49 protein-coding genes, 1 rRNA gene and 1 pseudogene (2 of these 51 only partly in view) are annotated in these 57,671 nt (G+C 35.2%); 30 read left to right on the top strand and 21 right to left on the bottom strand.

What is annotated here, in order from left to right; translation table 11 throughout:
- Positions 1-813 carry the 5' portion of a 4Fe-4S binding protein gene (locus P164_RS11415; RefSeq protein WP_028376509.1) on the bottom strand. Its footprint begins 777 nt before the window's first position, so the window shows 813 of its 1,590 coding nt (coding positions 1-813); the start codon lies at positions 811-813; its stop codon lies beyond the left edge, outside the window.
- 38 nt (positions 814-851) lie between these two features.
- Entirely contained in the window at positions 852-2,156 is a 1,305-nt protein-coding gene (locus P164_RS11410) for an NAD(P)/FAD-dependent oxidoreductase (protein ID WP_028376508.1), read from the bottom strand.
- Between the two features lie 171 nt (positions 2,157-2,327).
- Between P164_RS11410 and P164_RS11405 the strand changes: the two genes are divergently transcribed.
- The 3 genes from P164_RS11405 to P164_RS11395 all read left to right on the top strand — a co-directional run bounded on the left by P164_RS11405 (position 2,328) and on the right by P164_RS11395 (position 4,130).
- Positions 2,328-3,308, top strand: coding sequence for a glycoside hydrolase family 113 (locus P164_RS11405; RefSeq protein ID WP_234405857.1), 981 nt, complete (start codon positions 2,328-2,330; stop codon positions 3,306-3,308).
- Between the two features lie 84 nt (positions 3,309-3,392).
- Positions 3,393-3,551, top strand: coding sequence for a YqaE/Pmp3 family membrane protein (locus tag P164_RS11400; protein ID WP_081817369.1), 159 nt, complete (start codon positions 3,393-3,395; stop codon positions 3,549-3,551).
- Between the two features lie 57 nt (positions 3,552-3,608).
- A complete protein-coding gene (locus P164_RS11395; protein ID WP_081817368.1) occupies positions 3,609-4,130 on the top strand; it encodes a VOC family protein in 522 nt (173 codons plus the stop codon).
- Between the two features lie 73 nt (positions 4,131-4,203).
- On the opposite strand, the gene P164_RS11390 is transcribed toward P164_RS11395, so the two are convergent.
- Together P164_RS11390 and P164_RS11385 are read right to left on the bottom strand one after the other, a co-directional pair.
- The gene (locus P164_RS11390; protein ID WP_028376505.1) at positions 4,204-4,908 is read right to left on the bottom strand and encodes a TIGR04283 family arsenosugar biosynthesis glycosyltransferase; all 705 of its coding nucleotides are present in this window, start codon (positions 4,906-4,908) and stop codon (positions 4,204-4,206) included.
- A 125-nt stretch (positions 4,909-5,033) separates the two neighbouring features.
- On the bottom strand, positions 5,034-5,837 hold the full coding sequence (locus P164_RS11385) for a DUF547 domain-containing protein (RefSeq protein WP_117434333.1): 804 nt from the start codon (positions 5,835-5,837) through the stop codon (positions 5,034-5,036).
- Between the two features lie 219 nt (positions 5,838-6,056).
- Between P164_RS11385 and der the strand changes: the two genes are divergently transcribed.
- The 4 genes and pseudogenes from der to P164_RS11370 all read left to right on the top strand — a co-directional run bounded on the left by der (position 6,057) and on the right by P164_RS11370 (position 13,137).
- A complete protein-coding gene (der, locus tag P164_RS11380; RefSeq protein WP_028376503.1) occupies positions 6,057-7,361 on the top strand; it encodes a ribosome biogenesis GTPase Der in 1,305 nt (434 codons plus the stop codon).
- Between the two features lie 119 nt (positions 7,362-7,480).
- A pseudogene (locus P164_RS19190) lies at positions 7,481-7,810 on the top strand (carboxypeptidase-like regulatory domain-containing protein); the annotation flags it as partial.
- A 933-nt stretch (positions 7,811-8,743) separates the two neighbouring features.
- On the top strand, positions 8,744-10,216 hold the full coding sequence (locus P164_RS19185; protein WP_410503392.1) for an outer membrane beta-barrel protein: 1,473 nt from the start codon (positions 8,744-8,746) through the stop codon (positions 10,214-10,216).
- 119 nt (positions 10,217-10,335) lie between these two features.
- Positions 10,336-13,137, top strand: a complete 2,802-nt coding sequence (locus tag P164_RS11370; RefSeq protein WP_028376501.1) for an outer membrane beta-barrel protein — start codon at positions 10,336-10,338, stop codon at positions 13,135-13,137.
- Positions 13,138-13,263: 126 nt separating this feature from the next.
- Here P164_RS11370 and P164_RS11365 read toward each other — a convergent pair whose 3' ends face one another.
- Complete coding sequence (locus tag P164_RS11365) at positions 13,264-13,632, bottom strand: hypothetical protein (protein WP_234405856.1); 369 nt, start codon at positions 13,630-13,632, stop codon at positions 13,264-13,266.
- A gap of 4 nt (positions 13,633-13,636) precedes the next feature.
- A complete protein-coding gene (locus tag P164_RS11360) occupies positions 13,637-15,106 on the bottom strand; it encodes a tetratricopeptide repeat protein (protein ID WP_028376499.1) in 1,470 nt (489 codons plus the stop codon).
- 151 nt (positions 15,107-15,257) lie between these two features.
- On the opposite strand from P164_RS11360, the gene yiaA reads away from it, so the two are divergent.
- Positions 15,258-15,722 (top strand): inner membrane protein YiaA, encoded by a 465-nt coding sequence (gene yiaA, locus P164_RS11355; RefSeq protein WP_028376498.1) that lies wholly within the window; start codon positions 15,258-15,260, stop codon positions 15,720-15,722.
- A 103-nt stretch (positions 15,723-15,825) separates the two neighbouring features.
- Here yiaA and P164_RS11350 read toward each other — a convergent pair whose 3' ends face one another.
- From P164_RS11350 to P164_RS11325, 6 genes are read right to left on the bottom strand one after another with little or no spacing between them, the layout of a single operon-like run.
- Entirely contained in the window at positions 15,826-16,278 is a 453-nt protein-coding gene (locus P164_RS11350; RefSeq protein ID WP_028376497.1) for a hypothetical protein, read from the bottom strand.
- A 45-nt stretch (positions 16,279-16,323) separates the two neighbouring features.
- Entirely contained in the window at positions 16,324-17,145 is an 822-nt protein-coding gene (locus tag P164_RS11345) for a TPM domain-containing protein (protein ID WP_410503391.1), read from the bottom strand.
- Entirely contained in the window at positions 17,133-17,573 is a 441-nt protein-coding gene (locus P164_RS11340; protein ID WP_028376495.1) for a TPM domain-containing protein, read from the bottom strand. The genes P164_RS11345 and P164_RS11340 overlap by 13 nt, the downstream gene beginning before the upstream one ends.
- Positions 17,573-18,190, bottom strand: coding sequence for a LemA family protein (locus P164_RS11335; protein WP_028376494.1), 618 nt, complete (start codon positions 18,188-18,190; stop codon positions 17,573-17,575). The genes P164_RS11340 and P164_RS11335 overlap by 1 nt, the downstream gene beginning before the upstream one ends.
- A gap of 10 nt (positions 18,191-18,200) precedes the next feature.
- Complete coding sequence (locus tag P164_RS11330; protein WP_028376493.1) at positions 18,201-18,530, bottom strand: MerR family transcriptional regulator; 330 nt, start codon at positions 18,528-18,530, stop codon at positions 18,201-18,203.
- The gene (locus P164_RS11325; protein ID WP_028376492.1) at positions 18,530-19,507 is read right to left on the bottom strand and encodes a M23 family metallopeptidase; all 978 of its coding nucleotides are present in this window, start codon (positions 19,505-19,507) and stop codon (positions 18,530-18,532) included. The genes P164_RS11330 and P164_RS11325 overlap by 1 nt, the downstream gene beginning before the upstream one ends.
- A 131-nt stretch (positions 19,508-19,638) precedes the next feature.
- Here P164_RS11325 and alaS point away from each other — a divergent pair, with 131 nt between their 5' ends.
- The 11 genes from alaS (at position 19,639) to P164_RS11270 (ending at position 31,917) form a co-directional block, all read left to right on the top strand.
- A complete protein-coding gene (gene alaS, locus P164_RS11320) occupies positions 19,639-22,251 on the top strand; it encodes an alanine--tRNA ligase (RefSeq protein ID WP_028376491.1) in 2,613 nt (870 codons plus the stop codon).
- A 9-nt stretch (positions 22,252-22,260) separates the two neighbouring features.
- A complete protein-coding gene (locus tag P164_RS11315) occupies positions 22,261-23,208 on the top strand; it encodes a GSCFA domain-containing protein (RefSeq protein WP_028376490.1) in 948 nt (315 codons plus the stop codon).
- A 70-nt stretch (positions 23,209-23,278) separates the two neighbouring features.
- Positions 23,279-23,788 carry a DUF6252 family protein gene (locus tag P164_RS11310; RefSeq protein ID WP_028376489.1) on the top strand — a complete coding sequence of 170 codons (510 nt, stop codon included), beginning with the start codon at positions 23,279-23,281 and terminating at the stop codon, positions 23,786-23,788.
- A gap of 205 nt (positions 23,789-23,993) precedes the next feature.
- Entirely contained in the window at positions 23,994-25,061 is a 1,068-nt protein-coding gene (locus P164_RS11305; protein ID WP_028376488.1) for a hypothetical protein, read from the top strand.
- Between the two features lie 208 nt (positions 25,062-25,269).
- Positions 25,270-25,506: a hypothetical protein gene (locus P164_RS11300; RefSeq protein WP_028376487.1), complete on the top strand. Its 237-nt coding sequence runs from the start codon at positions 25,270-25,272 to the stop codon at positions 25,504-25,506.
- 81 nt (positions 25,507-25,587) lie between these two features.
- Positions 25,588-27,369, top strand: coding sequence for a sensor histidine kinase (locus tag P164_RS11295; protein ID WP_028376486.1), 1,782 nt, complete (start codon positions 25,588-25,590; stop codon positions 27,367-27,369).
- Positions 27,370-27,481: 112 nt separating this feature from the next.
- Positions 27,482-28,207, top strand: a complete 726-nt coding sequence (locus P164_RS11290; RefSeq protein WP_081817367.1) for an NUDIX hydrolase — start codon at positions 27,482-27,484, stop codon at positions 28,205-28,207.
- Between the two features lie 152 nt (positions 28,208-28,359).
- On the top strand, positions 28,360-29,010 hold the full coding sequence (locus tag P164_RS11285) for a response regulator (protein WP_028376484.1): 651 nt from the start codon (positions 28,360-28,362) through the stop codon (positions 29,008-29,010).
- A gap of 97 nt (positions 29,011-29,107) precedes the next feature.
- Entirely contained in the window at positions 29,108-29,722 is a 615-nt protein-coding gene (locus P164_RS11280; RefSeq protein ID WP_028376483.1) for a DUF4230 domain-containing protein, read from the top strand.
- A gap of 22 nt (positions 29,723-29,744) precedes the next feature.
- A complete protein-coding gene (locus P164_RS11275) occupies positions 29,745-31,535 on the top strand; it encodes a sensor histidine kinase (protein WP_028376482.1) in 1,791 nt (596 codons plus the stop codon).
- Positions 31,522-31,917 (top strand): response regulator, encoded by a 396-nt coding sequence (locus tag P164_RS11270; protein ID WP_028376481.1) that lies wholly within the window; start codon positions 31,522-31,524, stop codon positions 31,915-31,917. The genes P164_RS11275 and P164_RS11270 overlap by 14 nt, the downstream gene beginning before the upstream one ends.
- Before the next feature lie 2 nt (positions 31,918-31,919).
- Here the strand turns inward: P164_RS11270 and P164_RS11265 are convergent, their stop codons facing one another.
- A complete protein-coding gene (locus P164_RS11265; protein WP_028376480.1) occupies positions 31,920-33,692 on the bottom strand; it encodes an aromatic amino acid hydroxylase in 1,773 nt (590 codons plus the stop codon).
- A 117-nt stretch (positions 33,693-33,809) separates the two neighbouring features.
- On the opposite strand from P164_RS11265, the gene P164_RS11260 reads away from it, so the two are divergent.
- On the top strand, positions 33,810-34,562 hold the full coding sequence (locus P164_RS11260; RefSeq protein ID WP_028376479.1) for an enoyl-CoA hydratase/isomerase family protein: 753 nt from the start codon (positions 33,810-33,812) through the stop codon (positions 34,560-34,562).
- A 39-nt stretch (positions 34,563-34,601) separates the two neighbouring features.
- On the opposite strand, the gene P164_RS11255 is transcribed toward P164_RS11260, so the two are convergent.
- A complete protein-coding gene (locus P164_RS11255; protein ID WP_028376478.1) occupies positions 34,602-35,144 on the bottom strand; it encodes a DUF4136 domain-containing protein in 543 nt (180 codons plus the stop codon).
- A gap of 77 nt (positions 35,145-35,221) precedes the next feature.
- The gene (locus P164_RS18715; protein WP_159106028.1) at positions 35,222-35,383 is read right to left on the bottom strand and encodes a DUF5522 domain-containing protein; all 162 of its coding nucleotides are present in this window, start codon (positions 35,381-35,383) and stop codon (positions 35,222-35,224) included.
- An 88-nt stretch (positions 35,384-35,471) separates the two neighbouring features.
- Between P164_RS18715 and P164_RS11250 the strand changes: the two genes are divergently transcribed.
- The gene (locus P164_RS11250) at positions 35,472-35,801 is read left to right on the top strand and encodes a hypothetical protein (protein ID WP_028376477.1); all 330 of its coding nucleotides are present in this window, start codon (positions 35,472-35,474) and stop codon (positions 35,799-35,801) included.
- Here P164_RS11250 and P164_RS11245 read toward each other — a convergent pair.
- Positions 35,798-37,573 (bottom strand): hypothetical protein, encoded by a 1,776-nt coding sequence (locus P164_RS11245; RefSeq protein ID WP_028376476.1) that lies wholly within the window; start codon positions 37,571-37,573, stop codon positions 35,798-35,800. The genes P164_RS11250 and P164_RS11245 overlap by 4 nt on opposite strands.
- Before the next feature lie 240 nt (positions 37,574-37,813).
- Here P164_RS11245 and P164_RS11240 point away from each other — a divergent pair, with 240 nt between their 5' ends.
- Genes P164_RS11240 through hemL form a run of 3 tightly spaced genes read left to right on the top strand, consistent with a single transcriptional unit; the run spans position 37,814 to position 40,909 of the window.
- Positions 37,814-38,779, top strand: a complete 966-nt coding sequence (locus P164_RS11240) for a 1-aminocyclopropane-1-carboxylate deaminase/D-cysteine desulfhydrase (RefSeq protein ID WP_234405854.1) — start codon at positions 37,814-37,816, stop codon at positions 38,777-38,779.
- Between the two features lies 1 nt (position 38,780).
- Positions 38,781-39,617, top strand: coding sequence for a glucosaminidase domain-containing protein (locus P164_RS11235; protein ID WP_028376474.1), 837 nt, complete (start codon positions 38,781-38,783; stop codon positions 39,615-39,617).
- Between the two features lie 2 nt (positions 39,618-39,619).
- Positions 39,620-40,909 carry a glutamate-1-semialdehyde 2,1-aminomutase gene (gene hemL, locus P164_RS11230; RefSeq protein ID WP_028376473.1) on the top strand — a complete coding sequence of 430 codons (1,290 nt, stop codon included), beginning with the start codon at positions 39,620-39,622 and terminating at the stop codon, positions 40,907-40,909.
- A 73-nt stretch (positions 40,910-40,982) separates the two neighbouring features.
- On the opposite strand, the gene P164_RS11225 is transcribed toward hemL, so the two are convergent.
- Positions 40,983-41,474, bottom strand: a complete 492-nt coding sequence (locus P164_RS11225) for a hypothetical protein (protein WP_051621339.1) — start codon at positions 41,472-41,474, stop codon at positions 40,983-40,985.
- Between the two features lie 157 nt (positions 41,475-41,631).
- Positions 41,632-43,323: a lysine--tRNA ligase gene (gene lysS / locus P164_RS11220; RefSeq protein WP_028376472.1), complete on the bottom strand. Its 1,692-nt coding sequence runs from the start codon at positions 43,321-43,323 to the stop codon at positions 41,632-41,634.
- 230 nt (positions 43,324-43,553) lie between these two features.
- Here lysS and P164_RS11215 point away from each other — a divergent pair, with 230 nt between their 5' ends.
- Together P164_RS11215 and lipB are read left to right on the top strand one after the other, a co-directional pair.
- Complete coding sequence (locus tag P164_RS11215) at positions 43,554-43,709, top strand: YqaE/Pmp3 family membrane protein (RefSeq protein WP_081817366.1); 156 nt, start codon at positions 43,554-43,556, stop codon at positions 43,707-43,709.
- A gap of 31 nt (positions 43,710-43,740) precedes the next feature.
- Positions 43,741-44,442: a lipoyl(octanoyl) transferase LipB gene (gene lipB / locus P164_RS11210; RefSeq protein ID WP_028376471.1), complete on the top strand. Its 702-nt coding sequence runs from the start codon at positions 43,741-43,743 to the stop codon at positions 44,440-44,442.
- Positions 44,443-44,449: 7 nt separating this feature from the next.
- Here lipB and P164_RS11205 read toward each other — a convergent pair whose 3' ends face one another.
- From P164_RS11205 to P164_RS11195, 3 genes are all read right to left on the bottom strand, one after another.
- Entirely contained in the window at positions 44,450-45,145 is a 696-nt protein-coding gene (locus tag P164_RS11205; protein WP_028376470.1) for a hypothetical protein, read from the bottom strand.
- 256 nt (positions 45,146-45,401) lie between these two features.
- Entirely contained in the window at positions 45,402-47,882 is a 2,481-nt protein-coding gene (locus P164_RS11200) for a hypothetical protein (protein WP_028376469.1), read from the bottom strand.
- 89 nt (positions 47,883-47,971) lie between these two features.
- A complete protein-coding gene (locus P164_RS11195; RefSeq protein ID WP_035899775.1) occupies positions 47,972-48,565 on the bottom strand; it encodes a ribonuclease HII in 594 nt (197 codons plus the stop codon).
- Positions 48,566-48,824: 259 nt separating this feature from the next.
- Between P164_RS11195 and P164_RS11190 the strand changes: the two genes are divergently transcribed.
- From P164_RS11190 to P164_RS11175, 4 genes are all read left to right on the top strand, one after another.
- A complete protein-coding gene (locus P164_RS11190; RefSeq protein ID WP_028376467.1) occupies positions 48,825-52,079 on the top strand; it encodes a SusC/RagA family TonB-linked outer membrane protein in 3,255 nt (1,084 codons plus the stop codon).
- Between the two features lie 9 nt (positions 52,080-52,088).
- Positions 52,089-53,600, top strand: coding sequence for a RagB/SusD family nutrient uptake outer membrane protein (locus P164_RS11185; protein ID WP_028376466.1), 1,512 nt, complete (start codon positions 52,089-52,091; stop codon positions 53,598-53,600).
- Positions 53,601-53,717: 117 nt separating this feature from the next.
- Positions 53,718-55,682, top strand: coding sequence for a putative porin (locus P164_RS11180; protein ID WP_234405853.1), 1,965 nt, complete (start codon positions 53,718-53,720; stop codon positions 55,680-55,682).
- Positions 55,683-56,529: 847 nt separating this feature from the next.
- Positions 56,530-57,671, top strand: a 16S ribosomal RNA gene (locus tag P164_RS11175); it runs 378 nt beyond the window's last position.

Genomic DNA, 57,671 nt, shown 5'->3' with positions numbered 1-57,671 from the left:
ACAACCACATACCCACGAGCAGTACCAGCGTTTCCCATATTTATAGGTTAGAATAGGGGTGATGATAAAAATTGAAGCGATACCAAATATTAATAAAGCCAGGCCTATATCACCTGCAGAGATAAAATCATCTATTCGGTATTGTTCAAAATTGTAATAGTTAAGTGGCCATATATTTTTTAAATCGTAGTAAGGCAGGCTAAATTCTTCAGAGTTTAAACGTGCCATAAACTCCGGAATTAAAAATGCAAATGCCGTTTGAAAAAACATTACGCTAAGTGTGCGCAAACGTTCATATTTATTGTGGCGGTATTTCCAGATAAATTTTATACCAAAAGCCAGTATTGCGATAGTATATAAAGTGCCATAAACAAACCATTGGCTCGCAGGGCCGCCATTCAGTAAATTGCTTAAAGGGTCAAAAAGGGCTATTAAACCCGTATTTGCACCGTCGGCACTAAGGCCTAACAAATCTGCTTTAAAATATAAGATAATATAAAAACCGGTAAGAGCGAGGCCGGCAATCCAGGCCAGAAGACCGCGACTGGATATAGATTTAAACCAAACCGCATCATTTTTTATGCCTTCCTGTTTGTCTGCATATGCACCGTAAGCGAAAAGAACTATACCTATAAAAAGCCCTCCTAAAGAAAGGCTAAGCCAAAGAGCTTTATTAGGAAGATTTACATTAAATAAAGCCAGAAGTAAAATTAAAAGTCCGGCTACTCCTAGTGCAGTCCCTAACTTTTGAATGGTATTTATAGAAACCGGGGGTTGCCCGGTAAGTGACATGTCGCGTTGTACGGTACTCATATTTTATAGGTATTGGTAGGGTAGTTTTTAATGATAAGCTACACTTCAGCTTTAGAGCTCAAAGTATAGGTTTCTTTAATTGTCTTCTCGTGTTTTTTGTAAAACTCAGGATCAAAGTTTGCTAACTGCAGGTTTTCAATTACATAATCTATACTGCGTTGTTCATTCAACCAGCGGTCAAAAACCTCGTGTTTCATTCGAATTCCAAAGGAGTTAATACCTAAGAATTCTTTGTTTTCTTTATGGTATGCTATAGTAATGCATATTTTGTCATTGTCGTGTTTCCAATGAAAATGCTTCTCGTATTCTTTTTTATTTTTAGTACTAAAAACCCAACCATAGGTCTGGTATTCAATATCAAAAAATTTGGCGCTGTTAAACCAGTTTCCGGGTTTGTATTCAAAGGGTGTTCCGCAGATAGTTTGAGCAACAGTCTCACCCATCATTCTGCCGGTATACCATACCGCCTCAATAGGTTTGCGTAAGCCTATGGCTTCCCGTTGCTGGGCGCAATCACCTATGGCATATACATTTTTAATATTTGTTTCTAAGAAACGGTTTACCAGAATACCTTTGTCTGTTTCTATACCAGATTCGCTAAGAAAATCGATTTTAGGTTTAACTCCGGTAGTTATACCTACCAGATTGCACGGTAGTTCTTCGCCCTTTTTTGTTAGTATGGCACGTACATTCCCCTTGCCATCATCAAGTATTTTATCGAGTTCTTCTTCGTGTCTTAGGTTTATTCCGTGAGAGATTATGTGTCTTGAAATCATATTAGCTTCCCCATCTGGTAAAACTCCAGACCAGAATGCGTGTTCGCGAACTAAGATCGTAACATCAATTTTGCGAGTATGTAGCATTTCTGCCATTTCTACTCCTATAAGACCACCACCTACAATTACGGCTTTAGGACAAATTTGATTATTTGGGGCTGTTTTTTCGAGCTGCTCGAGATCCTGCTTTGAAACAAGCCCTTGCACACCGTTAAGATCCTGACCTTCCCAGCCATATTTAGCAGGGATAGAACCTGTGGCTAAAATGAGTTTGTCGTAGGTTAATTTTTCGCCACCGGCTAAAATTAAGGTTTGATTAGTGTCATCAACTTTTTCAACATAGGCGTTTTTCAAATGGATACGATTTTTAACCCAAAATTTATCTTCATAGGGTTTTAAATCTTTAAAGCGCATATGCCCCATATAGACATACATAAGAGCAGTACGTGAAAAAAAATGATCACTTTCTGCAGAGATAATTGTTATTTTTTTATCAGAATTTTTTCGCAGATGTCTGGCAGCTGTAACCCCGGCAATGCCATTACCTACAATAACTATATCCTCCATAAACAGCGGTATATCGAATGTGGTTGTATTTAAAGATAAGACATTGCTCGCTTTAAACAGCGGGCAATACAGCTATTTTAAAGATGCATTTTAAAATAGAACTTGTCTAAATTTCAAGTATTTTTGATATCTATGAAAAAGTCGTTTTCCTTAATTATAACTAACATTATTTTGTTTGTATTAATAGGTTGTTCTGCTACGCCGGTTATTCAGGATAAGATTAATGGAGTAAGTTTTGTGTCGTCTAGAGATACTTTAGTTCAATCTCATATTGAACCCGTCTTAAAGATTAAAGCAAGTCATGCGGCTATCATGCCATTTGCTTTTGTAAGAGATCAAAACAATCCCGAACTTATATTTAATACTGAAAGGCAATGGTATGGTGAGCGTTATCAGGGAGCCAGACAATATATAGAAGCACTTCATGCTAATAAAATTAAGGTCATGCTTAAGCCGCATATCTGGATTTGGAAAGGTGTTTTTACGGGCGATATGCAAATGAATGCTGAGGAAGAATGGGGTATTTTTGAGCAGAGTTATGAAACCTATATTTTATTATATGCGGCACTTGCCGAAGAGACAAATGTTGAGATTTTTTGTATAGGTACAGAGTTGTATAATTTTACAAATGCGCGTAAAGCGTTTTGGGAACAGCTCATTAAAAAAGTACGCGGAGTTTATACCGGTAAAATTACCTATGCCGAAAATTGGGATAAGGTTGATAAAGTTACATTCTGGAGTCAACTCGATTATATAGGGGCAGATGCTTATTTTCCGGTTTCAGAGTTAGAAACACCGGCAATTAGTGACGCTAAAGTAGGTTGGAAGAATCATAAGCAATTACTTCTAACGCTTTCTAAAAAGCATAATAAACCCATTTTGTTTACAGAATTTGGTTACCGAAGTGCAGATTATGCGGGAAAAGAGCCGTGGGCGAGTGATCGCCACGAAGGAAAAATGAATGCCGAAGCACAATCAAATCTATACGAAGCTGTATTTGAAGAATTTTGGGATGAACCCTGGTTTGCCGGTGGCTTTGTCTGGAAATGGTTTCACAATCACGAGCGGGCTGTACTCGAAGAAAATAACCGATTTACACCTCAGGGAAAACCAGCAGCAGAAGTGCTTAAAAAATGGTACTCTAGAATGTAAAACTCTTGCCAATTAAGATTTGTTTAAGTGGGTTAAAAATGTATTCTTAATACCTTGTTTGCCTAATCAATAAAACAAACCACAATGTCAATACTTACTATTTTAATTACCATTATACTTCCACCACTGGCTGTAGCTATGAATAAGGGTATAGGAAAAGATTTTATCATTAATGTCATCCTAACTTTATTAGGCTGGTTGCCTGGTGTCATTCACGCATTTTACGTGAACAGCAGAGGATAATTGTTGATATAATTTAATTGAAGGTTTTTATAAGTACATTTATAAAAACCTTTTTTTATGAAATATAAGTTCTATTTAATATCCATACTTTTTTTATTAAATCATATGAGTTACGCACAAGAATCAAATTTTAAAGCAAATGCGCTAACAGCTGCAGTAATATCTAGCAACAGTGAGAAATCACTTCATTTTTATAAAGATATTTTAGGTTTACAAGATGCCGGAGTGATTGAAATTGACAGTGCGTTTGCAAAACGATTAGGTCTTTCAGATAACATTCCTTTTCACGTAGATGTTCTAAAATTTTCTGATTCTCCTGAATCGCCAAATTTGAAAATCGTGTCTTTTAATACAGAAAGTAAAGCAGAACCTGTAAATACCTTTATTGAAAAGCAATTGGGACTTCAGTATTTAACCTTGAATGTACATTCCTTAAATGCTATAATGGAAGCTATAAACAATGAAGGGATTAAAACTGAAGGGGAAACACCGATTAAATTAGCAGAAGACCGATATCTATTATTAGTAAAAGATCCTGACGGTGTTTTTATAGAATTGATAGGAGACTACGAGGAGTAAACTAAAAAATTAAAGAATCAAAAAACCCCGTAAATTTTATTTATAGGGTTTTTTATGTTTAAATAAGTCAGGTTTATTTCTTTAATTTCTTGCGATAGTATGCGTGAAGTTCTTCAGCATTAGCGCCCAACCATTTTTTTATATAAATGATTAGAAAGTGGTATTGAACAAACCATACGCCGTATTTTTCATAAAGACGCGCAGATGAAACCAGCGGTTCTTGAATAACTACAAATTTATCTCGGGCGTATAACTCGTTTATTAAAATATTGTCTTCATAAATAATGTAGCTTTCATCAAAACCTCCTATTTCTTGAAAAAGACGACGCGTAATAAACTGACTTTGATCGCCGCCTCTACATGCGCGCCATCTAAATTTTGTAAAATAACTTGCCAGTTTTAACCACCAGTGATTGCTGTTAAATTCCATTTTAAAACAGCCGGCAGGGTTTCCTTTAGCTACTTCTTCTAAAATATAGTGGTCATAATTTTTAGGCGGAAAAGAATCTGCATGTAAGAAGTATAAAATATTACCGGTCGCTTGTTGTGCACCCGCATTCATTTGCTTAGCACGCCCGCGACTAGAATTTATTATTTTAGTTTTTACATCCCCAGCATTTTTAAATTCCTCAGCCACCTTAAGTGTATCATCACAGCTTCCTCCATCTACAATTAAAACCTCTAAATTTTGAGGTTTAGCAGCGTAAACCACCAGGTGATTTAATACTATAGGTAAATTATGAGATTCATTAAGAACCGGAATAACTATGCTTAACATAAAAATTTAGTCTGTAGAAAATTAGGAGAAGTAGTTAGTCTCAAAGCTACTATAAATGTGTACTTATATGAAATGAAAAATCCTACAATTTGCAGGATTTTTCGTTGCAGGGCATCATAAGCTTTTTACTGCTTGTTCAAATTCCAGTTATAATCTTTATACGTTACAGTCGTACCTGCATTGATTTTAGTGTTACTGTATTGATTTATATAATCAATAACTGTAGGAGTTTTTGAGGTGATAAAATCTTTCTTATACCAGTTAAATAAAGAAGAAACTTTTGCAGTTTTAGCAGAAATTTCATTCTTATCAGAATTAATAAATTCTTTAGTAACTTTATCTAATTGTTCATTAATTTTTCCGGCAGTATAAGCTTCATCTAAAAGTTTAGGGCAAGAAATAGAAGCGCAATTAATTGCAAAATGAATACGAGGGTCGTTCATTTTTCTAAGGATACCATTTTCAATTCCACCTAATGAAAGTTTGCGATCACCCACAGGTACAATTGCTTTTGTCCAGGCGCCATCAATATCTTTAATACTTTTAGTAGGGTAATTTTCAACGATAAGACTTACTGTATTGGCGTTGTATAAGTTTATATAATACGCTAACAATTCTTGTACAGACCAGTCATTTCCTGGATTGTAACCCGCTAATTTTTGAATATATGCGTCAAGTTTAGTTTTGTCTTTTTTAAATCCTTCATAGTTTACAAGACCGGCGGCGTTTACGTGTTTTTTAAGTAATGCATTCCAATCACTATGATCTACATTAACAGCAGAATTTGCTGTTGTTGAAGTCAAATCTGCAGGCACTTCTTTTGTAGGTTGGCCGGCGCTGCTTAGCCCGGCTGCAGAAAGTAAATTGCAGCTTTGTAAGCTAAAAGCTACTATAAGGCATATTATTAATCGTTTCATAAGTAAATACATATCTGTGTTATTTGGTAATACATACGCAAGGTAACAGCATGTAGATTTTAGAAGTTGCATATTAACATCATTATTAACACTATTTAGGTCAACTTTAATTGTAAACGCGCTTGTTCTTAGGTATTTCATTGATTTAATGATTTTTACGTAATATTCTTTGCAGTATTACAGATGTATTTAATTGTCGTAATTTTGCAGCGCTAAAAGCACTAAGACAGCATTATGAGTATTGTAGCTATTGTAGGGAGACCTAATGTGGGGAAGTCCACTTTTTTTAATCGATTAATTCAACGTCGTGAGGCAATTGTTGACGCCGTAAGCGGTGTAACCCGAGATCGCCACTATGGTAAGACAGATTGGAACGGACGTGAGTTTTCTGTAATTGATACCGGGGGTTATGTAAAAGGGAGTGATGATGTATTTGAGGCAGAGATAGACAAGCAGGTAGAACTTGCAATTGATGAGGCAGATGCTATACTTTTTATTGTTGACGTTGAGGCAGGTGTTACCGGGATGGATGAAGACGTTGCAACGCTTTTAAGACGGGTGAATAAACCAGTGTTTCTTGTAGTGAATAAGGTAGATAATGCAATGCGTGAAGAAAACGCAGTAGAATTTTACAGTCTGGGTCTAGGCAATTATTTTACCATCGCCAGTATAAGTGGTAGTGGTACAGGAGATTTATTAGATGCTCTTGTAGAAGCGTTACCAGAAGAAGAGCCTGTTGAAGAAACAATTTTACCTCGATTTGCAGTTGTAGGAAGACCTAATGCAGGAAAATCTTCTTTTATTAATGCACTTATAGGAGAGAACAGATATATTGTTACAGATATTGCGGGTACAACTCGTGATTCTATAGATACGCGTTATAACCGTTTTGGGTTTGAATTTAATCTTGTAGATACAGCGGGAATACGTCGTAAGGCTAAAGTAAAAGAAGATCTTGAGTTTTACTCGGTGATGCGTTCTGTACGTGCCATAGAACATTGTGATGTATGTCTGGTTGTTTTAGATGCAACAAGAGGATTTGACGGGCAGGTTCAAAATATATTTTGGCTTGCAGAGCGCAATAGAAAAGGTATTGTGATTCTTGTTAACAAATGGGATTTAGTTGAAAAAGATCATAAATCTACCCGTGAGTTTGAGAAAGCTATTATGGAGCAAATGGAACCTTTTACCGATGTGCCTATTGTATTTATTTCTGCACTTACAAAACAACGTGTTTATAAAGCGATCGAGACGGCTGTACAGGTTTATGAGAACCGAAGCAAACGTATTAAAACCAGTGAGCTTAACGATACGATGCTCCCCTTAATTGAAGCATACCCTCCACCGGCTAATAAGGGTAAATACATCAAGATTAAATATTGTATGCAGTTGCCTACACCGCATCCGCAGTTTGCATTCTTTTGTAACTTACCTCAATATGTAAAAGAACCCTATAAACGATTTATAGAAAATAAGCTGCGTGAGCACTTCGATTTTAAAGGTGTTCCTATAGCGGTATATTTTCGTAAAAAATAAAATTACAGATTAGTAATATAGATTTAGAAGCCACTTTTTAATAAAAGTGGCTTTTTGTTTTAAACCTTCTCGCATTATATAAGTCCAACGATAAATGTAAATAGTACATATATTGACTTATGAAGCAAATACTACTTCTCACTTTCTGTTTTTTAACATTAACACTTCCTGCTCAAGATTTTTTAATAGATGGGAAAACAGTAGATGCTCAGGGTATTGCATTAGAATCTGCTACGGTATATCTAGAGAAAGTAAGTGATAGTAGTTTAGTTACCTATGCGATAACAGATAAAGATGGAGTCTTTAAACTGGAAGGGACTACAAAAGAAAAGCAGGTTAACCTTTTTATTTCTTACGCCGGCTTTAAACCGTACCGCAAGAAATTAACCATACAGCCTACTTTAAGTCTTGAGGTTTTAAAATTAGAAGTTCAGGATAACTTACTTGATGAGGTTCTCGTGGTTGCTAATCGTGCTCCTGTAACTATAAAAAAAGACACGCTAGAATTTAATGCAGCCTCTTTTGAGACCAGACCAGATGCTAATCTTGAAGAATTACTCAAAAAACTTCCGGGCGCCGAAGTAGATTCTGACGGAGCCATTACGATAAATGGAAAGCCGGTTTCGCGTATTCTCGTAAACGGAAAAGAATTTTTTGGAGATGATCCTAAAATTGCAACTAAAAACCTTCCGAAGGAAATCATTGAAAAATTACAGGTAGTAGATACAAAAACGAAGTCTGAAGAGTTTACCGGTAAGGCGGGTGATCCTGATAATAAGACTATTAATATAACCATCAAAGAAGATAAGAATAAGGGGTATTTTGCCAGAGCAACTGCGGGAGCAGGCACAAATGATCGCTATGAGATGAGTGGGATAGGTAATATTTTTAAAGATAATGAGCGTGTAACGGTTCTCGCAGGATCAAATAATATAAATAGCTCTGGGTTTGACTTTGATGATGTTTATGGGATGATGGGTCGCAGCGGCGCACGGGCAGTCGAAGCAGGAAATAGAAGCGGAGGTATTACAAAGTCTGAAACTGCAGGGATAAATTACAGTAACGAGTGGTCTGATAAATACGAGTTTAACGGCGATTACTTTTTTGACCGAACAAATACAGATACCCGAAGCCGCAGAGAGCGGGAAAATATATTACCTGATACGACCTATTTCTCAAATTCTGAAAGTAGTAGTAATGCTTTAAATGATAGGCATCGGGCAAATGCACGTGTAGAAGTAGAGTTTGATACGCTAACCAGACTTTCATTCTCACCACGTTTTAATACAAATACCTTAAAATCTATGCGCACATCAAATGCAAACTCACTTGATGGAAACCGCGATTTAGTAAACAACACAGAAACTTCAGACCAGGAAGATGTGTTTAATTTAAGAGTGCGCAACAATCTTGATTTTATAAAACGTTTTGGGAGTAGAGGCGCCTATTTGCGATTAGACCTTTCGCAGGAATATAACAATCAGGAGAATGATAATTTATATTTTTCTGAAAGTAACTTTTTTGGTGCAAATGCCCGTACAGAAACACAAGATCAGTTTATTGCTGAAGATGAAAAAGAATATCAATATGGACTAGGTATTGAGCAACGATTAGTTTTGGCAACAGACTTTTATCTGGATTTGAATTATAATTTATCATCATCATCGTCTACAAACTCGAGATATGTTTTTGAGGCTGATGCTACCGGCGATTATACCGTACGTAATGATACACTTAGTAGTAATTTTGAAGTAAAAACCTATAGAAATACACCCAGTGTAGGACTGAATTACGACCACGAGGGATGGCGCATAAATGCAGATGTAGGTCTCTTAAATACCATTTTAAAAAATGACAACCTGCTTAGTCCTGTAAGTTTTGATAATACCTACAATAATCTGTATATACGTACAGGTATTCGGTATGAATTACAACGTTCTAAAAGCATATATATAGATTACCGCACAAATGCAAATACCCCGTCTATACGAGAATTACAACCGGTTCCAGACCGTACAAACCCATTAAATATTGTAATAGGTAACCCGGCATTGCGACCTGCTTATAGCCACAATATAGGAGGTGGTTTTAGAAGTTTCAATTTTGGTTCTGGTGGAGGAAGCGGAATTTTTAGTTCGTTCTCTCTAGATTTTACTGAAAATCAAGTTGTATCTGTGAGTACTATAGGAGAAGATTTGAGACGTACTACTACCTATGCAAATGTAAACGGAGCGATGTCTGCTTCGGCAAGGGTTTTTTATACTAAAAATACGCGTAAAGAAGCACGTGAATTTAGATATAGATTAAGTCTAACGGGTAATCACGATAAGAACGTAGGTTTTACTAACGGTACGTTATTCAATTCAAAAAGACTGCGTATAAGTCCCGGCATTAGTTTTACGTATGCGATACAGGAGCTTTTTAATATTAATCCTAGCTATAGTTTAACTTATAACGATACAAAATATTCAATAAATGCTAATCGTGATCAAGAGTTCATAAACCATAGAGTAGGATTTGAAGCAACAAGCTTCTGGCCAAAAAATATCATATTTGGTAATGACATCACCTACAACTATAATGGCAATGTTTCTCCGGGTTTTCAGAACTCATCTATATTATGGAATACTAGTCTTGGATATCAATTCTTAGATGAGAAAGCAACAGTAAAGCTTAAAGTATACGACCTTTTAGATCAGGTAGTAGATACACAGAGAATCACAGGAGATGATTATGTGCAGGATACAAACAGTCTAATCTTAACGCAATATGCGATGTTGAGCTTAACTTATAAGCTAAGTAACTTTGGAGGTAAAAGTGGCGGCTCACCCGGTGGGTCCCGTAGAAGAAGATAAAAACTTGGATTAGTTCTAATTAGTAGTCTGATCGAGGTGTTAAAATTATCTTAAATACTATAACTAATCTTATAGTTATAAATTAATTGCTGTAATTCGTACATCAATCAAAATCATTTATGAATAATCGCTATCTACTAAGCTTAGTAATAAGCTTAATCTCCATTTGTACATTTGCTCAAGATTTCAAAATAACCGGAAATCTTAAAGACGGTGAGCAGAAAACCCCTTTAGAAGCGGCAACTGTCGTATTAGAAACTATTAAAGACAGCACAGTTATTACTTATACTATAAGTGATCGCAATGGTGGCTTTGAGCTAAAAGGACGTACACAACTAGAAAAGGCTAATCTCTTTGTAACTTTTGTAGGTTATGAGTCTTATGAACGGGAAATAGACATTTCTAAAAGTAGCAATCTAGATTTAGGAACGGTTTTCTTAGATTTTCAGGTAGAATCTTTAGGAGATGTTATTGTTAAGTCGAGAACTCCACCTGTGATTATTAAGAAAGATACGTTAGAATTTAATGCAGCCTCCTTTAAGACTAAACCAGATGCTACGCTTGAAGATTTATTAAAAGAATTACCGGGAGCAGAAGTTGATGAAAGCGGGCAAATACGTATAAATGGGAAGCCTGTAAATCAAATTTTAGTAAATGGAAAGCCATTTTTTGGCGACGATCCTACCATAGCAACACGTAACCTTACTAAAGAAATTATTAATAAAATACAGGTTGTAGATACAAAAACTGAGTCTGAAGAATTTGCTGGAGAAGAGGGAGATGCAGACAATAAAACGATAAATATCACAATAGACGAAGATAAAAACAAGGGAATTTTTGGGCGAGTTGCGGCAGGTGCGGGTACAGATGACCGTTTTGAATATGCCGGTCTTGTTAATTATTTTGACAATGACTTACGCGTAAGCGTTCTGGGAGGAGGAAACAATATTAATTCCCCCGGATTTAGTTTTGGAGAAATTGAGAAAATGTTTGGCGGGGCTAACTATATTGCTTTTAACGACAATGGGTCATTTAATATTAATGGCCGAAGCTTTGGAGGAGGTCAGGGAGTGACTAATTCTCGTACAGCGGGAGCAAATCTCGCTAATGACTTTGGAGAAAAGATAGAAACCTCTGCAGATTACTTCTATTCGGCAGCAGATAGCTTTGAAGAAACAAACCGCTCACGCGAAAATATTCTACCTCAGAATCGTTTTTTTTCAGAGTCTTTTTCTTCTTCAAATACCAGCACAGACAATCATAGCGCAAATATGCGTTTTCAGGCTAAAATAGATTCTACGCTTATGATTGAGATCTTACCAAAATTGAGATATGTTGAAGGAAGAAATAACAACTTTGGGAGATCATCTACTAGAAATGCAGATGGTGAGCAGGTAAATGTTAGTGAATACAACAACCGTGGTGTTAGAACCAATCGCGAATTTGAAACACGATTAACCACAACTAAAAAATATGGTAATGGAGGTGGTTTTATTAGAGCCAATGCAAATGTGAGTAGTAATGATAATGAGCGGGATGATTTTTTAAATTCCCAAACAGATGTCTTTGGCAATGACCCGCAAGAAATAGATCGAAATCAATTTACAGACGGAAACGATCTGGTTAAAAAATTTAATTCAAGTGTATCGTGGCGCTTACCTATTATCGCTAAAAAGCTTTTTGTAGAGACTAAATACGAGTATAATGCAGAACGCAGAACAAATACGCAGCTCGTTTATGGTTTTGACGCAACAGACCAATTGTATAACGAAATCATATTACCTCAAAGTACCGATTTTAAAAGTGAAAATACCTATCAACGACCAGAGCTAGGATTTAATTATAATGGAGAGAAATTAAATGCAGGTTTAAGTGCAGGTTATGTTATGCGGAAGCTTACCGGTGAAGATCGTCTTACAGATGAGAATGGTGACCGGGTGCGGGATATTGATTTTGAGAATGATTTTGATGCGGTTGAGGCAAATGCGAACTTTAGATACAGGTTTAATAAAAAAATGAGTTTATGGACGAGTTATCGTCTTAATAACGATGCTCCAGACGTGCGACAATTGTCGCCATATGTAGATGTTTCAGATCCATTGAATACAATACAGGGTAATCCTAACCTTGATCCCACAAACAGGCATTCATTTAACTTAGGCTTAAATAACTATGATTGGGCTTCGCGAACCGGTTACTATAGTTATTTTAGTGTAAATGTCACTAATAATCAAGTTGTTAATCAAACGCAGGTAGATGACAATTTTGTAAGAAATACCACCTTTACAAATGTAGATGGTACCTATAATGCATACGCGAGTTTAAGCTATAATAAAGATTTTAAGTTAGATAGTTTACGCACACTTAAAGTAGAATTAAGCACCTACGGAAATTTAAATAGGTTTGTAAATTTCTTTAATGCAGATCAATATGCGAGTTTGACTAAGAGTTATACACCAGCTTTAGGACTTCGGTTTACGTGGAAAGATCTCTTTGAGATTCGACCGGAGTACAGAGTTAGTTTTACTGAAACTTCGTTTAATAGAGATTTCTTCGAAGGCCGAAATTTTACTCAGCATAACATGCGCATACGTACCACTACCTATTTTCCAAAGTGGCTCACCTGGGAAAATGACATCAGATATGTTTATAACCCTAATGTAGGTGCAGATTTTCAGCGAGACGCTATTTTTTGGAATACTTCTCTTGCATATTCTTTTATGAAAGATAAATCGTTAATTACCTTTAAAGTATATGACCTGCTTGACCAAAATACAAACTCGCGTCGTAATGCTACAGAGTCGTATGTAGAAGATGTACAAAGCACCGTTTTACAGCAGTATTTTATGTTGAGTTATAGCTATAAGTTTAATACACTGGGTAAGAAAGGTGAGGTAAGAGAGAATAATTGGTTTGATTAACGACTAATCTAAGATCTTCAAACAGTTCATTTATAAGGTTTTTAATAGAAATATAAGACTTAAAAACGTCTTCAGATTTAATAATTAAGCTTAATAATAAGTAGTAATTTAGGCAATAAATCAAATCTATTTTTGATGAAATAATAGCGGTTTTCTGATGTGAGTAGCGAAGATAGTTGCTACAAGAATTAGGATTACAGTTTCAGCAGGTTTTCCTTTATAAACATGTATTGAAACAATAAAGGTCATATACAAAACCAGCATTGCTGTTCCAATCAGTATTGTTTTTTTATATAAGAAAAGAACTGTTCCTGCTAAAATAAAAATACCTGCTGTAATCATTATAGCACTACTTTCTATTATTTTTCCGGTTTGGCTGTGATTAATTAGTTTGTCTAAAGCATTCGGTATATAAAATAATGTCAATACCAGCGAAGGAAACCCTATCAATATCCTATTTAGGATTTTTTCTACGTCTACTTTTTGTTGAGTCATAATTTTATCGTTGTGTGATTAGTTTTGAATGTTTGCCAACGAGTTCTAGAGTAACCTCGTAAAGATTGCGCTTGTACATTTTAGATTTCAGCCAGGCATAAAAGCTCATGGCAAATAGATCTTCACGGTCATTACCTACCCATTTAAAAGACCCTTCAACCTGTTCTAAAAAAGATACTGTTGTTACAATCTGCGGATTATCATAGTACATACCTGCAAGTTTAATAAAGTGTATCGCTCGTTCTTCTCCTAAAGCAAGGAGTTTGCTAAAGAATCGTTTATGTAAAGATTTTTGTTTCTGTAGTACAAGATCAAGTTTATCTAACTCAATTAATAAAAGCAGCGCAATGATTTCTTTCTTAACAACCCAAAGAAGGCCCAGCTGTTTCTCATAAAACTGATCACTATGATTCAGCTTTTTATAAGTTGTATAAGCGTCTTTAAACCTATTTTGATGAAAATAAAGTGTCATTAAAAGCAATTGCTCTCTGGGAGACTTATCTTTTACGTTTTCACAAAGTAAAATAGCCTGATTATAATGTCCCAGATAGTTTAATGCGAGCGATTTAAGCACCAGAGCCGAAATGTAAAATTGATTGCGATACTTATCTATAAGTTGTGTATTTAACTCCTCAAGATAAGCAATTGATTTCTTGAATTTTTTATTTCTAAATGCATTTGAAGCCATTAGATATAAAATCTGCAAATGATAATAGCTGTGTTTTTCTGAAGTGTTTTTTTGTTTTATAAACATAAAAGCCTCTTCCATTAATGGGGCTATATGGTAATAATCGCTCTCTAATTCTGCCGTGTCACTCAATAAATCCATAAACTGAAACAAAGATTTATAGGTGAATTCCTCATTAGGCACAATGTCAAAGCGCTTAAAGGTATCTTCTAAAATGTTTAATGCGTTTGGTGTAGTGTTTTGCAATTGGTTTTTTAATGATGCATAGGCTTGTTGTAATTTAAAAGCAGAATTAAGATGTTCTAAATTTTTACTGCTTTTAACTAAAACATCTTCAAAATTAATATGCTCAATTAGATGTACATATTGCAGCTGCGTATCATAAATCTCATGTAATGCGGTATATAATTCATAATGAACGGCAAGTGCTTCTGCTTTGCAAATGGTTTTCCAGCCTAGTTTATTAAGCTTTTGTTCAAAGAGAATTCTACTTGCTAAAATGAGTTTTAATGTCAACATCTCTTCGCCAGATTCTTCAGAAAAACTTTTAGAAGCTATAAAATCTAGAAGGCTATCGAGTAAGCGTTTATTTAATGCGTGGTATGCATTACGGTTGGGTTTTTTATAGAGTGACTCGTGAAGATTTAGAGTTTCACCTTTACAGACTTTTTTAAACAGTTCAATGTTTTTTGTGTCGCCTCGCCTGTTTTTATTTTTCAAAAACTGTATAACCTGATGTTGCTCTTCAGCAGTAAAGGTATTTATTAATTGAAATAGAGCAGACATTTAATCGTAAGTTATTGATAAGATTAACCCAATAAATATAAGGATTAAATATAGATTGATATGAATTAAATAGTAAGTATTTAAAAAAAATGAAGTTTCAATTTGTCTTTTGTCATGGCATCTTTGTTATCTAATTATCAAAACAACTAGTATGGAAACTACATTTGAAAACGAGAAAAACACGTTGAATTCTGAAAGTAATAAGCAGCACAGCGTATTAAACAGTAAACCTACATCTGCATTTGTATCTGCTGCCTGGTCAGCTCTGTTTATTGGTATGACTGCGTTCTGCATCGGTTTATGGAACGCCTCTATGTTACTCAACGAGAAAGGGTACTATTTTACGATTTTACTATTTGGGTTATTCTCGGTAATATCTGTACAGAAGAGTGTGCGGGACAGACAGGAGGGAATAGAAGTGACGGATATTTATTACAGTATAAGCTGGTTTACGACAATTGCTTCAATCTTATTATTAATAGTAGGGCTGTGGAATGCAGATCTTACGCTTAGTGAAAAAGGGTTTTATGGTATGGCATTTACCTTAAGTATGTTTGCTGCAGTAACTGTTCAGAAAAATACACGTGATTTAAAACTGTATCAAAAAGTAAAATAGATATAAAAACATACATCAAGACCTGTTTTGTTTACACAACAGGTTTTGATAGTTAGATCAAAACGACTCTATACCTAAGAGTCGTTTTGTATTTAAAATAATTTTAAGCTTCTAAGGCTTTTAAATACTGAAGAAGATTTAATAGATGTTGTTCTGAGTGAACACGCATCAATGTATTAAAATACCAGAGACCGTCATTTAAACTAGTATTCTCTAAACGCCAGGCCACTTCGCTTAAATCTAAGATAAGGTCTGTAAGGTCGTCTAAGGCATCACCTTTTTCGATTTGAAGCTTATTATTATGATCTAATATTCCGTCTAAATTTGAATAGAATCCAAAATCTGGGAAATTCAATTTTACCTGAGCGTACACAATACCATAGTCTAAACGTTTTACATCGTTGTACACCTGTTGATCAAAATTTGATTCAAGATTTATATAAAGCGCATAAACGTCTGCAAGTGCTTTTTTAAGTGTTTTGTGTTTGTTATCTAGGATCACAGTTTTAGTTCCGAACTGTGTGACTTGATGAATAAGGTCTATAAAAGAATTCAAGAAATGCGTTTTTAAATATTGAGTCTTGCGAGTTAGATAAAGTATCTACCAGCCACCAGAAGCGCCACCGCCTCCAAAGCCACCACCACCGAAGCCGCCTCCAAAACCGCCACCGCCACCAAAGCCACCGCCAGATGAACCTCCACCAAAGCCACCGCCACCCAGACCACCACGGCCCATACTGCTAAGTATAATTACATCGAGCAAACTGCCGGCACCACTGCGACTACCACCATTTTTACCACCACCACGTGTACGGCTTAGAATAAAAACAATCACAATAAAAATGATTATTATGGGCAGTAAGCTCACAGGTTTAGAATTATCCTGCTGTCGTGTACCTTCATATTCGCCCTGTAGCATTTGAAAAATAGCATCTGCAGCCTGGTCCAAACCCGCATAAAAATCTCCATTTCTAAACTGCGGAATCATTACCCGGTTTACGACTTGTTCTGCCATTCTATCTGTAATAATAGTTTCTATACCATACCCGGTATTGATGTCTACTTTACGATCTTGAGTAGCTAACGTAATAAGAATACCATTGTCTTTATCTGCCTGACCTATTCCCCATTTTTGACCCCATTTTGCTCCTAGCATACTAATGTCTTCCCCTTTTGTACTAGGTATTACAACGACGACAATTTGTGTTGAGGTGGTGTCGCTATATTTAACAAGCTTATTTTCTAGAGCAGCTTTTTGACCTGCGTTAAGCAGATTTGCATAATCGTAAACACTGGTCTGCTTTGAAGGTTTTTCAGGGATATCATATTGAGCAAAGCCTTTTGCCGAAAGACAAAAAAGCAATGCCAGAATTAATAAATGGCGAATGGTATATAATCGAGGTAAATAAATCAAGAGGTCGATATTTCGTCAGAGAGTTCATTAACGTCATCATCATCCCAGGGGAAGAAATGCGCGAGTTGCTCTCCGGCAGATTCTATGCCTTTTACAAGGCCGGTTTTAAAGTGAGCATTTTTAAATTCAGCTTGCATAAGATCTTTTGTACTTTGCCAAAAATCTGCAGGAACTACTTTGTTGATGCCACGGTCCCCACAAATAGCAAATTTCTTTGCATCTACTGCAACATAAATAAGAACGCCATTTTCGGCTTTAGTATTATCCATCTTTAATTGATGAAAAAGTACCTTAGCTCTATCTAAAGCTTCTTGCTCACAGTCGCGTTCTAAATGAACGCGTATCTCGCCAGAAGTCTTTAGCTCTGCTTGTCGTATCGCTTTAACGATTTCCTGTTCTTCTTCCGCAGTTAAAAATTCTTCTACTAAAGATGCCATTATGCTGCGTCCTTTTTGTCGAAGTCAAAATTTACTTCAGGAGCATTTTGTGCACCTTCATCTGCTTTAAAATAACCCATCTCTTCAAAGTTACCTATGAAGTTATTTATCACATTATTTGGGAATGTTTTAATGTGTTTGTTATATGGAGCAATTGCCTCATTATAACGGTTACGCTCTACATTTATACGATTTTCTGTACGCTCTAGCTCGTTAATAAGTTCTTTAAAGTTCTCATTTGCTTTTAAATCTGGGTAGCGTTCTACCGTAACTAAAAGCCTAGATAATGCTGAGCTAACACCGCTTTGTGCCTGTTGAAATTGTGCCAGTTGCTCTGGAGAAATATTTGTAGGATCTATAGTAACACCTGTAGCTTTTGAGCGTGCCTCGATAACATCGGTTAGGGTTTTTTGCTCAAACTCTGCATAACCTTTTGCTGTGTTCACTATATTAGGAATAAGATCAGATCTACGCTGGTACGAGCTCTCAACGTTACCCCATTGTGCAACGGCATCTTCTTTTAATGTGATTGCGGTATTGTAAAAACCTTTAAAAAATGAGTAAGCAATGATTCCAAGTAGTACAACTACGACAATTGCGATAATTCCTTTTTTCATGTTAGATTGATTAGAGTTGATCTTTTAATTCTTGAAGCTGAGCTTTTATGTTTTCTAGCTTTCTAATAAGATCAAATTTGTTTAATGTTTGTTGTTTATTTTCTTTTAAATGAGTTTTAGCCCCTTCTAAGGTGAAGCCTCGCTCTTTTACCAGGTGATAAATTAGCTCCAGATTTTTTATATCTGTAGGAGTGAATTTACGGTTGCCCTTGGCATTCTTTTTTGGTTTTAAGACATCAAATTCTTTTTCCCAAAAGCGTATAAGTGATGTGTTTACATCAAAGGCATCAGCTACTTCGCCTATGCTGTAATATAGTTTTTCGGGCAGTTGAATATGCATTAATCCAAGGATTGGTTTTCGAGTTGTGCTTTTTGTAAAATTACATCAAACTCTTCTGGCGAAAGGTTTCCGTAGTAAAAATTAATTGGGTTTATACGTTCACCGTCTTTAAAAATCTCATAGTGCACATGAGGTCCCTCAGAACGGCCTGTGCTTCCTACAAAACCTATTAAATCTCCACGTTTAACCTTTTGTCCTGGTTTTACATTGTATTTGTAAAGGTGGGCATATAAACTTTCATAACCATAACCGTGGTTAATACGTATATGATTACCATAACCAGTAGCATTATTATCTGCACGATCTATCACACCATCTCCTGTAGCATAAATAGGCGTACCTCGCGGAGCAGTAAAGTCCATACCCCAATGCATTTTACGTTCTTTAGTAAATGGGTCAGATCGCAAACCGTAACCCGAGGCAATACGTGTTAAATCTTTATTAGCAACCGGTTGTATTGCAGGTATCGCAGCCAGAAGTTTTTCTTTTTCTTCAGCTAAAACAGCAATTTCATCTAGAGATTTGCTTTGTACTACGAGTTGTTTAGTTAAAATATCAAGACGCTTACTGGTCTCTATGATTTTTTTAGAATTGTCATACCCTTCTAAGTCTTTGTATCTGTTTACCCCACCAAAACCGGCTTTACGTTGCTCATCGGGTATAGGGTTTGCCTCAAAATATAGGCGGTAAATATTGTTGTCTCGTTCTTCGATCTCTCCCAAAACGGTTTGAACCTGATCTAATTTTTTATTGAGTACGCCATATTGCATTTTCATATTTTGCAATTCGCGTTGTAATGCTTTTTCGTGGGGTGTTTCTAGATCTGGAATATTGAGGTAAATAAGAAGTAAGATAAAACCGGCTAAGAAAGAAGCGCCAATAGATAGTAGAACATAACCTAGTTTGCGGCCTTTTTTCTTTTCAATCTTTTTGTAAGAAAGGGTATCTCTGTCGTAATAATATTTAACCTTAGACATTAGCTAATTTATTCTATTTTTGCGTTAAAATTTTCGGCTCAAAATCCGCTTTTACCAAGGGGAAAACGAACAAATATAAAAAATAGTTTAGTGTCACTTTTAGTTTAACTAAACGCTATTAAAATCTGCACATGAAATCTCAAGAAATCCGCGATAAATTTCTAGAATTTTTTAAATCCAAAAATCATTCCATTGTAGCCTCTGCGCCAATGGTTATTAAAAATGATCCTACGTTGATGTTTACAAACGCAGGAATGAACCAATTTAAGGAATTTTTTCTTGGTAACAGTATTCCAAAAAATACGCGGGTGACAGATACGCAAAAATGTCTGCGCGTAAGCGGAAAACATAACGACCTAGAAGAGGTAGGTAAGGATACCTATCACCATACGATGTTTGAAATGCTGGGCAACTGGAGTTTTGGAGATTATTTTAAACCCGAAGCTATAAATTGGGCCTGGGAGCTTCTAACTGAAGTTTATAAAATAGATAAAGACAAATTGTATGTTACCATTTTTGAAGGTGACAGCAGTGAAAATCTGGATCGTGACACTGAAGCTTATGATTTGTGGAGTAAACACGTTGCCAAAGACCGTATCCTTAACGGAAACAAAAAGGATAACTTTTGGGAAATGGGCGATCAGGGACCTTGTGGGCCGTGTTCAGAAATTCATGTTGATTTACGTACCGAGGAAGAAAAGGCAAAAGTATCTGGAGCTTCACTGGTAAATGCAGATCACCCACAAGTTGTTGAAGTATGGAATTTAGTTTTTATACAATACAATCGTAAAGCTAACGGAAGTTTAGAAAATCTTCCTGCAAGACATATTGACACCGGGATGGGATTTGAGCGCTTATGTATGGCGTTGCAAGACAAAAAATCAAACTACGATACCGATGTTTTTACACCCTTAATTCGAGAAATCGAAACCATTACCAATTCTAAATATGCAGTTACAGAAGAAACTGATATTGCAATACGAGTAATAGCAGATCACGTAAGAGCGGTGGCTTTTTCTATCGCAGATGGGCAACTGCCAAGTAATACTGGTGCCGGTTATGTAATACGCCGTATACTGCGTCGTGCAATACGTTATGGTTTTACCTTTTTAGATACTAAAGAACCCTTTATTTACAAACTGGTAAATGTTCTTTCTGATGAGATGGGTAAAGCTTTTCCCGAGCTTAAAAAGCAACAGAATTTAATTTACAATGTTATTAAGGAAGAAGAACAAAGTTTCTTACGCACTTTAGATCAGGGTTTAATTTTATTAGATTCGATACTGGCAGAGACTACAGGTAAGGAAGTATCTGGAGCAAAAGCTTTTGAATTATATGATACCTATGGTTTTCCTATAGACTTAACAGCACTTATTTTAAGTGAGAAAGGTTTCAGTCTAGACGAGAAAGGGTTTCAGGCTGAATTGCAAAAACAAAAAGACCGCTCTCGTGCTGCCGGAAAAATTGAAGCTGGCGATTGGACTGTCTTAAGCGATGATGCAGAAGAAGAGTTTGTGGGTTATGACACGCTAAAAACTCCGGTAAAAATTACCCGCTACCGTAAAATAAATACCGCTAAAGAAGGTGATCAATACCAACTTGTTTTTAATCTAACCCCTTTCTATCCTGAAGGTGGTGGGCAAGTAGGTGATAAAGGATATTTAGAAGCTCCTAACGGTGATGTAGTTTATATTACCGATACAAAGAAAGAAAACAACCTCATTATACACATTGCTAAGAACCTTCCTAAAGATCTTGAGAATACCTTTACGGCTGTTGTTGATGAGAAACAGCGCAGCAGATCTGCTGCTAACCATACGGCGACCCATTTATTGCATCAGGCATTGCGATCTATTTTAGGTACTCATGTGGAGCAAAAGGGATCTATGGTACACAGTGGGTATTTGCGTTTTGACTTTTCGCATTTCGCAAAAGTAACTGCAGACGAATTGAAACAGGTAGAGCAATTTGTAAATGCGCGTATTCAAGAACAATTAGCTTTAGAAGAGCAACGCGCAATTCCTTACGATCAGGCAATTGCAGAAGGTGCAATTGCACTTTTTGGTGAGAAATACGGGGATGCTGTACGTGCTATTCGTTTTGGTAAGTCTATGGAGTTGTGCGGAGGAACGCACGTTGCTAACACCGCAGACATCTGGTATTTTAAAGTGAAGTCAGAAGGTGCTGTAGCCTCTGGGATACGCCGTATAGAAGCCATTACCGGTGATGCGGTAATGCAGTATTTTGAAGAGCAAGATGAGCAACTTGAGGCGGTAAGAGATCTGTTAAACAATACTAAAGAACCTGCAAAAGCTATTGAAAGTTTACAGGAGGAAAACAACGAACTTAAAAAACAGCTCGAATCTCTGTTGGCAGAAAAAGCTAAGGGATTAAAAAGCGAGCTTAAAACAGAATTAGAAGCATTAAACGGAATTAATTTTCTGGCACGAGAGGTAGATCTTGACGCAAACGGAATTAAAGACCTTTCATTTCAGTTAGGTGGTGAGGTAGATAATCTCTTTCTCCTGCTAGCTTCTCGACAGGGAGGTAAGGCTTTACTAAGTTGTTATATTGATAAAGAATTAGCTAAAGCAAAAAATTTAAACGCAGGTACTATTGTACGCGAATTAGGTAAGCACATACAAGGAGGTGGCGGCGGCCAGCCATTTTTTGCAACAGCCGGAGGTAAAAATCCCGAAGGTATTGATGCTGCTTTGAGTGCTGTAAAATCATACATCATTTAAAACAACGTATTGAAATTACAAACAACTATACCGCTAAAGCAATCTGATCGTCCTATAGACTATGACTCAGAATTGCTTTTAATAGGGAGTTGTTTTGTTGAGCATATAGGAGCTAAGTTAAGCGACTTTAAATTTAAGTCGCTTACTAACCCCTTTGGTATTTTGTTTCACCCCGAAGCAATCGCACGTCTTTTTGAACGCGCTGTTTCTCAAGAGCAATTTACCGTCTTAGATGTAGAATTAGTAGATACTTATTATGTCTCATTAGATGCACATTCTAATCTAAATGCTTCAACAGATTCTACAGTCGTACTCAATCTAAATACGGCGTTAGAAGACTTTCAGCATAAAATAAAAAAAGCTTCTCACGTAATTATAACTTTAGGAACTGCCTGGGGTTATAGACATATTTCACACAATAAGATTGTGGCAAATTGCCATAAAATCGCCCAAAATAAATTCACAAAAGAGTTAGCTAGCGTTGTCGAGGTTGAGCATGCATTAAACCGTATTGTAAAAGCTGTAGAGGCAATAAACCCACAAGCTTCGGTCATATTTACAATATCGCCTGTACGGCATCTTAAAGATGGTTTTGTAGAAAATCAGCGAAGTAAAGCCCATTTAATCACGGCAGTACATGCTATAATTACTAGTAATAGCAAGGTTCAATATTTTCCATCTTACGAGATAATGATGGACGAATTGCGTGATTACAGATTTTATGATCGTGATTTAATACATCCTAATGAACTCGCTGTAGATTATATCTGGGAGCGCTTTTCTTTTGTATATTTTGCTTCGGAAACACAAAAAATAATGCTTCAGGTTGAAGAAATCCAACGAGGCTTGAGACATCGTCCATTCAATCCTTCTTCAGTACAACATAAGAAATTCCTTAGAAAACTTGACGATAAAATAACTGCTCTTAAAATACAAATACCTCACATTCAGTTTTAAATAGGGCAAATGCCTAATGGTTTTGTGTTTTTGTTTACGAGACATTTGTCTTGTAACTAAAAATCAAATCATGAGATCAACTGCAAAATTCTTTTTAGCTTTTATTTTAGGTCTACTTCTAATTTCGTGTTCTAGCGATGACGATGGTGGTGTTAGCAATGCTGTAGATGGTAAACTCACCGCAACTGTAGCAGGTAAATCATATACCTCATTTCCTGAGGCGACACTTGCAGAAGTTAATACTTCTGCGGGTTTTGAGGTTATTACAATTTCTGGAGGTTCAGTAGATTCTGAAAATATTCAAATAACGATAATAGGTTTTGAAGGTGTGGGCAGTTACAATCTCAATGCGATGAGCTCGGGTACGTATTCTTTTCTTACAAATAAATCAGACTTTAATAGTGTGCAGATTTATTCTACAGCTGGTGGTGTTACAACTAGCGGGGAAATTAAAATTTCAGAATATAAAGAAGGTGAGCGTGTAAAGGGAACCTTCAAGTTTACCGGTTATCTTCTTAGTGATACTTCTAAAAAAGTAGAGTTTAGTGATGGGGAATTCAATATAACTATCAAAAACTAGTAAGTATAAAAAAATCTCGAGTGTTGAGGTTTTTACGCGAAGCCGGAAGTTGAAGAAATTCTTCTTTCGGCTTTATTATTTAGGAATTCTGAAGAAATAACAGTCAATTTTAAACTAGAGGATAAGAAATATAGGGCAAATGCCGTATTGATTACTGCTTGAAAATCAGTCACTTTTGAGGTGTAAAAACTTTAATTTTTTAATTATGAAAACAAATTATTTTTTAGCAGTATTCTGTCTGCTAGTATGTTATAACAGTTTAATTGCCCAACAAGTAAGTGAATTGAATGTAAAACTTGATCATTGGGGACAGAAGCCTAGTGATAAAATGTCTAAAAATGTTTACATATCTGATTTTCAGGTAATGGTAGAAGTCTACCGTGAAGATGTTGATTATAAAAAAGAAAAGGAGTTTAGAGGTATTGGAAGAGGTGAGGCAACTGCACAAGCCGCGTTAGGACTTAAAGGTGTTGATGCTCAATTATTACAGGCTCAGGTTGATAAACTGTACAGCGAATTTGTAGCAGATCTTAAAGCTAAGGGTTACACGTTAATAGATGTGGAAACTGCAGCAAAAACAGATTATTATAAAAATGCCGAGCGTATGCAAGGTCCTAACATTCGAGAAAGTGCCAATCCTGGTTATCTTGAGATTTTACCAAGTGGAGCAAGTTTTATGGTAAGTAAGCGTGAAGCCGAAGGTAAATCGAGTAATAAAGCAGGAATTATGGGTAACTTAAAAATGGTGGGTAAAGCTGTTTCAGGACCTAATCAACTCTCAAAAGATCTTAACGACGCCTTAATAATAGAAGTTAAACTGGCTCTTAATTTTAGTGAAGCCGGTTCTAACTGGTTTAAGAGTTTATCTGGCGCAAATGCACAGGTTAAAACAAATCTTATGCTGGGAACGCATACAGTACAGGCTCCCAAAACAAAAGGACTGCGTATGAAAGGACAGGAAGAAGTGTATACCATACCCAATACTATAGAATTCTACCAGGGGGCAGGATTGAAAAAAATTCAGTCTAAAGGTTATTTAAAGAAACCGGTTTACATTTCAGGAGTTATAGATGATACCAAGTCAAGTGCCTACGATAAGGGTGCTTCGATCACCTATACCAATATTGGAGATTTATTTGTTGTAAAAAACACCTACAGCACCATAAGTACCAATGCTAAATTTGCAGAAACCGATGGCGTTAAATTGGCTGACGGACTTTACAAATCTGCCAGTGCTTTTTTAAATGAGGAGTTGAAAGAATTTTTTGATTAACCATTCTAAATACTTAATTACAATAACTGCCTGATCTAAAGTCGGGCAGTTTTTTTTATTTAGATTAACGAAGAGCTCTCAATGCATTTAAGAAATCCTCAATTTTAAATTTATTTATTTTAGAGTCCTTTAATTTAAAATTCGGGCAATTTAGTGTTTAAGGAGAATACTCATTTTTACAATAACTACCGTAACTAAAAGTGCTTATATGAAAGTGGTTTTTTATATTATTTATGTAATGGCTTTAGCATTAGTGCTGCTGTATTTTCAATTTTCTAAACAAAAAAAAACGGCAGTATACTGCAGTAAAATAAAATTGCTGAATGCAAGACTTGAGCTGAACAAATCACAACGAGAGATTCGAAAAGAGGGGTTAATGAATTACGACTTTCTTCGCTATAATTTAAAAGAATCGCTAATCCTTCAAAACGAAATTTTGCTTTAAAATTTACTTATATTTAATTGTATATCAAGGAATTTACGATTTCTATATATTTAGATTTTAAATCATTTATAATCTGTTTTTATGAAAAAAAAATACCTTCTTGCATTCTGCATTTTCATTCTAACCTTTCGTTTTTCGGCACAAGACATTAAAGTTATTGATTCAATCAATGCCATTCTTGTTCAAAACAGTTCTTTAAAAACCGATTCTTTGCTGGTTATTTTTGAGCAAAATTTAAATGCAGCTCAGAAAATTAATTACAAAAAAGGAATGGGAGAAGCCTATAAAAACATGGCTACCCTATATGGTTATGAATCTAACGGTGCTAAACGTGTCGCTTACAACCTTAAAGCCATTCGTATTTTTGAAGAAAATAATTTTAAACCTCAAGCAGCAAATCTGTATGGAGAGATGGGCTACGGAATGAAGCGTGATGATATGATTAAGGCTCAATACTATATGAATAAGGGCATTAATATGGCCGAAATAGGCAATTATAAAGAGGTTTTAGATCGCACATATAATAATTATGGGGTACTTAAAGAGATGCAAGGTCAGTTAGATAGTGCCCTTTATTTTTATAAAAAAGGATTAGCTATCGTTAAAGAACGTGATTATAAAGAAGGTTTCCCGTATAGTTACAGCAATCTTGCCGGAGTTTATGGGCAACAAGGTAAATACGATTTATCTAGAGAGTATTTTTATAAAGCAATGGCTATACGGGAAGAGATAGGAGATCATAAGGGTATAGCAGAGAATTACACCCAGATAGGTGAGGTTTTTATGGCAGAAAATAAACCACAACAGGCCATACCTTTCTTTAAGCAGTCATTACCAATAGCACGTAAAGAGGACTATAGGTTTTTAATGCAATATACGTACGAGCAACTTTCTAAAGCATTTAAAAACTTAAAGCAAACTGACTCTGCCTTATTTTATTTTGAAAAGTTCTCAGCATTTAAAGACAGTATTAATGGTTTAGAAGCAAGTAAAGAGATAGCAGCACTTGAATTAGAATATGAAACCGAACAGAAAGAAAATCAAATCTTGCAGCAACGTGCCCAACTGGCTGAAAAGGATTTAGAAGTACGTCAAAAAAACAGCTATTTGTACGGGAGTCTGGGCTTAATTTTGATTTTGGGACTTTTAAGTTATTTAATTTATAACCGGCACAAACTTAAAAATAGTCAGCTAAAAAAAGAAAAAGAACTCGAGGTTGCATTAGCTAAAATTGAAACGCAAAATCGTTTAGAAGAACAGCGTTTACGTATTTCCCGGGATTTACACGACAACATAGGATCTCAAATTACATTTATCATTTTAAGTATAGATAATTTGAAGTATGCTTTAAAAAGTAAAGATCAAAAAATAACCGAAAAACTTACACAGATAAGTGAATTTGCTTCAATAACAATCAACGAACTTCGGGATACGATCTGGGCAATGAATAAAGAAACTATTTCATTAGAGGAGCTGCAAATACGTATTGCAAACTTTATAGAACGGGCACTGGCAAGTCGTGATACCATCTTATTTAAATTTGAGAATTCAACAGACTTACCCGGGGATTATAGTTTTACTTCTATAGAAGGCATAAATATTTATCGCATCATTCAGGAGGCTGTAAACAATTCTCTAAAATATGCAGATGCTGCTACCATTAATATTGAAATTGATAAAAACAATAACCACTTAGAAATTAGAATTTATGATGATGGGAGTGGTTTTGATTTAAAAAAATATGAGCCGGGTAATGGGCTTCTTAATATGAAAAAAAGAGCTTTAGATATAGGCGCAGACATAGTTATTACAAGCAAGCTTAATCAGGGTACTTTAATAAGACTTTCAACTAAAATTTACTGAATGGCAGCAGAGTGAGAATTAAATGTCAAACTAAAAGTTAGTTATACTCATTTTATACAAATTAGGTATTTATATAAAAAAAAACGTATTTTAAACACTTAAAATTAAAAATATGACCCCAAGTTCTGCTAGTGACATGCATTTAGGACACAAAGATTTTTATGCTCAAAACGATAAAATTTATGTAGCGACAGATTGCATAATATTTGGCTTTGATGATGGCGATCTTAAATTACTTGTTTTTAAGAGAAGAGTTGAGCCTAACTCGGGTATATGGTCATTGATAGGAAGTTTTGTTAAACTGGGAGAAGATGTAGATGAGGCAGCAAGACGCGTATTAAAAGAGATCACAGGTCTTAATCAGTTATTTTTAGAACAATCTAAAACCTACGGAAAAGCAGATCGTGATCCCGGTTATCGCTGTTTGTCTGTAGCGCATTATGCGCTCATACGCATAGATGATTATGATAAGCAATTAGTAGAAGAGCACGGTGCTTTCTGGTATACATTAAAAGATTTACCGGCTTTAGCTTTAGATCATAATCAAATGGTTGCCGATGCTTTAGATATGTTACGCCGTAAGTCGCGTTATCAGCCTATAGGATTTGAGCTACTTCCTGAAAAATTTACGATTCCGCAGATGCAAAAATTATATGAAGCGATCTATCAACGGGAGCTTGATCCTCGTAATTTTAGAAAAAAAGTATTATCGCTTAAAGTTCTGGTGAAGCTTGACGAAAAAGATAAAACGAGTTCAAAGCGTGGTGCGTATTTATACCGTTTTGATTCAGAAAAATATCAGGAGCTTTTAGAAAGTGGTTATAATTTTGAGATTTAGTGAATGAGGAATAGGGGGAATACCCTATTTTAAAAGATAAATCTTACCATTAAATTTAGGAAGATTTAGCAAGTTAAAGTATGCTTTTAAAAGTGCTAAGACCTGGGGAAGTATTAAGGTTCTTCACCAGTTTTTTTATTTCCCATTAGTTTATGGATGTAAAAATTGCAATCGTTGACGATAAATTTTTTTTAGCAAAAGCAGTTGCTGAAAAATTGTCTTTTTTTAAAGAATTTAAATTAAAATTTATTGCAGAAAATGGGAAAGACCTTCTTAATAATCTGGAAACAAATAATGGCATTCATCTTATTTTGATGGATATTGAGATGCCTATTCTTAATGGTATCGAAGCAACAATCTTAGTAAAACAGAAATACCCTCAAATAAAAATTATTATGCTCACCGTTTTTGATAACGACGAGCATATTTTTAATGCAATTAAAGCTGGTGCAGACGGTTATCTTTTAAAAGAAACCAGTCCCGATAACCTGCATAAGGGTATTCTTGAAACACTTGCGGGTGGTGCAGCAATGAACCCTTCAATTGCGATGCGCACTTTAAAATTACTTCGCAATCCTGAATCTCTTAAAAGTTTTGAAGACAGAGAGGATATCTTGTTGTCAGACCGGGAAATAGAAGTCCTGGAACAACTGAGCAAAGGGTTGAATTATACCGCTATTGCCCAAAATTTATTTTTATCTCCTAGTACTGTTAGAAAGCATATTGAGAATATTTATAAAAAACTTCAGGTGCACAGCAAACTTGAGGCGGTTCAAAAGGCCAAAATTAATAATATCATCTAACAACGTTAATTTTCTTTAAAAACGGTTTCAAGTTTTTTTATCTTTTTTTTTGTGGGTACATTTAAAAAATATATTTATCTCCACTAGCATTGGCTGTATGCGCAGAATACTTATTCTCATTACCATTATTGTTTTAGGGATTTTTACCTATCTCTATTTTAAGGATAAAAGCGATCAACGTGCTGCATTGTCACAAGCCACCGAATTAATTGAGAAGGAAATTAAAAATGTAGGTAAGCTCATAGTTACAGAAGGATCTTTTGCGCAGGTCTTTACATATAAAGATTCAAAAAAAATGTATCTAGATATACTAACCGCTAATAAAAAAGCTTTAGTGGTGGTAAATGCAAAGGTTACTATTGCATATGATTTAAGAGCTTTAGAAACAGATGTTGATATAGCTAATAAAACAATCACGATTACACATATCCCAAAGGCTGAAATTAATATCAATCCTGACATTGAGTATTATGATGTTACACAGGATTACCTCAATCAGTTTGGAGCTTCAGATTACAATACCATTAAAAAACGTGTTATGGTAAGTTTGAAAAAAAAGATTGAAGCCTCAGATTTACGAGAGAATGCAGAAAATCGTCTTATCGCAGAACTTTCTAATATATATGTAGCAGTTAATACTTTAGGTTGGACTTTAAAATATAATAAAACAGAAATTACAAACTCTCAGGAGTTAAAAAATATATTAGATTGATTTGGATAGCAAAAACGATGACATGAAATATAGTTCTTCAACACTAGAAACTATTAGTGTATTGCCGGGTTCGATGGCTGTTTTTGATAAAGCATGTAATGTATTATCATCTTCAGAAGAATGGAAAACTACGGTTAAACCAGAATTAGAAATCGCTTACAACACCCAGCACGAATTTACTTTAAATTTTGAAAATTCAATACAGGAGGCTTTTAGAAAAGGGAATGCTCATTTCATTGTTGATGTACCCGTTAAACAAGTACGTTATAAATATAAATTTAGCAAATTTGAGACTGAAGGTGAAGCTTTAGTCTTAGCGCAACGCATTTTAAGTACTCGACCTAAAGAATACAGAAAGGAAGAGTTATTAAAGCAAACAAACAAGGTTGCTTATATAGGATTTTGGGAACTAAATCTCATAACTAAATCTATATATTGGTCTGAGGTTACCCGTAAGATTCATGAAATACCAGATGACTTCAAACTAGATTTAGACACCGGTATTAATTTTTACAAACAAGGGGAAGATAGGTCACGTCTTACACAAGTAATAAATCGTGCTATTGAATTTGGGGAGTCGTGGGATGAAGATTTTACACTAATAACATATACAGGTAAAGAGGTCTATGTAAATGCTAGAGGCAAGGCAGAATTTGAAGATGAGAAATGCGTACGTCTTTTAGGTACGTTTCAGGATATTACAGATAGGGTTGTAAAAAATGACCAATTACGTATAAGTGAAGAGCAATTTAGACTTGCATTTGAAAATACACCTATTGCCTTTCTTATTATAGATGTAGAAAGTTTTAAAATTTTAGAAGTTAACGAAGCTTGCGAAAAGATTTTTGGGTACAACAAGAATCAATTTTTAAAGAAAAAAATCACAGACTTATATAGGCCAGACGAGTTTCAGAAGAACTACCTTTTAATAAAAAATCTTTTTCATCAAAATTCTCGTAAAATTGAAAATGAACAGAATTTCTTACATAAAAATGGAAATACTATTCTAGCTAAAACCTACTTTTCTCTAAATTATGATTCTAAAGGGAAACCAAATAAAATCATTGCTCAAATACAGGATATCACAGAGCTTAAAAAACAGAATGAAGAAATAAATCGCTTTGTAGAGGTTACTACAAATCAAAATACACGCTTAATAAATTTTGCACATATTGTATCGCATAACCTAAGATCTCATTCTAGTAATATAGGTATGCTTATAGAGTTTCTAAAAAATGAAAAAGATGAAGAAGAGCGTGAGATGCAATTTGAAATGCTTGCTCAGGCTTCTTCTATGTTAACAGAAACCATATCGCACTTAAATGAAGTAGTATCTGTAGACATTAATTATCAGGATAAAGAAGAATTAGATCTATATAAATATATAGAAAATGGAATTCGTTCTGTTAGGGGACTTATGGTAGAAGTTAACTTTCAGATTTTAAATCGTGTTCACGAAGGATTCAAAATATATGCTGTACCGGCATACTTAGAGAGTATTATACTTAATATAATTACAAACTCAATTAAATACAGAGACCCTAAGCGTAAATCCTGGTTACAGATTTCTGCAGAGCGTATTAATGGGTATGTGATTATCACTGCTTCAGATAATGGCCTGGGTATTAATCTAGAACGCTATGGAGATCGAATTTTTGGTCTTTACAAAACTTTTCACGAACATTCTGATGCACGGGGATTAGGTCTTTATATGACTAAATCTCAAGTAGAAGTTATGGGAGGTTCAATAAACGTACAGAGCAAGGTAGGAAAAGGGACAACATTTATAATAAAACTAAATGAAAAAAATTAAACTGGCTTGTATCGTAGATGATGACCCTATTTTTGTTTTTGGGATCAAAAAAATGATGAAGCTTACAGAATTTTGCGAGAACTTTCTTGTCTTTTCTAATGGTCAGGAGGCCTTAGATTCGTTAATCGCAATTATACAAAAAGGCGAAGATGTTCCGCAGTTGATACTTCTTGACCTTAATATGCCGGTGATGGACGGTTGGGAGTTTCTAGAAGAATTTACTAAAGTTAATCCGCCAAAAGAAATTACCATATATATTCTTACATCTTCAATAGATCCCAGAGATTTAAAGCGAGCCAAAAAATTTAATAGCGTGTCTAATTACGTTATCAAGCCTATAACTGTAGAGCAATTAGAAGATATTAAAAGTTCATTGTCTTAGATTTAATTTAAAACCTGCGAGTTATTTACTAAGTCCAGACCGTCTTTGATAAGGTGTTTTAATTTCGGTTTTTGAGATTGTAGTTGGTCTAAATGATTTAGAATTTCTAATTTGAGTTTCTCCATATTATCGGCAACCGCTATCTCATACAATTCTACTGAAAGCAACCAGTCAGTAGGGTGATATTTTATTAAAATATCAAACACAGCTTCCGGTGAAAATTGAGTATCCTTACCTTCTCTGTAATTTCTTACAGCCAGATAAAGACTTTCAAGTTCTTTGCGCTTTTCACTGTGTGTTGGTTTAACCGTGCTGCTGCTAACCTGATGATTAATCAAATTAAATGAATTGAAATCTGCAGGACCAGAAAAAGCAGAAACTATACGTTTTCCTACCCCAAGATGGTAAATACCCCATTCAGGTTTAAATAAAATACGTTTGCCTTGAGAAACGGTACAATCTTTAAAACTTATAAGTATAATTTTTCCTTTTAAGTTACGGGTGCCTGTAATGATTTCGCCACTTACTAATATATCTCCTTCAAACTTTAGATCAATTTTTTCACCTTCAAAAATGTTGTATGCCTGAAGGTCTTTAGGACTCATATCTTCAATTGCCAGATTTATTCCTTCCAGTTTACCTAAAGCGGTACCATAACCCTGAGGATGATTAAGCGTCCCGTGACCTATAAGTTCTTTTTCATGATACGATAGCGCAGTTTCTCCTTCAGTTTGAATATAAGCGACTTTATTTTTATGTGTGATAATATCTCGAAAGACACCAGAAATTTGAAGTCCCGTACTTAGTTCTACAGTTCCTAAATTTTTGCTTTGAATAAGCTTATTTATTCCTTCGGGACCTCCGGTTCTAAGTGCCATAGTATTTGCAAACTCTTCTAAAACTTCACTTAGATATGCAAAATTAGGAGTTACGTAAAGCTGAGGTTGTGGTTTTGTAATGTCAAATTCCTGAAAGGCAGCATCAGGACTATAAGGTATCTTTCTAACGGCATCGGTCATGCACCAGGCGCTTTCGCCTATTGAAGATAAAAGACCGGCCCCATAGATCTTAGGGTTTTCGGGAGTGCCTATTAGACCATATTCAACCGTCCACCAGTGCAAATTGCGTATGAGAGCCATTTCGCTAGGATCACCCATATTATTTTGTAAATGAGCTACTTCTTTTTCAGTTTCTTCGATTTCGCTTTCAGAAGAATCTTCGGCCTCTTTTAAGATTGAAAGTTTTCGTACAGCCTCATAAAGCTGGTAATCTTTAGCTGAAGAAATGGCTTTGCATCCTATTTCTCCAAAACGTCTGAGGTATTCTGCATATTCAGGATTAGCGATAATAGGAGCGTGACCTGCACCCTCGTGTATGATATCTGGCGCTGGGGTATATTCTATATGTTCTAGTTGTCGTATGTCTGAAGCTATAACCAAAACTTTGTATGCCTGAAACTCCATAAACGCTGCGGGAGGTATAAAACCGTCAACAGCAACCGCAGCCCAGCCAATTTCTTTTAAAATGCGATTCATCCCATACATATTGGGAATGTGATCTATAGAAATGCCTGTTTTATTTAATCCATCTACATATGATTTATGAGCTACAGTAGCGAGGTAGTCAAAATTTTTACGCATCACATAACGCCATACCGCTTGATTTATAGGAGTATAAGAATCATAATGCTGTGGCTTTATGAATTGCTTTAAATGAGCGGGAAGTCGCTCTATAAGTGGATTAGTTTCTATATTTTTATCTAATTCTGAATTCATAAATCAAATTTACAAAGATTGTCTTAAGTTGATATAATCAAATTTCAGACATTCTTAATTTAGAAGTTTAAATTTGAGGAATATTTAATTATAATATTCATTTACTAAATAATATTTATGCAAAGTTCTTTTGTAAGCCTTGATATTGAGAATGCCGTAGGCATACTTACCTTTTCTACTCCAGATCACAATGCGTTACCCAGCAGTATTTTATACGAACTCGAAAATAAAATTTTTGAAGCCGGAAAGATGAAACATTTAAAAGTTCTTATTTTAAAAAGTGGTGGCGATCGTACGTTTTGTGCAGGCGCCAGTTTTAAAGAACTTATTGCTATACAAAATCAAGAGGAAGGGAAAACATTTTTTATGGGATTTGCTAGAGTTATATTGGCAATGCGCTCCTGCCCGCTACCTATAATAGCAAGGGTGCAAGGAAAAGCTGTAGGGGGTGGAGTAGGTATCGCGGCGGCAGCAGATTATTGTTTAGCTTCAAAATATGCTTCTATTAAACTTAGCGAATTAACTATAGGGATTGGACCTTTTGTAATAGAACCAGCGGTAACTCGTAAAATTGGTGTGTCTGCAAGTTCGCAGATGACTTTTAAAGCCACAGCATTTTATGACGCATTATGGGCACAAGCTCAGGGTTTATATGCTGAAGTTTATAATTCTGTAGAGGAGCTGGATTTAGCTATAAAAGATTTAGCAAATAATATTGCATCCTACAATCCGGAAGCTACTAAGCAGGCAAAGCGTATTTTTTGGAAGGGTACAGAACACTGGCCAGGTCTTCTTGAAGAACGAGCTTCAATAAGTGGTAATCTAGTTTTATCTGAGTTTACGAAAGAAAAATTAAAATCGTACGCATAAAAAAAGCCCTCATTGAGGGCTTTTTAATAAAAGGATCTCTTAATTAGAAGCCATTTTTTTAGGAGGATATTCCTGCATTATTTCTCCTACAATTTCGTTGATACGTTCTTGTTTTCTTTCAACATCTCTAGCTAAATAACCGGTTCCCTGACCTTGCCATACCAATTCTTTCTTAGTAGCATCAATTAGATCGATATACAATGTGCCTTCGGTAGTTCTTGAAACGGTATTGCCAAAGCCGCCGCCAAAAGGTCCCCAGGGACCCCAGGCTCCCCAGCCCCAACCAAAATTGTTATATACATCAACACGTTGTTGCGCTGTAGTAAAGATGCTTACCAGCATTGCAGGATTGTCAGATTTTACAAAGCCTTTAGCAAGCATATTATCTTCAATTGCACGCAATATTCTTTTCTTGTCAAGATCAGAAATTTCAGCCTTATCTATACCGGGTTTAAAAAAAGCAAAGGTTTTGTATTCATTAAAATTTGCGCTCTGATCATAATCTGATGATACTCGCACAGTGCTACACGCCGAAAGCAGTACTACTACAGCAAGCAGAATAAAGGGTTTTAATTTTTTCATATGAAATATTTTATGGGTTATTGAAAATGAGCAAATTCTATTTTATAAATATCAATAATTATACCAAGATCATATAATTAGCTGCGTGATTTGTCATAATCATAAGGGCAATGTCTGCACCCACTTTTACAACAATATCCTCTCTTTAAGTGATATTGCTCTGTAAAGCATCTATAGCCTTCTGGTGTTAAATAATAATCGCCTTCTTCTAACGGTATTTGTTTTTTAAATTGACTCACAATTAAAGATATAAAAGATCAATAAGACTTGTGTAAATAAAGACTTAAATCTAATTTCGAATTTTATAAGTACAATGATACTCTTTAAATGGCTATTTTAATTCATGCACCTATCTTGTTTAAGAAGTTTATAGGCTGTGCTTTTTGGCCATTTATTTTTGTTAAACGAATAGGTTTAAAAGAAGATGCTGTATTCATTAATCACGAGCGCATACATCTTAGGCAACAAATAGAATTACTAATAATTCCTTTTTACCTTTGGTATTTCACTGAATATTTAATACATCTAATATATTTGAAATCTAGACACGCAGCGTATCAAGCTATAAGTTTTGAAAAAGAAGCATATGCTAAGGAGCGAGATTTTGAATATTTAAAAAACCGAAAATTCTGGGGTTTTTTGAAGTACTTGAATTAACGTTGAACAATTATTTGAAATTGTTCAAAATCAGTTCCTCCAAACCGTACTAAAAAATCAAAATTGCCACCAAACCCGAGACCATAAAGTCTGATTGTATGTGTTCCTGCAGGTAGTTGTACATATGTAGACCCACTTAAATAATAAAATCCGTTTGCATATGTTCCATTCGAATCTGGTCTATTCGCATATGTTCCAGTATCGAATGCGTAGGGCTTTGTGCTATCTCCGTTAACTTCTACCCAACCTCTAAATAATCTTGGTTTACCATCGGTAATCGCGGAGCCATCACTTCTAAATAACTGTGCGCTAAATTGATAATTTATAAATACTAGAGATGCCTGGGTTAATGTAATTGTCGACGTATACAAATTAGTAGAAGCTCCAGCTCCAGAACTAGAACTAACATTCACCCCTGTAGTAAAATTATATTCATTAACAGGCATAAATGTTTGCACTAATGAGGGCTGTAAGACCATTGTACCATTATCATCTACATAAACCGGCATGGGGTCATTTTGTACATTGTTTGTATTGTTAGGACGGTTTAAACCATCAACACGAATAGTAGAATTTGCTCCCCCAATGTGTAGTTTTTCTTTTGGAGCTGTATTACTTATTCCTAAATTGCCGGTAGGAGTTATATTAATATCATCCTGGTTAGCACCTATACCATCATTTTGCACTCCAATTTCTAATAGACTGTTTTCTGTGGTAGAACCGTTACCACTACCATCATCAGAATATTTAATATAACCGTAATCACTCACAGCATTTACAGAACTTTTAAACAAGATTGATGATTGTCCCCCGGCATTACCATGCTCAAGTACAATTGTCCCTGCGTTGCCCGCAAGTGTCGTACCGGTATCTTCATAAACGTGAAGACTACCTTGTGGAGTTGCCGTTTTTATACCAATTCGATTTGTACTACCCTGTATAAAAAGTGTATTTTCATCAGCATCAGTTTCTACTCTAAAGTTTAAGTTTAGGCCTTTTTCATTAAATATGGTCGGTCCATTTGCAGCTATACGATGATTGTATGTGTTATTTTCAAACAGATCTAACACTCCATCATCAGCAGTAGAGTAAAGTGATGCGGTAACATCGTTGAGATTAGCAACATTTTCATATATACTCAAACTCTTACTAAACGAGGTGGTTTGATCATTATTGAATACAGCGGTTAAACCTAAAGTAGTAATATCGGGATTATTTCCTCCAGTTGCCACTGCAAGGCCAGTGTTTGTTCCAGACTCCATATAAACTGAGGCATCATATGAACTTCCTGAATTTCTAAACGCTAATCCTGATGCATTCGCATTTGCAGAGCGTCTGAGTGTAAAAGCATCTTGTGCACCTACAGATGTAAATTCAATTTTCTTATCTTCTTGAGAAACAACTCGATCTTCTGCTAAAGTACCATCTACAGTATAGATATTATCGCCTGTTGCAGCGGGAGTGGTAAGGGCAACCCATTTTGTGCCATCCCAGTAGTAAAAACCTTCAGTTACAGCATTAGCTCCTGTTGTCACTGCTTGATTAAAAACTAATAAGCCTTTAGTAGCAGACGGTGTAATCGTAGTGTTATCTGTTATCCCTGTAAGACTTACTCGCGGAATTAAAAGACCTTTATCTGATGCTTCTATGTCAAGTAGCGATCCATTTGCAGGTGTGGTAGTCCCAATACCTACCTGTGCGTGTGAAACAAATGAAAAGAATAACGCAATACTAAATATGAAAAACTTTAGGGGAAGTAATTTTATTCGCATATAAAATTATTAGGGGCCATTAAATGTTATGTTCATCTTGTGGAGAGTGCAAAAATATGTTTTTTATCGACATATAGTTGCTTTTTACCTGTACTTTAACGATTTAAACATAAATAAAATGAATGTTCTGTGTTGTTTAAGTGAGTTATTTCCGATTAAGTGAGTTTAAATTAAGGTGTTTGTATTTTAAAGCTTTTATGGCATAGTACTTCTTAGGATTAAAAATGTCATTATTTTTGTATGATAAAACCTATTATGGCAAATCCTGAGTTGCTCTTTTCTTCAGAAAAACAAGTGCCTATACAAAATATAGATGATCACGTATTTAGGTCTAATAATGTTTTCGTTTCTATTTTGCGAGAAGACCTCCTGCATAAAGAAGTTTCAGGAAATAAATTTAGAAAGCTTAAATACAATTTAATTGAAGCTCAAGAGCAACGGAAAGACACGCTCTTAACCTACGGGGGAGCCTTTTCAAATCATATTGCGGCGACTGCTAAGGCCGGTCAAATTTGTGGTTTTAATACTATGGGTATAATTCGTGGAGAAGAGCTAGGTATTGATTTAAATAAAACCCTTCAGCAGAATGCAACTTTAAAGTTTGCCCACGAGTGTGGGATGAAGTTCTATTTTATAACCCGAGCTGAGTACCGAGAGAAGGACACGGCATCTTTTCGCGAAAGCCTAAAACAGAAATTTGGAGATTTTTATGAGATCCACGAAGGTGGAACAAATCATCTGGCTGTAAAGGGTTGTTCAGAGATTTTGAATGAAAACACTGCAGAATACGATTACATCATGTGCCCTGTAGGAACAGGCGGAACGATTGCAGGTTTAATAGAAGGCAGTCTATCACATCAAAAAGTAATAGGATTTCCTGCACTTAAAGGAGATTTTTTAAATTCAGAAATTGAAAAACTTACGTCTAAGAAAAACTGGGATTTAAATAATAACTATCATTTTGAAGGTTATGGAAAGGTAAATTCAGAGCTTATAGCTTTCATTAATTCGTTTAAAAATACGCACAACATTCAATTAGAACCCATTTATACAGGAAAAATGATGTATGGTTTGACAGATCTTATTTCAAATGCATTTTTCTCTGAAAATACCCGTATTTTAGCGGTTCATACAGGAGGTTTACAAGGAATTTCCGGTATTAATTATCGACTTAAAAAATCTGGAAAATCAACCATTAAAGTTTAATATGATAAGAAAAATTACAGTTGTTTTGATTTTGAGCCTTTTGCTCGTGGGATGCGGTGGTAGTAAACGGGCGGCTAAGAAAAAACTGTCTGTTAGACCTTCAAGATCGTATGAGAACCCAAAAGCAAAACCGGTTGATAATACTCCCGGAGAAACATCTAGAGAAACTAAACAAGCATATGAATATGCCTCTTTTGCCAGTGTTGAAGATTATATAAATCATTTTGCACCTATTGCAAAAGAAGAAATGCGTTTATATAAAATACCTGCAAGTATTACTATAGCACAAGCTGTTCTAGAATCTGGAGCCGGAAATGGTAATCTTACTAAAAAAGCAAATAATCACTTTGGTATTAAATGTCATAACTGGACCGGTGAGGTTGTTTATCACGATGATGATGAAGCAGGAGAATGTTTTAGAAAATATCGTGATCCTAAATTTTCATTTAGAGATCATTCATTATTCTTAACAGGAAGATCTAGATATGCAGATTTATTTGATCTGGATCCTGACGATTATAAAGGCTGGGCTAAGGGATTACGTAAAGCAGGTTATGCAACAGATCCTAAATATCCTCAAAAATTAATTGCTATTATAGAACGCTATGCAATGTATAATTATGATGCTGAAATTTTAGGGACTAAGGTTAAAGATTTTAAGCCTGAGCCTTCAGATAGAGTTGTCTTGCACAAGGTCGTAAAAGGGGAGACCCTTTACAGCATCTCGCGTATGTATAACCTGACAGTTGACGAATTGAAAAAAAATAATGGCTTACGTGATAATACGATAAGCGTAGGGCAGCAGTTAAATGTAACCCCACAGTATAACGGATTTTAATGATGAATTATAAAAGAAGCAGTGCTTTGTTTGTTGAAGCACAGAAAGTAATACCTGGTGGAGTAAACTCGCCGGTACGAGCATTTAAGGCAGTAGGTGGTGACCCTATATTTGTAAAAGAAGCTAAAGGCGCTTATTTATATGATGAAGATGGCAATCGCTTAATAGATTATATAAACTCCTGGGGCCCTATGATTCTGGGGCACGCATATCAACCGGTTGTAGACGCTGTGGTCGATAAAGCAAAGAAAGGCACTTCTTTTGGGATGCCTACAGAAATAGAAACTAAAATCGCAGAACTCGCTGTAAAAATGGTTCCGGGTATAGATAAAATACGTTTTGTAAATAGTGGTACCGAAGCGTGTATGAGCGCCGTACGACTTGCACGAGGTTTTACGGGTCGGGACAAGATTATAAAATTTGCAGGTTGCTACCACGGACATTCAGATTCTTTCTTGATTCAGGCGGGTAGTGGCGCAGTGACTTTTGGTACTCCTAATAGCCCGGGCGTAACACAAGGTACGGCTAAAGATACCTTGTTAGCTGGTTATAATGATTTGGATCAGGTGCGTCAACTTTTTGAAAACAATAAAGATCAGATAGCTACAATTATAGTAGAACCCGTTGCCGGAAACATGGGATGTATACCGCCGGCAGATGGCTTTTTGCAGGGTTTACGGGATTTATGTGATAAACACGGGGCATTACTCATTTTTGATGAGGTAATGACTGGTTTTAGACTTGCAGCAGGTGGTGTTCAGGAATTATTAGGGGTACAGGCAGATATTGTAACTTTTGGTAAAGTTATAGGAGGAGGACTTCCTGTGGGGGCTTTTGCTGCACGTAATGAGATTATGAATTATCTAGCGCCTGTGGGACCTGTATATCAGGCAGGTACTTTAAGCGGAAACCCTTTAGCTATGGCTGCAGGTTTAGCAATGCTTGAAGCTTTAGATAACGACCCCGCCGTTTTTAAACGTCTTTCTGAAAAAACAGCGTATTTGCATAAAGGCATTACAAAAGCACTTTCTGAAAATAAAGTTGTACATACGATTAACAGAATAGGTTCTATGATTTCGGTACATTTTGCTGAAGAGCCGGTAACAGATTTTAAATCTGCATCTAACGGTGCAAATGAAACATTTAAAAAATTCTTTCACGGTTTGTTAGATGAGGGTATCTATATAGCTCCTAGTGCTTATGAAACCTGGTTTATTACAGACGCTTTGAGTTATGATGATTTAGACGAGACTATTGCTGCAGTCGCTAAGATTGCTCCAGAGTTAAACTAGGTTTATTGAATAGAAAACAAAAACCCCTGTAACTCTATAGTTACAGGGGTTTTTAATTAATTAGGAGTTTATTTTATTTACGTTCTCCTTCGGTTCCTCTTCTATTTTTAGAGCGATCACCGCGCTTACCATCTCTATTAGCCATACGATCGTGACGTTTAGATTTCATTTTGCGCCATTGGTCAAATTGTTCTTCAGATAAGATTTTTTTCATCTTTTCTTGTTGTGCAATTTGTTTGTCTAATCTAGCGCTGTAATTTGCTTTACGTTCTGCACGCATAGTCTCACGTTGAGCTTCTGTTGGTTTTTCACCATCTTTCATTTTTGCTGCACGATCTGCGAACATTTTCTTTCGCTCTTTAGCATTTGCCAACTCAAGATTGTAAATTTCTTTTTGTTGTTTTTCATCAAGAACTAATGCAAGGGTCATACGTTTAGTTTGAATATCTGCCATTTCCTCTGGAGTAGCATCCATCATTTTTTTGCTTCTTTCCTGACGATTTCCCTGTTGTGCTAAAGCCGTTACTGAAACGAATAAAGCTACTATTGCAATTATTTTTTTCATTTTTATTTGTTTTATTGTTATGTATCTAAGACTTGAAAAAAACACAAAGGTTTAAATGCAGGTTTAGTATTTTAGTAAGAATAGCAATTTCTTAAATAAATAAAGCCTTTCAGAATATTTTGAAAGGCTTTAGAATAGTATAATAAAATGCTGAAAATTAATCTATTATAGAAACGGTTAATGTTTCTCCTTCTTTTTCAACTTTTGCAAGTTTTTGTCTGGTAAGACCTTTTATACCCTTATCCCATTTCTTATTACTTAAGTCACTTGCTGTTTTTAATTCCTCTAACGGAAGATTTTTTTCTTTTTTTAGAATATTGAAGATTACTTTTTCGTCTTCAGATAAATCTACTTTTTTACGCTCAGTTTTCATCTGCGGGAAGAATAAAACTTCTTGTATCGATTGATTGTTTGTTAAAAACATAATCAATCGATCCATACCTATACCTAAACCAGAAGTAGGTGGCATACCATATTCTAATGCTCTTAAAAAGTCATTGTCAATAAATTCAGTAGCCTCGTCATCTCCTTTAGCAGCAAGCCTTAATTGTTCTTCAAAACGTTCACGTTGATCTATAGGGTCATTTAATTCTGAATACGCATTTGCGATTTCTTTACCGCAAACCATAAGTTCAAAACGTTCGGTAAGCTCTGGGTTTTCGCGATGCTCTTTACAAAGCGGACTCATTTCTTTAGGGTAGTCTGTGATAAATGTAGGCTGTATAAAGTTGCCCTCGCATTTTTCTCCAAAAATCTCATCTATAAGTTTTCCTTTGCCCATTGTGTTATCTACCTCAATACCCATCTCTAGGGCTGCACTACGCAGCTCATCTTCAGATTTACCGGTAATATCAAAACCGGTAAACTGTTTTATAGCATCTGTCATAGTGATGCGTTTGTAGGGAGCTTTAAAGTCTACGTGGTGGTTTCCGAAGTTAGCTTCTGTAGTACCATTTACAGCTAGAGCACAATGTTCTAGTAGATTTTCTGTAAACTTCATCATCCAGTTGTAGTCTTTGTAGGCTACATAAATTTCCATAGCGGTAAACTCTGGGTTGTGAGTACGATCCATACCTTCATTTCTGAAGTTTTTAGAAAACTCATAAACTCCATCAAAACCGCCTACAATGAGACGTTTTAAATAAAGTTCGTTAGCAATTCTTAAATATAGAGGAATATCTAAGGCATTATGATGCGTAACAAATGGTCTCGCTGCTGCACCACCAGGTATAGATTGTAATACGGGAGTCTCAACTTCAAAGTAACCTTTATCGTTAAAGAAATCACGCATAGCTGTAAATAACTTGGTGCGTTTAATGAAAACCTCTTTAACCTTTGGGTTTACAGCAAGATCAGCATAGCGCTGGCGGTATCTCATTTCTGGATCTGTAAACGCATCATAGGTTTTACCATCCTTTTGTTTGGGGATAGGTAATGGCTTTAAAGCTTTACTCAACAGTTTAAAATCTTTAACCATTACAGTTTTCTCACCCACCTGTGTTGTAAACAGCGTTCCTTCAACACCTATGAAGTCACCTAAGTCAAGTAATTTCTTAAAAACATCATTATAAAGTGATTTGTCTTCACCCGGGCAAATTTCATCTCTGTTAAAATACAATTGTATGCGACCTTCGCTATCTTGTAATTGCGCAAAAGATGCCTTTCCTTGTATATTATGAACCATTAGACGACCGGCAATGATCACCTGTTTGCCTTCGGTAAAATCAGATTTAATCTGTTTTGAAGTATGGTCTACGGGGTATAAATCTGCCGGGTACGGGTTAATCCCTAACGCTCTTAATTTACCTAGCTTTTCGCGTCTAATAATTTCCTGTTCTGAAAGTTGCATATGCTGTCTTTATTCCACCTTGTGGAGTTTACTCGATATCGAGATTAAAATGCTCCGAAAATTACTTCGGAAATTGAAAATCAATTTTAAATTACCATTTTCAGAATTATTTGAAAGATGGCTTATAAGTGCGCAAATATAACAACTCGCTTGCGAGAAATCAACACCTGTAACGAAAGCTTGTAAATTGTGTCAAATAGATCATCATTCATCATAAATCAAATCAAAAAATGAGTTTTTTAAGAGCACTGGTTGCAATATTTTTACCGCCACTCGCGGTACTAGATAAAGGTTGTGGTTCTATATTAATTGTAGGTTTACTTACACTGTGCGGCTGGATACCAGGAATAATTGCAGCATTAATTATTGTGAACAGAAAATATTAAGTGAGCCTAATAGTAATTGTATCTTTGCAGTATGAATAAGCAAATACGACTAGAAGATTTAGGAAGTCGCGATTACAAGGAGGTTTGGGACTATCAGGAACGCCTATTTAAAGAGATTTTAGATCTTAAAATTAGAAATAGGAGAGAAGATTTAACGCTTACTACGCCTAACTATTTATTGTTAGTTGAGCATCCCCATGTTTATACTTTAGGTAAAAGCGGAGACATTAGTAACTTATTGATTTCTGAAGAACAATTAAAAGCAAAAAACGCTACGTTTTATAAGATTAATAGGGGAGGAGATATTACGTATCATGGTCCCGGACAAGTTGTGGGGTATCCTATCTTAGATTTGGAAAATTTTTTTACAGATATTCATAAATACTTAAGATTTCTGGAAGAGACCATAATTTTGACACTTGCCGAGTATGGTATCAAATCTGAACGGTCACCTGGTGAAACCGGAGTTTGGTTAGATGTAGGAACCCCATTTGCTCGTAAAATTTGTGCAATGGGCGTGCGTGCGAGCAGATGGGTCACTATGCACGGCTTTGCATTTAATGTAAATGCTAACCTGGGTTATTTTGATAATATTATTCCCTGTGGAATAAAAGAAAAGGCAGTTACTTCTCTAAATGTTGAATTAGGCAGAGCCAAAGTTGACGAAGATGAGGTAAAGCAAAAAATTTTAAAGCACTTCGCAAATTTATTTGAAGCAGAAGTTTTAAAGTAGTTGCTAGTTAAAGCTGAAGTTCAGTAAGAATATTAACACTTGAGACCTGTCCTTTTTTGTTATAATCTACTTGTTTTATAAAACCAACACCTTCCGCAAACCAATGCTTAACAAAGCCTGCGTTTTCATTTTGGGGCTTCATACTGGTTTTAGATTCAATAATGATACAATTAAAAGTTCCTGCAGGAGTGGTGATTGTTTCAGTAGCCGTAACACAGCGATCTTTCAAGAGATACGTTATCCTGTGTTTTATGGGAGTTGCAAGAATATCTATTTCTAAAACAGCATCGTCCAGAGATTGTCCTATTTCTAAGTTTTTAGGTACAACAAGCGCTATTTTTGATATGTCAAACTCAAGATTACTATACTCATCGTATAAAAAGGCCGGAACTACATTGCGGTGATTGAGAACTACAGATTTTGAAGTGCACTCAATCTCATAATTTTCCTGTTCTAAAGTATCCCGTTTTTTTGATACATCTCTATTAACAGCCGATAGAAAGGCTGTTTTACCATTCAATGTTTGTCTAATATGAGAAACTTCATAATTAGTTACCGAAAGTAAATTATTTGTCGTTCCGTAGGCGCTCATTTCAAAAGAGCTGTCAGTATTAAACGTAAATAAATTTGAACAATCATTTTGAGAAATACACTCATTGAGTAATAGTGCATTTAAACAGATTAAAATATAGAATGCTTTCATATCAAAAGTTTTAAATATTATTTAGGATAATATATCCCGACAGTTTAATGTAAATCAAAAATTGTCATTTATAATTTTAGACTACCATATTTAGTTTGGGGAAGCTGGTAGCCAATTATAAATTAGTACATTATACACTGATAATTTATCTAAGACTTAGAGAAGGCAAATAAGTACAGTTAAAAATATTATATTATTTTAGAATATTTAATAGGAAAATCCCCCTTTAACAAAGGGTTGCAGAACAAGGAAAAACTCAGTTAATTTGATAAATTATAACGCTGTTTGACTCACCTTTAGTAATAAGACCCATTTTTGCGCTAGAATTGAGGCTTCCTGCATCAGCGTTTGAAGTACCATACACAGGAAAATTAGGTAAAAGAACACCTTCGGTATTAAAAAGGTATACTTTGTTTGTTTGTGAATCGGTGAGAACAACATAGTATTTTTTCTCAAATCTTATGACTTTAAGCCCCTTGTAAATACCAAGTTCAAGTTCTTTTTCTTGACCATTAATCACGAGTTTATTTTCAAACAACGCAGCTTCTACAGATACTAAGTTATCACATAAGAAGCCAGACCTTAATTTGTTTTTCTTAGTTGTAATCTTTCCGCTTTCTGAAATTGAAATTTGCGTTCCATCAGCTTCATAAAAGATGAAATTTCCATTTTTAATAGAAATAGGATAACCAGAGAATTTAAATTTTTGATTTATGGTTATTCTATTATTTCCGCGGCGATCCAGAATATGTAAAGATCCATCTTCTAGCTGTGTAAGTATGTAGTCTTTAGTTCCTGACCGAAGGTGTTGAGGCGCATTTAAAAGATTTGAGGTTTTATGATAATCAAAACCTTTAACAATAGTAGCAGTATTGTCAAGCATTTGTAATGTTGCTCCCTGCGTAATTACAAATCTATAATTACGGCTGCCGTCATAATCAAAAACGGCTAGTGGTTGTGTTATTGTGTTTTCAAACTTTTGCCCAAATGGTTTTACAATTTCTCCATCGCTGGCTAAAATATAAAATCTGTTTGCAGTTGTAAAAGCATATTGTAATCTTCCATTTTTATAAAGATCTACCTGTTGAATTTTACCTAATATAGGTCCGTCTATTTCTTTTTTCCATTCAATTTTCCCGCTGCTATCTATATGATATAAGGTGTTTGAAATATCCTGTACAAGAATGTTTTTGCCTTTAGTTCTATAATTTTCGAGTAGTTGAGGGCTATCTAATAGGTCATTATCAAGTTTTACACTTGCAATTTGAGAGACCTGTGATTTTTTATTTTGAATATTAAATTTGCTAATGACAGCATTCACATAGGTAAAATTATCAGCTTGTATAAATTGTATTCCTGCATTTGGATAATTCTCAAAATTAATTTCAGCTAAGATTTTACCTTCAGACTTATCTACCTTATTTTCTAAAAATGTTTTTTGTGCAGATACATTTCCATAATAAAACAATGTAGATTCATCACTTAGTTTCTTTTGAAATTGCTTATAGGATTCAGAATTTTTAATAACGGCGCCATTTTGATAATTAGCGATAAGATCTTCTATAGCACTTATTGATCTTGAAAATATAAAGTAGGAGTCAAGTTTGCAATAAACGTGAACCACAGGTGGATTTAGTAATTCTGAAAATGGTCTGTTAAACGCAAGTGAGTCTGTTAATTCATAAATAGGAATTTCTCTATATTCAGATCTTTTAGAAGAATAGGCTGCTAATGCTTTTTCTGAACTCTGGTTGTCTACACTATTTGCAAAAATCAGAGTTTCATTATTTGTATAAATAAGGCCTACCTCATTTACAGACTGAAAAAAATCTTCTAATGGGAGTTTAAAATCTTTAAGTAAAATGGCTCTTTTTTTAGCTAAGTTAATTTTGTATTGTTCCCAGTCTTTTATAGATAAGCTGCTAAAACCAATGCTCGAAACAGGAGTAGTTGCGGCAACTTGAGAATTACCGGTCTCCAATTCATTTAGAAGAGATAGTGTATGACCATTCTCAATATCAGAAGTTAGTACGCCTGTAAATTGAGTTTTTTTATTGTCAATTTCTAAATCAATTGCCGCCCACTCAAAGGGAACTTCTCTTAAAGCAAATTTATACTGTGATAAAACATCTTTAAAAAGGCGTTTATAGTATGAACCTTTTATGTAAAGGTTTGCGTGGCTGGCATCACTGGTTTTAATCATTTTTTGAAGTGATGAGTCTATGGGATCTCTACCAGTATTACCCTGAAGTATGGTATTTTCTAAAATAAGTTTTGAAGTACTGGCAATTAGAATCTCGTTACTTATTATATAATAAACTTCTATCGCATCAACTAAGTATGTGTTTATAGTAGTGCCTTCATAATCAGTTTTTTTAATACTTCTAATAAATGTAGAGTCTCTTGAAACAACGTTTTTTGAAATCTCAGTAAATAAAGCAATATCATAATCGTTTTCACCCAGGGCTACAAAAGAGATATAGCTCTCATTTTCGGGATTAAACTTTGATAGTAGGCTAGCATAGTTTTCTAAAGTTTTAGCAAAACCAGTTGGTTTTATTTTGTTTGCTAGTTCATTAGATTTCAAGTTGTCTTTAAATGATTCCCAATTAGGCACCCTTAAAATCGCTGCTGATTTATGAGGAATTAAATGTAGAAGATTTGTATCTGCTTCTGGCTGCTGTGTGCAATTAGAAAATAAAAATATTAGCCCCAATAGCAAGAAAATATTCTTCATAAAATTAAATTGTAAAGATCAAAATTGGTAAACCGTAAAGATAAGAAGTCTTCGCAATGCATTTAAGCTTAAATCTTTTTAAATCTAGTTTATAAAATTACTGAGGGAAGTAATTTAAATGTTTTGCGATGATATACGGTTTCACCAAACTCTTTAATAGCCGCCCTATGTTCTTTTGTAGGGTATCCCTTATTTTTAGCCCAATTGTATTGAGGGTGTAATTCGTGAAGATTGGTCATATATCTATCCCGCTCAGTTTTTGCTAAAATTGAGGCAGCAGCAATAGATAAGTATTTGCTATCTCCCTTAATTATGCAATTATGAGAACAACCTTTATACTCCTTAAATCTATTTCCATCTACAATAATATGTTGAGGGGTGATATTTAAGTCTGCAATCGCCAGGTGCATCGCTTTTATACTGGCATTTAAAATATTAATCTCATCAATCTCTTTAGGGTATACATGTGCGATAGCATACGCTAAAGCTTGTTCTTCAATTAGAATTCTTAATCGTTCACGAGATGAATGTGAGAGTAATTTAGAGTCATTAAGTAATTTATTTTTAAAATCAGCAGGTAAAATTACTGCAGCTGCGGTTACCGGTCCAGAAAGACACCCTCTTCCAGCTTCGTCTGTACCACATTCAATTAAGTTGGTTTGTGAAAATAATTTTAATGGCATTATACTTTTAAAATTAAATGATATTTAGTTGATAATTAGATTTATACAACAGTTTATTTCTAATGCCCAACTTTGTGTTATTTGTTAAGTTATTATTATTAAAAATGCTTCTTCACAGAGAAAAATGTAATAAAAGTTTCGAATACACTTAAAAATTAAAGATTATTTATGTTAATTTAAGGATAGTTTAACTGTTTCTATTGCAATTGTGATAAAGTTTTGAGATGTTTGCTAAAGGCAAATTCAAATAAATAAATTTATGAAATCAAAAATTACATGGTGCTTTGCGCTTTGTTTGCTGTTTATAACGCAGCTAACATTCGCTCAGCAAAAAACAATTACGGGTACCGTAACTGATCAAAGCAACATTCCGCTACCTGGAGTGAATGTTGTTATAAGTGGTACAAATACCGGTACTCAAACAGATTTTGACGGGAAATATTCAATTGTTGCCGATCAAGGTAATACTTTAGTTTTTTCTTATGTAGGTTTTCAAGAAACCTCTGTTAAAGTTGGATCATCTTCAACCATAAATACTAGTATGGTTGCAGGAGAAGAATTAGATGAAGTTGTAGTTACAGGTTTTGGAAATGTATCTAAATCTTCATTTACAGGCTCTGCTAAAGTAGTTGAAGGCGAAGAGCTTTCTAAAAAATCATTTGCAAACGTATCACAAGCCTTAGCTGGAGAAGCTGCTGGTGTAGCTGTTTTTAATACTACAGGACAGCCAGGTAGTGTGTCAACTATTCGTATTAGAGGATTTGGGTCTATAAATGGAAGTCAGGCACCTTTGTACGTTGTAGATGATGCTCCTTTTGGAGGTAGTCTAAATGATATAAACCCTAATGACATTAAATCTGTTACTGTTTTAAAAGATGCCTCTGCAACTTCATTGTATGGAGCAAGAGGTGCTAACGGAGTTATCGTTATAACCACTAAAAAAGGTGAAGGGCGCAATAATTTAAATGTTTCTGTTAAAACAGGGACAAATTATCAAGGTATTAAGCGTTATGAAACCATAAGATCTCCTGAAGAGTATATCGGTATTTCATGGGAAGGTATATATCAAAGAGGTTTGCTAGAAAATGATGGAGATCGAACTGCTGCCATTGATTATGCGAATTCAAACTTATTTGAGGGAGCTAATGCAGATGTTTCTGATATATCTCCAGTTTATAATATGTGGAACATTAGTGACAGCGGAGCTGCTGGAGTATCGCAATTAATTGATCCTAATACAGCAACTGTTAGACCGGGTGTTTCAAGAAGATATACTCCTGAAAACTGGGCAGATTTTGCGTTTCAGAGTTCAAACAGGACAGAAGCTAACGTATCATTGTCAAATAGTGGAGAAAAATCTTCAGTATATGCGTCTTTTGGTTATATTGATGATATAGGTTTTGCAAATAACACGGATTACAAAAGACTTAACGGACGTGTTACAGCAACAAATAATGTTTTAGATATTATTAACTCTACAACTACAATAAATTACGCTCAAAGCGAGACAAATAATAATGGAACAAGCGAGGATTCAGGTTCTCAGTTTTGGTGGATAGATAATTTACCAACAATTTATCCCCTTTATAGAAGAGACGCTGCGGGTAACAGGATACCAGATCCTATTTATGGGGGTTCTCTTTTTGACTATGGTTTAGAAGACGGTCGCGGATTCGGATTTGCAACAAATGGTGTTGCTGATTCTGAAATTAATATAAGTACGGCCAAAGCAAACGCAGTTAACTTTAATAATGATCTTAAAATTGATATAGTTGACGGTTTAACTTTTGAGAATAATTTTGGGTATCAGTATTTTATGAGTGAAGATATTGATCTAAATGAACGTTTTTATAGTCCCGCTAAAGGAGAAGGTGGTAGAGTTTCAAGAGGTCGTTCTGAAACAAAAAACTATACGCTAAGAACAGGTTTGAGATATACTAAGAATTTTGGAGATTTAAATTTATCAGCTTTTGTATCGCACGTTGCTACAGAGTATGAGTTTAACTATTTATTTGCAAGTCGTTCAAACTTAGTAACATCTTTTGGGACAGATATAAGTAATGGTGTTGTAAACAATCCTGGAGATGGTTTTACAAGAAATGAAAAAACTGAAAGTTATATAGCGAATGTTACCTTAGATTTTGGAAACAAATATTACCTAAATGGAACCTTCAATAGAGATGCATCTTCAAGATTCGTAAATGAAAAATGGGGTAATTTTTATGCAATAGGAGGTGCTTGGATACTGTCTAAAGAGAATTTTCTTCAAAATTCTGATGCTATAGATTTTCTTAAGTTAAAAGCTAGTTATGGAGTGATTGGTAATTCTGATACTAATGGTTCTTACGGAGGTCTTTATCCTGGTTATAATATTTATTCTATCAATAACCTTAACAATAACATTTCTTTGGCATTTGCTGTAAAAGGTAATGCAGATCTTACTTGGGAAAGTTCTAATCAATTTAATACAGGTTTAGAATTTGAACTTTTTGATTTTGTTGATGCTTCTGTCGAATACTACAGAAAAACGACCACAGATATGTTCTTTACTAGAAATGTGGGGCCATCAAACGGTTTTGCAACTCTTCAGGTTAATGACGGTGAAATGCTAAACTCTGGGGTTGAATTTGATTTAGATTTTAAATTAGTAAAAAGTCCAAAGTTTAGTTTAAATATCGGAATAAATGGGCAGTTGCTTAATAACGAATTAGTTGCATTACCAATAGATCCAACGACAGGTCAAGAACAGCGATTTGATCAATCAGGAAGCTATGGTCGTACTGCTGGACGTTCTTTATATGATTGGTATATGCCAGTTTATGCAGGTGTAAATTCAGAAAATGGGGCGGCTCAATGGGAGCGTTATTTTGATGATGTTGATAATAATGGCGAATTCGGAACTGGTGATGTGATAATAACAAGCCTTACAGGTTACCAGAACGATAATCCTGACGCAACTATTGTACAGGATATAACTGAGGTTTATGCAGAAGCTGCAGATAGATTTGTTGATAAAACTGCTATACCTGATATTAGTGGTGCTTTTAGATTAAATGCAAGTTTTGGTAGTTTTACCTTAAGCGCATTGTTTAACTATTCTTTAGGTGGTTGGTCATATGATGGCGCTTATGCAAATCTTATGGACAATGATTATGCAGGTACAAATAATTTTAGTACAGATATTAGGAACCGTTGGATGGCTCCAGGTGATGTTACTAACATACCTCGACAAGATGCAAGATTCCAAATTCAACAGAATGCTACTTCAACTCGCTTCTTAACTAAATCTGATTTCTTAGCGCTAAATAACATTCGTTTAGGCTTTGACATGCCAGCTACTTTTGTTGAAAAAATGGGACTTGATAATTTGAACCTATTTATTACTGGCGATAACCTAGCACTTTGGTCTCAAAGAACAGGTTTTAATCCTTCAACTTCGATAACAGGTAACTCTAGTATTTATACTTACAGTCCACTGTCTACGATTGTTTTTGGTGTTAATTTAACTTTATAAAAAATAACTATGAAAGCTTTAAGAAAAATAATTTATGCAGGGGCTTTGCTATCTCTTGCATCATGTAGCGATGACTTTTTAGAGGTCAATCCTACTGAGGTTTTAACTGATGCTCAAGTAGCAGCAGCTGCTGAAATAAATGAGGAGGTAGCTAAAGGTACTTTACTTGGTATTTATGAAAATATGTATCGTTTTGGTAGTGGAGGCACAAATGCTCAAGAGGATTTTGGAGTGACCGCGCAATTTATGCAGATGGATATATTATCTGCAGATATGGCTCATTTAGGGAAGAGTTACAATCGACAGGTAAACATTTCTGAATTAACTGCAACTTTAGATCCAGACAATGATGTGAATTATCGTGCTTGGAGATTCCTATACAGAATCATAAATTTATCTAATTTGGTTATAGATGGTTCAGGAGGCAACGATGTCGTTCCTGAAACAGAAACTGGAAGATATACTATTGGTCAGGCTAAAGCTTTGAGAGCTTATGCGTATTTTTTCTTAATTCACGCTTATGTGAATGATATTTCAGATTTGTCAAAACCTGTATTACCCCTTTATAAAAGTGCTGCAGAACTCGATCAACCTAAGAGTCCTTTACAGGATGTTTTTGATCTTGTAATTAGCGATTTGCTAGATGCAGAAACACTATTAGAGGGTTTTGTCAGAGAAGAAAAAATTGAGATTAATCAGGATATTGTTAGAGGCTTATTAGCTAAAACATATGGAGCTTTAAATAATTGGCCTAAAACTGAAGAGTATGCTAAAAAAGTTATCGATGCGGGTTATCCAATTATGACTGCAGATGAAGTAGCATTATTGCCAGATGAAGATGGAAGCGTTGGAGGTTTTAATGATGTCAATACAATTCCCGGTATAATGTGGGGAATAAATATTACTGGTGAAGGCCAAGGATTAGCATCTTTACTATCGTGGTGGGGCTTTATGGATGCGTATAGTTATAGCTATGCTGCTGTAGGAAACCCTAAAGGTATGGATAGTGGTCTTTATAGTAATTTTAGACCTGATGATATTAGAAAGTATCAATTTAACTCTAGTTTAAGGCCTTTAGGGAAGTTTTATTATAAAGGAGCTCAAAATAATGGTTTCAGAGCATTTTCGGGTCCTCAATCTAATATAGATTCAGATTCTCATTATATGAGAATTGCAGAATTTTATTTATTACATGCTGAGGCAGCAGCTGAAAATGGAAATAATGGAGCTGCTAGAACTAGTTTAAAGGCTTTATTAGATTTAAGATTAGATGACAGTTCATATATTGATGGTCTGGCAGGAAAAGCCTTAGCTGAAGAGGCAGCTTTGCAAGCTAGATTAGAATTATGGGGAGAAGGTCAATCATATTTTATTATGAAAAGAAGACGTGAGACTAGAACTCGAGGATCAAATTGGTTAGATTTTGCAGGCCAGTCGTTTAGCCATAATGATGAAGAGTTAACTTACGAAATACCTCAAAATGAAATTTTATTTAATTCAAATTTAGATGGGCAGAATTAACCTATTTTATATTTATTAAATAAAATTAGTTCTTTATTTAAACCGGATGATAAATTAATCATCCGGTTTTTTTATGCCATAATTTTCCTTACAGCTTTACGTTTAAAAACTATATTTTTGACACAAATATTTTTGATGCGTAATAGCTTACTTTTTTTGATAGGTTTAGTTTTTGGGAGTACACTTTTTGCTCAGGTAGATGAACCAAGAGGTTTACAGTCTGATGGAGAATCACAAAGTGGCTCGATAAGGCCTAAGGCTAAAAAAGAACAAGAGCGGCCGCCTATAGATTTGTATAAAATGTTTACAGTAGAAAACGATACAACAATCGTTGATACCTCATTAACCATTCAAAAACTCTATAAATACAACTATCTAAGAAAAGATAATTTTGATTTATTACCCTTTTCAAACGAAGGTCAAACCTATAACACCCTTTTATACGATTTTTCTTCTCAACGCATAAGGCCATTATTTGGAGCTAGAGCGCGACACTTTAATTATATGGAGGTAGAGGATATGTTGTATTTTGAGGTTCCTACGCCCTTGTCTGAGATCTATTATAAAAGTGTATTTGAACAAGGGCAAAACTTAGATGCTTTCTTTACGATGAATACCTCGCGTAGATTTAATTTCTCAATTGCTTATAAAGGGTTGCGTAGTTTGGGTAAGTACCAGCATATATTAACAAGTACCGGTAATTTTAGGTTTACAACAAACTATAAGTCTAAAAATAACAGGTATGAATTAAAGGCTCACTATGTTGCTCAAGATTTACTTAATCAAGAAAATGGCGGACTTACAGATCAGGCTTTAATGAATTTTGCAGGCAATGATAGCCAGTTTCAAGACAGGTCTAGATTAAGTGTAAACTTTGAAAATGCAGAAAGTATTCTAGATGGTCAGCGTATTTACATAAACCATAAATACGATTTAATTCCGCAAAGCGATAGTATTTCTAACAATAGAATTGAAGTGGGGCATATATTTAACTACGATGATAAATATTATGAGTATAGGCAGACTGCTCCTTCGTCATTGTTTGGTAATTCATTTGTAACCACAAATCTTAGAGATAAGGTAGATATTACAGATTTAAATAATCAACTCTGGGTAAAGTATACTAATAATATTTTGGGTAGTATTACTTTTCAGGTTAATCACACCTATTATAAGTATGGTTATAACTCTGTGCTTATTCAAGAAAATAATAGAATCCCTAATGTATTAAATGGCAATTTAATTGCTGCTGGAGCGAGTTATAAAAAAGCATACAGAGGTTTTCAGCTAAAAGGAGAAGCACAAGCAAATATTTCGGGTGAATTTGATGGATATGATTTAAAAGCCGAAGCGAGTTATCAAATTAATGATGATGCATTTTTTTCAGGAGGTATACATTTAAATGCCGCAGCAGCTAATTATAATCATTTATTATATCAGAGTAGTTACGAAAATTACAATTGGTACAACGCCGAAAACTATGACACCGTAAAGACGAACTCTTTAGATTTTAGTATAAAATCTAATAAATGGCTTAATGCTTCTGCCAGTTTGGTTAATATTAAAGATTACGCATATTTTGCTATAGATCCTGCAACCTCGCTTATAAACTCATTTCAGACAAATGATAACATTACTTATTTGAAGTTAAAGGCAAGTAAAGAATTTAGGCTTGGCAAATTTGCTTTAGATAATACCGTTGCATATCAAACAGTAAGTTCAGGTAATACTTTTCTCAATGTTCCGGAGATTACAACTCGTAATACGCTTTATTATACAGATAACTGGTTTAAAAAAGCTCTGTTCGTTCAAACGGGAGTGAGTCTTAATTATTTTACTGAATATGCTATGAATGGTTATGATCCTGTTTTAGCAGAATTCTATGTTCAGAATGACCAAGAATTAGGAAGCTTTCCGTTGATAGACTTATTCTTTAATATGAAAGTTCGTCAGACCCGTATATTCTTTATAGCAGAACACATCAATTCATTAGCATCTAATAATAATTACTACAGTGCTCCGGGTTACCCTTACAGAGATTTTACACTACGATTTGGTTTAGTGTGGAATTTCTTTCTATAGTCTTATTAGTGGTTTTTGCTGCCTTGTGCAGCAACCGGGCTATCACTACTCGCTTAATTTAAAGACTTAGGTCTTTAAATTAGAGCTCAAACAGGCCGCTTTATCCCTAACCCTTCATTTTTCCTGAAGATTCAAAAGTCATTTTACAATAAAACAAACTCCCAAGAGTGTATTTGATCGAGTAGATTCCTTTAATTTATCAGTATTGGTATTTTTTAATATTTATTTAAGGATGATAGTTCAGTTTAAATGCTCTTAATTAAGAATGTTTTAAAATTAATTTTGGATGTAAGTTATTGGTTTTAAGGAGTTGTAAAATTAGTTTGCAAATACTTTTAAAAAATGCTTGTAGGGTTAGATAATCGTTCTATATTTGCGCCTCCAAAATCGGGTATAAAAATCGGTTTTACGTTCTTAGAAAGTGTGGTTTAAAAAAAAGATACGATTAATTCGTGTTGAATTAAAAAAGGGTAGTATCTTTGCCCTCCTGAATTTTGGCAACGAAATGTAGGATTAGTTCTTAAGAATCTTTTAGAATGAGGCTTAAAAAAAACTTAATTTTTTATTTGTTTGGTAAATAAAAAAGATTGTATATTTGCAGCCGCTTTCGCAGAGAGCTACGCACATTGAAAACGAGATGATTTGGTAATAAAAATAAGGTTCGATTCCTTAGCATCTAACAAAGAAATTCTCTTGAGAGATAGAGAAAGTTCCTTGACATATTGAATTGACAACGCGTATTATTTAGAGATAAATAATATTTGAATTAAAGACTAGAATAACCATTTTGAGCACTCTGTAAAGAGTAATTAGATTTCCTTATATCGTGGAATATTATAAAAACACTACGATGAAGAGTTTGATCCTGGCTCAGGATGAACGCTAGCGGCAGGCCTAACACATGCAAGTCGAACGGTAACAGCACTTCGGTGGCTGACGAGTGGCGCACGGGTGCGTAACGCGTATGCAATCTGCCTTGTACTGAAGTATAGCCCAGGGAAACTTGGATTAATCCTTCATAGTCTATTTGAGTGGCATCATTTAAATAGTAAAGGTTACGGTACAAGATGAGCATGCGTCCTATTAGCTAGTAGGTGTGGTAACGGCACACCTAGGCTACGATAGGTAGGGGTCCTGAGAGGGAGATCCCCCACACTGGTACTGAGACACGGACCAGACTCCTACGGGAGGCAGCAGTGAGGAATATTGGACAATGGGCGAAAGCCTGATCCAGCCATGCCGCGTGCAGGAAGACGGCCCTATGGGTTGTAAACTGCTTTTATATGGGAAGAATAAGGTCTACGTGTAGACTGATGACGGTACCATAAGAATAAGCACCGGCTAACTCCGTGCCAGCAGCCGCGGTAATACGGAGGGTGCAAGCGTTATCCGGAATCATTGGGTTTAAAGGGTCCGTAGGTGGACTAATAAGTCAGTGGTGAAAGTCTGCAGCTCAACTGTAGAATTGCCATTGATACTGTTAGTCTTGAATTGTTATGAAGTAGCTAGAATATGTAGTGTAGCGGTGAAATGCATAGATATTACATAGAATACCGATTGCGAAGGCAGGCTACTAATAATTGATTGACACTGATGGACGAAAGCGTGGGGAGCGAACAGGATTAGATACCCTGGTAGTCCACGCCGTAAACGATGGTTACTAGCTGTCCGGCTCGATTGAGAGCTGGGTGGCCAAGCGAAAGTGATAAGTAACCCACCTGGGGAGTACGTTCGCAAGAATGAAACTCAAAGGAATTGACGGGGGCCCGCACAAGCGGTGGAGCATGTGGTTTAATTCGATGATACGCGAGGAACCTTACCAGGGCTTAAATGTAGTCTGACAGATTTGGAAACAGATTTTTCTTCGGACAGATTACAAGGTGCTGCATGGTTGTCGTCAGCTCGTGCCGTGAGGTGTCAGGTTAAGTCCTATAACGAGCGCAACCCCTGTTGTTAGTTGCCATCGAGTAATGTCGGGAACTCTAACAA

The sequence above is a fragment of the Leeuwenhoekiella sp. MAR_2009_132 genome, assembly GCF_000687915.1.
In the GTDB taxonomy this organism is placed as follows: Bacteria; Bacteroidota; Bacteroidia; order Flavobacteriales; family Flavobacteriaceae; genus Leeuwenhoekiella.
The sequence above is the reverse complement of the archived record's forward strand: the minus strand, read 5'-3'. Positions and strand labels throughout refer to the sequence as shown.

What these genes read in the sequence shown, in the direction of transcription:
- P164_RS11410 (WP_028376508.1), bottom strand. Translation starts at nt 2,156, where the DNA reads ATGGAGGATATAGTTATTGTAGGTAATGGCATTGCCGGGGTTACAGCT.
- P164_RS11400 (WP_081817369.1), top strand. Translation starts at nt 3,393, where the DNA reads ATGTCAATACTTACTATTTTAATTACCATTATACTTCCACCACTGGCT.
- P164_RS11395 (WP_081817368.1), top strand. Translation starts at nt 3,609, where the DNA reads ATGAAATATAAGTTCTATTTAATATCCATACTTTTTTTATTAAATCAT.
- P164_RS11390 (WP_028376505.1), bottom strand. Translation starts at nt 4,908, where the DNA reads ATGTTAAGCATAGTTATTCCGGTTCTTAATGAATCTCATAATTTACCT.
- P164_RS11385 (WP_117434333.1), bottom strand. Translation starts at nt 5,837, where the DNA reads ATGTATTTACTTATGAAACGATTAATAATATGCCTTATAGTAGCTTTT.
- P164_RS11370 (WP_028376501.1), top strand. Translation starts at nt 10,336, where the DNA reads ATGAATAATCGCTATCTACTAAGCTTAGTAATAAGCTTAATCTCCATT.
- P164_RS11365 (WP_234405856.1), bottom strand. Translation starts at nt 13,632, where the DNA reads ATGACTCAACAAAAAGTAGACGTAGAAAAAATCCTAAATAGGATATTG.
- P164_RS11360 (WP_028376499.1), bottom strand. Translation starts at nt 15,106, where the DNA reads ATGTCTGCTCTATTTCAATTAATAAATACCTTTACTGCTGAAGAGCAA.
- yiaA (WP_028376498.1), top strand. Translation starts at nt 15,258, where the DNA reads ATGGAAACTACATTTGAAAACGAGAAAAACACGTTGAATTCTGAAAGT.
- P164_RS11340 (WP_028376495.1), bottom strand. Translation starts at nt 17,573, where the DNA reads ATGGCATCTTTAGTAGAAGAATTTTTAACTGCGGAAGAAGAACAGGAA.
- P164_RS11335 (WP_028376494.1), bottom strand. Translation starts at nt 18,190, where the DNA reads ATGAAAAAAGGAATTATCGCAATTGTCGTAGTTGTACTACTTGGAATC.
- P164_RS11330 (WP_028376493.1), bottom strand. Translation starts at nt 18,530, where the DNA reads ATGCATATTCAACTGCCCGAAAAACTATATTACAGCATAGGCGAAGTA.
- P164_RS11325 (WP_028376492.1), bottom strand. Translation starts at nt 19,507, where the DNA reads ATGTCTAAGGTTAAATATTATTACGACAGAGATACCCTTTCTTACAAA.
- alaS (WP_028376491.1), top strand. Translation starts at nt 19,639, where the DNA reads ATGAAATCTCAAGAAATCCGCGATAAATTTCTAGAATTTTTTAAATCC.
- P164_RS11310 (WP_028376489.1), top strand. Translation starts at nt 23,279, where the DNA reads ATGAGATCAACTGCAAAATTCTTTTTAGCTTTTATTTTAGGTCTACTT.
- P164_RS11305 (WP_028376488.1), top strand. Translation starts at nt 23,994, where the DNA reads ATGAAAACAAATTATTTTTTAGCAGTATTCTGTCTGCTAGTATGTTAT.
- P164_RS11300 (WP_028376487.1), top strand. Translation starts at nt 25,270, where the DNA reads ATGAAAGTGGTTTTTTATATTATTTATGTAATGGCTTTAGCATTAGTG.
- P164_RS11295 (WP_028376486.1), top strand. Translation starts at nt 25,588, where the DNA reads ATGAAAAAAAAATACCTTCTTGCATTCTGCATTTTCATTCTAACCTTT.
- P164_RS11290 (WP_081817367.1), top strand. Translation starts at nt 27,482, where the DNA reads ATGACCCCAAGTTCTGCTAGTGACATGCATTTAGGACACAAAGATTTT.
- P164_RS11285 (WP_028376484.1), top strand. Translation starts at nt 28,360, where the DNA reads ATGGATGTAAAAATTGCAATCGTTGACGATAAATTTTTTTTAGCAAAA.
- P164_RS11280 (WP_028376483.1), top strand. Translation starts at nt 29,108, where the DNA reads ATGCGCAGAATACTTATTCTCATTACCATTATTGTTTTAGGGATTTTT.
- P164_RS11275 (WP_028376482.1), top strand. Translation starts at nt 29,745, where the DNA reads ATGAAATATAGTTCTTCAACACTAGAAACTATTAGTGTATTGCCGGGT.
- P164_RS11270 (WP_028376481.1), top strand. Translation starts at nt 31,522, where the DNA reads ATGAAAAAAATTAAACTGGCTTGTATCGTAGATGATGACCCTATTTTT.
- P164_RS11265 (WP_028376480.1), bottom strand. Translation starts at nt 33,692, where the DNA reads ATGAATTCAGAATTAGATAAAAATATAGAAACTAATCCACTTATAGAG.
- P164_RS11260 (WP_028376479.1), top strand. Translation starts at nt 33,810, where the DNA reads ATGCAAAGTTCTTTTGTAAGCCTTGATATTGAGAATGCCGTAGGCATA.
- P164_RS11255 (WP_028376478.1), bottom strand. Translation starts at nt 35,144, where the DNA reads ATGAAAAAATTAAAACCCTTTATTCTGCTTGCTGTAGTAGTACTGCTT.
- P164_RS11250 (WP_028376477.1), top strand. Translation starts at nt 35,472, where the DNA reads ATGGCTATTTTAATTCATGCACCTATCTTGTTTAAGAAGTTTATAGGC.
- P164_RS11245 (WP_028376476.1), bottom strand. Translation starts at nt 37,573, where the DNA reads ATGCGAATAAAATTACTTCCCCTAAAGTTTTTCATATTTAGTATTGCG.
- P164_RS11240 (WP_234405854.1), top strand. Translation starts at nt 37,814, where the DNA reads ATGATAAAACCTATTATGGCAAATCCTGAGTTGCTCTTTTCTTCAGAA.
- P164_RS11235 (WP_028376474.1), top strand. Translation starts at nt 38,781, where the DNA reads ATGATAAGAAAAATTACAGTTGTTTTGATTTTGAGCCTTTTGCTCGTG.
- hemL (WP_028376473.1), top strand. Translation starts at nt 39,620, where the DNA reads ATGAATTATAAAAGAAGCAGTGCTTTGTTTGTTGAAGCACAGAAAGTA.
- P164_RS11225 (WP_051621339.1), bottom strand. Translation starts at nt 41,474, where the DNA reads ATGAAAAAAATAATTGCAATAGTAGCTTTATTCGTTTCAGTAACGGCT.
- lysS (WP_028376472.1), bottom strand. Translation starts at nt 43,323, where the DNA reads ATGCAACTTTCAGAACAGGAAATTATTAGACGCGAAAAGCTAGGTAAA.
- P164_RS11215 (WP_081817366.1), top strand. Translation starts at nt 43,554, where the DNA reads ATGAGTTTTTTAAGAGCACTGGTTGCAATATTTTTACCGCCACTCGCG.
- lipB (WP_028376471.1), top strand. Translation starts at nt 43,741, where the DNA reads ATGAATAAGCAAATACGACTAGAAGATTTAGGAAGTCGCGATTACAAG.
- P164_RS11205 (WP_028376470.1), bottom strand. Translation starts at nt 45,145, where the DNA reads ATGAAAGCATTCTATATTTTAATCTGTTTAAATGCACTATTACTCAAT.
- P164_RS11200 (WP_028376469.1), bottom strand. Translation starts at nt 47,882, where the DNA reads ATGAAGAATATTTTCTTGCTATTGGGGCTAATATTTTTATTTTCTAAT.
- P164_RS11195 (WP_035899775.1), bottom strand. Translation starts at nt 48,565, where the DNA reads ATGCCATTAAAATTATTTTCACAAACCAACTTAATTGAATGTGGTACA.
- P164_RS11190 (WP_028376467.1), top strand. Translation starts at nt 48,825, where the DNA reads ATGAAATCAAAAATTACATGGTGCTTTGCGCTTTGTTTGCTGTTTATA.
- P164_RS11185 (WP_028376466.1), top strand. Translation starts at nt 52,089, where the DNA reads ATGAAAGCTTTAAGAAAAATAATTTATGCAGGGGCTTTGCTATCTCTT.